Genomic DNA, 56178 nt, shown 5'->3' with positions numbered 1-56178 from the left:
TCCAGGGAGTCGATGCCCGGGTGGTGCCGCTCGAGGTCGGCCCAGAACTGGGAGGCGAGCATCCGCGACAGCCCCACCAAGGACCCGTAGTCGAGGGACGGCTGCCGCTCGGTCAGGTAGTCCACGATCAGGTCGCGGACGGGCCGGCACTTCAGCTGGTAGCGGTCGACCAGCCGGTCGGCGCTGACCTGCCCGGCCCGTACTTCGACGTCCCGCAGCGTCGCCGGCCCTTCGAACGGGACCACGCCCGCATTCCGCAGCCAGGAGTAGGCCAGGTTCAGCGAGCGTCTCCCGGTGATCCAGGTGGCCGGCCGCAGGGCGAGCATGTCGCCGAAGGTGAGGTCCTGGATGTAGCCGCCCTTCGCGGCCAGGAGAACGGCGATCATGCCGTGGGCGCCGCGTCCGCTCTTGGATGACCACAAGTCGGGCGGGACGGTGCCTTCCAGACGGGCGAACCCGGCGGGATCGCGGACCTCCATCATCACCGTCCGCAGAGTCCGGACGTGTCGCGCGAGCAACCACTCGGGAGACGGACGCACCACATCCGCGCAGACCAGCGCGGTCGTCCCGATGTTGATCTCCTTGTCCGGAACACTCCGCAGCCCGGCCTTCTTCGACCAGGTGCGGATGTCCGCGAGCATTTCGTAAGGGCCGGTGCCGGCCGAGCTGGCGTTCCATCTCTGCTGCCAGCTGGCACCGGGGAAGCCCTCCAGCCACTCCAGGACCCGTCGCGCGCCACGGATGCGGGCCCATGCCGCCGCTTCCTGCGCGGGCCGGTGGGGCGGGCCCGCGAGGCGGTCCAAGACCTGTTCGCGGGTGTCGCGGCTGGCCGCCCATGTGCCGGGCACCTCGCGCTCGGGGTACTTCTCGCGCAGCGCGGCCGCCGCCGAACCTTCAAGGGACACCGCCCTCTTCGACAGAACCTCCGACTCGACGCTCGTCGTCATGAGACGGGCCGCCCGAAGAGGTTGGTGAGCGCGGCGGGGTCGTAGCCGGGCGCGACCGGCTGCGGCGGTGGGTTCTCCCGCCTGCGGGCCTGGCGGGCGTGGTGTGCCAGGACGTTGGTGATCACCTCGTCCTCGCTGGACGGCAGGTAAATCTGTGTCGTGGTGATGAGCCGGTGACCGAGGACCCATTGCACGTCGGTCAGCGGGAGTTCGGGATCGCGGGCCATGCGGTAGGACGCGGTGTGACGGAGGTCGTGAAGCGACCAGTTGGCGTCCAGAAGACCGTTGGCGCGATTCAGCATCGCCCGGGCCGCGTGGTAGTTCAGGGGCCGCCAGGGTCGCCGCAGGGTCCCACAACGGCAGATGACGCCCTCGGGGCAGCCCGTCGCGCCGTGCCTCTTCCTGGTAGAGCCGTAGCCAGACGAAGGCGTCCGGCGAGGCGGGAAGGCGCTGGACCTCGCGGGTGCCGTTGCGGATCACAGCCGTGAGCTGCTGGCCGGGGTCGGCGTCGGCCTGCCGACCAGTGAGGAGTTCCTCGGCACGGGCTCCGGTGGAGACCCAGAACGCCAGCAGGGCGCGGTCCCGGTTGCACTTCAGCGCGGCGAAGAGCTCGTTGAACTTCTCGTCCGGGATCCGCCGCGGTATTCGCTTCGGGACGGTGGGCCGGTAGCGGCCTTTTTGTTCGTTCGCGAAGGCATCCCGTGGGTTGTGGTGGGCGTTGGCCCGGGCCGCCCGGCGGAAGCGGTCGAGCGGGAACGGGTTGACGATCGGTCCGGTCCCCAGGTCAAGGTGGAAGTCGTAGAAGATCCGCAGCACCGTCTCGCTGTGCGCGCGTGGAGGGCGCGTACTTCTTGCCCGGCGTCGGCTTGCCGGTCACCGGGTTCGGCGTTCCCGGCGCCGGACTGCCCGGCTTCCGAGCCGCGGCGATCGTTTCCTTGCCGCGGTGGCGCCAGTGGACCCGGACCGGCTTGTCCGCGATCTGCATCCACCGGGCGAAGTCCCGGGCCTCCACCCGGGACACACGGTCCCACTGCACATCCAGGACCCAGAGGACGCGCCACCAGCGCAGCAGGTCCATGCCGAAGGATCTGATCGTGGTCGCGGGCTTGCCGGCCGCCTGCAGATCCGCGAAGTACACCGCCACCGGCTCCACCGGCCTGTCGGCCGGATCGAGCAGCCGGTACGGCTCCCACGGATCACCCGTCGCAACCAGCCGACCGATTTCGGGCAGGACAAGACTTGCCAGATCCCTCTCGGGACCCTGTAGATCAACCATTCCGGGAAGCTAGCAGGAACATACCCTGACCTGCGAAAACACCGTCCTTAGTTCAGTCAACGTGCCCAGGCCGGTCTCGGTGACGTTCGCGACGTGCCCGTGCTCTCAGGCCCACCACAGCCGAAGGTGGGCGATGCCCCCGCCAGCAGCGCACGCCGACCGGTACGGCCAGGCGGGTTCGTCACAGACGAGGGCGGTCTGGGCGTCGGAGGCCCGGGGGGAGCGGCGTGACCGGGCCAGCCGGGTCCATGGGTGTCTCCTGGGAGTCGGTCACAGCTGCTCTGTGTACCGGATGGGCTTGCCGAGGCTGCGCGCGTAGTCGATCTCGCGGGCGGTGCTGGCGCCAATGTAGCCGCCGGGGTTGACGACCAGGACCTCGTCCGCCATGTCGATCTTCCGCAGGTGGAGGGTGTCCAGCACCTGCTTGAGCCGGTCGGCCTGCTGCTGGTCGGCCCACAGGGGGTGGGGGCGCTTGAGGTTGCATCCGGGGGCGAGGACGATGCGGCCGGCGGCGGTCTCGTAGAGGTTGGCTTCGGCGAGCTCATCCCAGTAGGTGGTGGAGCCGCACAGGACGACGACGGTGGGGCGGGTCTGGGGCACAGATGTCCTTCCTGTCTGGGCGCCGGGGTGGCCGGACTCGAGGTCGACGGCCGCCCCGGGCGCTGAGGGGGTTGAGCGGCGGTCAGGCGGTGGCCGCGGGGGCCCTCTTGTGTTCGTCGCGGTGCGCGCGCTGGGCGGGTTCGGCGAGGACGCGCAGGCCGTGAGGCTCGCCCACGTTGCCGTGCTCGCTGCACACGACCTGGTAGCTGCGGCGGCCGGTGCAGCCGGAGTCGGGGTCGCGGGGCTTGCCGGACGGCTTGATCGCGTGGGTGCAGAGGGTGCCGTCGGCGTGGAGCGGGTCGATCGAGATCTTGATGCGCACGGGTGGCCTTCCTGTGTGCAGGGATGGGTGGGGTCGGATCAGTCGGTGGGGATGTCGGTCACGCCGAGGAAGGTGTCCGAGGGGAGGTCCATGACGACCCGGGCGGGCTGGCCCTGGGAGCGCTGCTGTTCGGCGTACTCCTCTGCGGGCCAGGAGCCGCGGGGGCCGCCGGCGGGGAAGCGCTCCAGGACGGTGCGCGGGGTGTCGGGCATCGGGACGCCTCCGTTCCGGGTGGGTCAGCCGGTGAGGCGGACCGGCATGAGGCAGTAGCGCAGCGCCTGGTCGTCGCTGTCGTGGCCGCGCAGGACGGCGGGCTTGGTGGGCGAGGTGAACTGGAACTGGACGGACTGCGTGCCCAGGGCGTTGAGGCCGTCGATCAGGAAGGAGGGGTTGAAGGCGATGCTCAGCTCGCCGCCCTCGAGGGTGGTGGTGACGTTGTCGACGGCCTGGGCGTCGACGCTGGTGCCGCCTTCCAGTACGAGGGTGCCGTCGCCGCCGAAGGTGAGCCTGATCGGCGCCTCCTTCTTGGTGGAGACGAGGGCGACGCGCTGGACGGCCGCCTTGAGCGCGGCGATCTCCACGGTGGCCTCGTGCTCGAACTCCGTGGGAAAGAGCGTCTCGTACTTGGGGAGTTCGCCTTCCAGGGCGCGGATGGTGCTGGTGTGGTGTGCGCCGCGCACGGTGAGCAGGCCCGAGTTGGCGGTGGGCAGGGCGAGGTCGATGGTGGTGTCGTCGGCGGATGCCTTGCTGGCGTCCTGCAGGGCCCCGGCGGGGATCACGGCGGTGCAGTCGGGCAGGTCGGCGTCCTTCCACGCGAGGGTGCGGACGGCGAACCGGTAGCGGTCGGTGGTGTAGAGGGTGAGGGTGCCGGCCTTCTTGTCGTGGCGCAGTCCGATGCCGGTGAGGACCGGAAGTGCCTGGTCCTTGCTGACCGCGCACGCGACCTGGGCGACGGCTTCGGCGAAGGCGGGACCGGCGAGGGTACCCACGGTGGCGCCGGGGTCGGGGAGGGCGGGGTACTCCTCCAGGGGCAGGGTGGCCAGGGTGAAGCGGGCGGATCCGGCCTTGAGCAGCATGCGGGGGCCGTGGAGTTCGAGGCTCACGGTGCCGCGGACGGTGGAGACGATGTCGGACAGCAGACGTCCCGAGATCAGGGCGCGGCCGTTCTCGGTGACGGTGGCGGGGACGGCGGTGTCGGCGGACACTTCGTAGTCGAAGGCGCTGACGCGCAGCCGCTCGTGCTGGGCGTCCAGGAGGATGCCGGCGAGGACGGGGACCGGCGGGCGGGCGGGGAGGCTGCGGGCGGCGTAGCCGACAGCCGCGGCGAGGTCGGTCTGTTCGATGGTGAGCTTCACGGGCGGGTCCCTTCGGGTGCGGGGAGATCCAGGAGGAGCTGTTCGGTGTCCTGGGCCGGGACGGTGCGCGGGGTCTGCGGCCGGGTGGGCGGCATGACCGGGGTGGCGGCCAGGCCGACGTCGACGGCGAGTTGTCCGGCGTCGGCGAGGGCCCGGGCGCGGGTCTGGGCGCGGGTGACGGCGTGGTGTCCGGCGTCCAGGTGCAGGTGGCAGCCCTGGCACATCGCGCGCAGATTCGCGGGGTCGACGTTCTCGGGTGATCGAGGTGGGCGGTGGTGAGGAAGACGATGCTGCCGGTGCCGTACGCATCGCCCTGGTGAACGTTGGGGCAGCGGCCGGGGTGGGTGCCCCGGCCGCATTCGCCCTGGCATTCGCACTGCCACCCGGCCCGTTCCTTGATGGCCAAGCTGATCTCGGGCCAGTCGGGCGGGTAGCGGAGCACGTTCTCGGGCCGGATCGGCACAACGGGCCTCCGGCTAGTCGCCGCCGACGCCGTGGCGCTGCTCGTGGGAGTCGAGCAGCTCTGCGATGTCGGCGGGGGTGTCGGCGACGCCGACCCAGGCGCCGGTCTCCGTCCACACCGGCACCTCGTCCGTGTCGGCGTCGATGAAGCAGACGTACGGGCCGTAGCGCTCCAGCATCGCCGTGATGGCCTCGCCGGTGTCGGGGTCGGGGTGGGTGGGCTGCGGTGCGGTCTGCAGAAGTTCGAGCGCGGTGACGGCCAGCCACATCGGCTCGTCCGGGGTGCGGGGCACCCGGAAGTAGCCGGTGACGCGGACCTTGTCGCCGGGGACCAGGTCGTTCAGCACGGCGGCCGCCATGACCGGGTCGGTCACCGTGCAGGGCAGGACCATCTCGTCCGTGCGCTCGTCCGTCGGGGAGACGAAGATGCGGAACCGGGTGCTCGTGCCGTGCAGGCCGGGCACCGTCTCTTCGTCCAGGAAGCCGTCCAGAGCGATTGCGTCGGCGGCGCCCATGGTCAGCTCGCCTTCGCGGCCGGAGCCGACTGGGCGGCGTCGTACGCGTCCAGGATCTTCTTCGCGACCATGCCCTTGTCCGCGACCCGGTAGCCGTTGGCGCGCGCCCAGGTCCGGATGTCGGCGAGCTCCTCCTTGGTACGTCCGCTGCCGAGTCCCGGCCGGATCGGGGTGGGTGCGACCGTAGCCGTGGCGTTGGCGGGGTGGGTGCCGGCCATGACGGCGCGCAGTTCCTCCTGGGTCTTCTCCAGCTCGGCCTGGAGGGTGGCGACGCGCTGTTCGGCCTTCCGCTGCGCGTCGTCGACGGCGCGCCGGGCGGCCAGTTCGGCGAGGTCGCCCCGGACCCGGGCGGCCATGCCGCGGATGCCCGCCGTCGGGTGGGCCTCAGCCCAGGCGAGCAGCTGCTCCACGGAGTCGCCGGGGTCGCTGTCCGCGTCCTCGTTGGCGTCGACGGCCGCCGTGTCGTCGGCGTCGGCGGCGGCCGGGGTGCGCGGCGGGTCGTTGGCTTCCGCGAGGGCGGTGATCTCGTCCTCGGACAGGCCGGTGGCGTCCGCGATGGCGGCGGTGTCCGTGCCGTCGTAGTACATGGACAGCGCGGTCGCTTCGGTCGCGTTGAGGGTGCGCTCGGTCATGCCGGTTTCTCCTGCGTGGTCGGGGAGGAGGGGGAGCAGGGTGGTGAGGGTGTCGTCGTCGCCGGGCAGACCGAGGGCGTCCAGGAGGAGGACCAGGTCCTCCTTGCTGCGGGCCTTGCGGGCGGTCACCCGGGCCGCGGCGGCTTCCTGCTCGGTCGTCGTCGGGTTGAGGGGCAGGCCCTCGGCATCGAGTGCCTCCTGCCAGTCGGTGAACATCGCGGCTCCTACGACGCGGCCTTGAGGCCGGCCATGAGCCGGGTGCGGTTGCGCTGCTGGAGCTCGGGGCTGATCAGCCGGTGCGTCGGCATCGGCCCGTTCACCTGCCGGTCCAGCCGGACGATGCGCGCCTGGTCCACGGTCAGCGGGGTGTGCCGGGCGGCGGCGGCCTGCTCACGGCGGGCCTGGTCCTGACGGGCGAGGACGTCGATCCAGTCCGGCCCGAGCCGGTCGGCCATGCGCTTGCGCAGGGCGGTGCGCTGGCCGGGGGTGGTGGCCGCCCAGATGCCGAACCGTGTGACCGGCTTGTTGACCAGCGCCCACTTCAGGCAGTCCTGGACGATGGGGCAGCCGGAGCACGCCTTGCGGGCCTTCTCCAGCCGCTTCTCCGTGGCCGCCCGGGTCTCGCCAGCACGGTCGCCGTTGGTGAAGTCGAACATCTGCGGCTCGGTCTGACACCGGGTCGGGGTGGGGCTGTGGGGGAAGGGGAAGCGCGGGTCGGGGTCGAGGTACGCGGTCGGCTGACCGACGCCGGGACGGCTCATGACGTGGCCTCCGGGAACAGCTCGTTCAGGTGGGGGAGTTGGAGGAGGACCTGCTCGAAGACATCGAGCGGGACGCGCCACGGTCCGAGCGCCCCGGCGCAGGGCACGGGCAGCGGGAGGGCGTGGACGTCGTCCAGGACCAGGTGGGAGCAACCGCGCTGTGCCCACGGGCTGCACGGGTCGCCGTCGTCGGTGTGGGAGCCGGTGATGCGGACGACTCCGAGAACGGCGCTGAAGTGCAGCTCGTGGCCGCGGATCGTGCGGGCCACGAGCGGGTCGCGCAGAGCGGCCCGGTCCATGGTCTTCTGGGCACCGGAGTGCAGCAGGCGCCAGCCCGGCGCCCAGGCGCGGGGCCGGTTCTCCACGCGTTTGTCGCCGTGGAGGATGCACGCCGTCCAGGGCTGCTTGACGGTGATGCCGCGGATGAAGTCCGGGGCATACAGCTTCGGGGTGGTCATGCGGCCGCTCCGAGGCTCGCGGTGCCCGGGCGTCCGGCGCGCCGGCCGTTGACGGACGGCACGGTGGCGTGGGAGCGGTCGGCGAGGACCGCGCGCCCGGTGTGCTTGCCGTCGTACATGGCGGCGTCGGCGGCCCGCTGCAGCACCTCGAGGTCGGTGGTGCCGATCCGGTCGGGAGTGGCGGCTCCGATGGAGACGGCGACGTCGACCAGGCGGCCGTCGCCGATGTCGACGGGCTGGGCGAGCGCGGCGGTGAGCTGGTCCAGGCGCAGGCGGCGCCGCGCCTGGCCGATCCGTACGGCGAGCGCGAACTCGTCTCCCCCGAGCCGGCCGACCACGCCGCGGCTGCCCGCCCAGGCGGTGAGCCGCTGCGCGGTCGCGACCAGCACACGGTCGCCAGCGGCGTGCCCGTGCGTGTCGTTGATGTCCTTGAAGTGGTCCTGGTCGACCAGGACCACGGCGGTGTCGTCGCCGTGGCGGCGCAGGACCTGCCGGGCCCGGGCGGTGTACGCGTCGCGCCTGAGCAGCCCGGTGAGCGGGTCGCGCTTCGCGGCGGCGAGCCGCCTGTGCAGCGCGACGGCGTGCACGGTCCAGCCAGCCAGCGGCACGGCAGCGGTGGTGATCAGGAGGGCGCGCTGCCCTTTCCGGGCGTGTAAGCGCAGGACGGAGTCCATACTGGGGATCTCCCTCTCGTCTTGTACGGGTGGGGTGGGCCCGGGACAGCCGTCGAAGCCGCCAAGCAGAGCGGCTGTCCCGGGGCGTAGCTACAGCTCGAAGTCGCCGTCGTCGGCGCGGGTCCAGCTGTACGGGTTGTTCCATTGGCCGGCGGTCGCGGTCGTCCAGTTGAGCTCCCAGCCGGGCCGGTAGCCGCAGGCTCCCCAGCCGTCCGGCCGGTCGTGGGGGATCTCGAGTCCGGCCTCGCGCGCGGCGCGTGCCGCGTCGTAGACCTCGTGCGAGACCGGGTGGGAACCGTGCATGCCCTTGGTCAGTGCGTCGTGCTCTCGCTGCACGAACTGGTCCCCCAAACCGTGGACTCGGCGGTCAGGGCGGCGACCAGGGCCAGGCCCTCGATGGCGCGGAGGCGATCGGTCATGCTGGGTGTGCTCCTCATCTCGGATTCGGGGTGGGGTGCGGGGCGGCCGGCCTCTTGCCGATGCTGCGGACGCCCCGTGGTCCCTTCGCCCCCGGCCGGTCTCCGGCCGGGGGCGGTGGTGCTCAGAACGGCGGCTCGTTCCAGGCCGGTACGGGCAGGAGCCGGATACGCAGCTCGCGCCGGTCGGACCAGCAGCCGCACGCCTCCATCTCCGGGAAGGCACCGCCGACCCACCAGCCGCCCTCGCCGTGGCAGCGCGGGCAGCCCGGTCGGGGCCGAGCGGTGATCTCGATGCGGTGCCGGTCGGCGTAGAGCTTGAGGTTGCTGGCCCTGAGCGCGGCGGCGGCCGTCGCCGCAGCGAGCGGAACGGCGGCGGCGAGCAGCAGGGCGGCGCGCAGGTGGCGGGCGGTCACTTCAGCGGGCCGCTGCGGCCGTGAGGACGTCGGCGTGATCGAACGCGAGGTGGGGGAGCGCGTCCAGGGGCCACCAGCGGGCGGCCGTGGCGTCGTCTCCGGCCGTCGGCGGAACGGGCGCGGGCAGAGTGGCCGTGTAGGCGACGCTGACGTACCGACCGCGCGGGTCGCGGCCGGGGTCGTCGAAGGCACCTACCTGCCGAAGGTCCGCGACCGGAACAGCGATACCAGCCTCCTCCTCGAGTTCGCGCGCAGCGGCGACAACGCTCGTCTCTCCGACGTCCACATGACCGCCGGGCAGCGCCCAGTAGCCCTCGTACGGCTCCCAGCCCCGCTCGATCAGCAGCACGTGGCCGGCGGCGAACAGGACGACGTCGGCGGTGTAGCGAATCGCCTCGTCGGTGCTGTCGGTGGTGTCGGTCGTCATGAGCTGGTGTCCTCTCGGATCAGGCGGCCAGCAGGTGCTTGGCCGGGGGAGCGATGTAGGAGGCGGGGTCTGCGGGCGTGCCGTCGAAGCACTCCAAGCAGGACCCCAGGGCCTTCAGAGGCAGGCAGTGGAAATAGCGCCGGCCACAGGGGCCAGGACACGTCTGGCGAGCAGCCATCGCCTTGTCGAGCGCGGCTTCCTTCGCGAGCGTCATCGCGAACTTCGGCTTCGCCAGGTCGATCCGGTACAGCCACGCGAAGCGCTTGCCGCCGCGGCATTCGATCCGGGCGACGGGCTCCTGGCCGCCGGGGCGCAGTCCCATCTCCCGCAGCTGGCGGCGGGTCGCGAGGTTCTCGCGCCCGGCCTGCTTCCACCGGAAGACCGGTAAGGAGCCGTCGCCGGGGTCGTTCGGGTCGACGTCGACCAGGTCCTGGTCCTGGTCGGCCATCACCTGCTCCAGGTGCCGGGAAGTCGGCGCTGGGGGACCGGGTAACGGGGGCCGGGAATGGTGGGGCGGGGGCGGCCGATCCTGCGGCGGGGCCGGGGGATGAGCACGATGAACCCTCCATGTCGTCGGTGGCGTGGACGTTCAAGCGCCCGCCACCCCTCGTTGCGGGGCGGCGGGCGCGGGTGGAGCTCAGGCCGGTCGGCCTGCCCGGTCACCGGACAGCCGGCCGCCCGGAGTACGGGCGACGGCGGCCGGTGGCCAGGCGGAGCGACCGGATCAGCGGCCCAGCTGGCGGACGTTGTCCGGGGCGGGGCCGTCGGGCTGGGCCGGAACGCGGATCTGCGGCTGGACCGTGATCTGCGGGGCGCCGGTGTGCACGGTGGAGAAGACCCGCGGGCGCAGGTTCAGCCCGCGCAGGGCGAAGGCCGACGCGAACGTCCAGGCGAGGACGGCGATGGCGGTGGCGACGGTGCGCGAGGTGTCCGGAGTCGTCGTCCAGACCATCGCGATACCCGCGCAGCCCCATGCCAGCCACGTCAGCCGAACCCCGGTGCTGCGGGTGATGAACCCGCCGATCAGGGAGAACAGGCCGGTCACCTGCCACAGGGTGTAGACGGTGGAGGCGCTGATTGGCAGGCCGGCGGAGTGGGCGGCGATGTAGGAGCGGACCGGGTTGTCGATCGTGGCCCACACGCCGGTGGAGGTGTTGTCGCCGACCTGGACGTTCGGCACGGCGGTCAGTATGCGGTGCGCGGCGTCCAGCAGGACGTCGACGGCGCCGTTGAAGAGCAGGACGACGAACGAGAACACGACGATGGCGGCGACGGCCTTGATCCAGTTGGCCATGCCGTGCCATCCGGCGTCGGGCGCGTTCCGGACGTCCTCCCACCGCTCGTACAGGAAGCCGCCCTGCTCCCAGGAGGCGTCCCACCCGGCGCGGACCCTGGCGAAGCGCTTCTTGCTGGGCTCCGTGTCCAGGTCGATGACCGGCGGCTCGGGCGCCTGGTTGAGCAGGTCGAGGTAGCTCGGGTTGTGCTGGCCGTTGACAGGCTTGTCGTCGGACTGCATGGCGGGGCGACTCCCTCGCTCGGGTTCGTGTGATGGACAGTGATGCGCAGGCCGGACGGCCTGGCCCGCACCCGACCGCGAGGGGTACGGGTGCGAGGCAGGTGGTCCGGAGGTGGAGGTCAAAGGCCGCGGGCGTCAGCGAGGCCGGCGGCCTGGTCGACCATGCGGATCGGGACGCGACCCGTGCCGTGCGCGTCGTTGAAGGAGGGCACGGAGTCGACGTCGTCGCCGAACTTGCGGCGGATCGCGTCCAAGAGCACGGCGGCCGCGCTGGCTTCCAGGCCGCTGTCGCCGCGGGCTTCGATCCGGATGGCCCCGAGCATGCAGCGGGCACCGTCCTCGTCGACCAGTGCGTCCTTGCACCAGCCACCGGTGAGCAGCCGGTGGTGAGCACGCTGCAGAAGGGCCGCGACCGGTGTCGGGTACAGGTCCAGCAGCGGGGCGGGCTCGGTGTCGACGGGAACGATGACGACGTCCGCCAGGTCCACGGGCTCGGTGTCGATGTGCGCCGTGTTGACCTCGTAGGCGACGGCCGCTTCGTCTAGGCGCGCGGTCATCTCCGTGTTGATGAGCGTCAGGCGTTCCTCGAGGGTCAGTTCCGCCGGCGGCGCGGGCGCTGCGGTGGTCGTGGTCTCTATGGCGGGGTGGGTCTGGGGCATCGGGGCTCCCTGGGGGCGTCGAAGGGCGTGGTCGGGGATGGCGGCCTTCGACGCCGGCGGCCGGGGCGGTTTTAGATGCTGGAGATCCAGCCGGTGACGGTGCCGATCGCGTCGCTGATGGTGGGCCCGGCGGCGGTGGAGGCGAGGAAGAAGCCGAAGCCCATGCAGGCCAGGGCGGGCCCGAGGCGTACGGAGCCGCCCCGGATCAGGACGAAGACGACGATGCCGAGCAGGACGACGGCGGAGATCGATACGGCCACGAGTGGGTGTGTCCTTTCAGAAGCAGGAGGGGCCCGGCCTGGTGGCCGGGCCCCTCGGGTTGGGGTGGGTGGGTCAGACGCCGGAGAGGTTCTTGATGGCCTCCAGTGCCTGGCGGGGGGAGGTGACCGCGTCGCGGCGCGTCGCGGGCTTGCCGCCCCCGCCGCGGCGCTTGTCGCCGCCCTTCTTGGGCGCGTCGTCGTCACCGTCCTCGTCGTCGGGCTCGGGGCCGAACTCGCCCGGCCGGGGCGGCTCGGTCCAGTCGAACCACAGGTCCCGCGCTTCGAGCTCGCGTATCTCGTGGTCGGTGAGGGTGGCGATGGTGTCGGGGAAGTAGCCGTCGATGCCTGCCTTGAAGTCCATGAACAACGTGCGCAAGACGTCGGGCTGCTTGCCTTCGACGATCCATCCCGCGCCGCCGGTGTTGGAGTCGGCGGGCGGCTCGGGCTCGCCGCGCATCACCCGCTCGATCCGGCCCTTCTCCGCGGGGGAGAACGAGCGCGGGAGGGGGTCGGGGGTGTGCTCGGACGGGATGCCGAGGGCCTTGAACATGTCGCCGACCTTCTTCGGCGCGACCTTCAGCACGACCGGGATGCAGTTCTCCCGCAGGTTCTCGCACAGCAGCTGTGTGAACCCGTCCTGCACGTAGATGGACTGGCCGGCCACCTTGATGCCGATGCCGTACTTGCGGCCCTTGACCGACACACGCTCCGCGAGGTCCATGATCTCCACGCCGTAGTCGCCGTTGCGGGCGGCGGAGAGGAACTCATCCAGGTAGGCGGACAGCATCCGGTAGGGGCAGCCCGGCAGGTTGGGGTCCCAGTCGTGGACCTGCCCGTCCTCCCACGGCATCTCGCCGCGGATCTCCATCAGCGCGTCCAGGACCCGAAGGAGCCGGATCATGTAGAGCGCGCCGACGCCGTAGCGGGCGGTGTGCTTGCCCAGCGCGGCGGTCTTCTCATCCGGCGCCTCCGTGGCCAGCATGACCACGGCCCCGAACAGAGCGTCAGCCGCGACGTGCAGGGCCATCAGCTGGGTCTTGCCGCCGCCGGACGGGGCGACGAACAGGCCGTGGGCGGCGCCCCGGTCGGTGTAGACGCGGTTACGGGCGGGCTGGCCGTTGCCGAGGTAGCCCGTCACCCACCGGCCGTCCTTGTCCGGGGTCAGCAGCTCCCTCGTTGCGGGGAAGACCTGCGCGAGCGGCGAGCTGTCCCACAGAGAGACCAGGACCTGGCTGCCGTCGACGGTGACGAACATGCGGCCTTCGTCGTACTTGGTCTTCAACGCGGCCGCCAGGGCGTGCAGGTTGACCCGCGCCTCGCCCATCTCGTCGGGGACCTGGGCGATGTAGTGGGTGACCCGGCGGGCGTGGTCACGGACCTCTTTGACGAACTTGGAGCCGGGCACGGGCCCCCCGGCGGCGCCGATCCGGTCGGCCCACCACTCGTGGGCGGTGGGGGCCTTGCGGCGCCGCTCGTTCGCGTCGGGGGTGACGTCGACTTCCTTCCAGGCGGGGCCGCCCTCGCGCCCGTACTGCCGGACCACCTCCCTGAAGTGCACGTCGGTGACGTCGACGCCGAACGCGGCAGCGACGACTTCCTCGGTGAGGCCGGTGATCGGCCGTCCGGCCTCGGAGGCGCGCAGCAGCAGCGACAGGTCGTTCGGCATGCCCTCGTGCGGGGTGGCCTTGACGACGATGGTGCGGCCGGGCATGCCGCGGTTCTCCCAGAGCCAGCGGACCTGGCGGGTGAACTGGTCGGCGCCGTCGTCCGGCTGCGCGGGCGAGGGCTCGGGGACGGCGGGCTGCAGCTGCGGCGCGGGGGCCGGGGCGGCGAGGGCGGGCCGGTGGTGGCGGCGGGTGTGCCGGGAGAACGGCATCACCAGCAGGCCTGCCGCGGCCCATCCGGCGGCGAGCAGGACGTCCATGCAGTAGGGGCCCCAGCCGATGGTGTTCTTCGCGGCGACGTCGACGGCGGCAGCGAACACGAGCGGCGACCAGCGCAAGAACTTGCGTCCCGCGCCGGGCTCGTCGCTCTTGTAGGCCAGGACCCAGCCGCCGATGCCGGCGGCGCCCGCCAGCTGCACGACCGTGTTGACGGGGCTGTCGGGGGAGAGGTTCGGGGCCGCGGCGAGGACCGGCGCGGCCAGGGTGTACAGGGTGCGCTCCAGGGCGACGCTGCGCGGCATGGACACGGGGGTTTCTCCTTCGGGAAGACGATGGGCGGCCCCGCCGTCGGTGGCGGGGCCGCCCATCAGGGGGTTCGGTGAGTCGGGTTCAGTGGGCGAAGAAGCCCGGCTTGGGGGTGCGCTCCGGGCGGCCGGAGCGGATGGTGTCCAGGCCCTCGTACAGCCGCGCGTGCTTACGCCGCGTGTCCGTGGTCAGGCCGGACACCTCCTGGGCCGTCTCGTGCAGCTTGCGCACTTCGACGGCGGCGCCGCCCAGGGCGACGGACACCTGGTTGGTCATCTCGATGAACTTGCGGTCCAGTTCGGCGTTGGCGATGTCGACGGCCAGGCCCTCCGCGCGCTGGGCGTTCGTGCGCATCCCGCGCAGCAGCGTCTCCAGTTCGTTGCTGGCCAGGTCCATGGCCGTGCCGAGCGTCTTGAGCTTCTGCTGGACGGCCTTGTAGCGGTTGTCGCCGTCCGTCTGGGCGGCAGCGCCGCCGCCGGTGGTGGGTGCGAGGTCGCTCATGGCGAACCTCCTTTCTAGTCGTGGTGGGCGGCGGCGGAGGCGGTGGCCAGGCCTGCGTCGTCCATGGCCTGGATGTCCTGGCCGTAGACACGGCCGACCGACATGGCCGCGATGCGGGCGGCTTCGGAGGCGATCTCGCACTCGGTGGCGCACCGTTCGGCGAGCTGCTTCATGCGGGTCGCGGCGTCGGCCAGGTCCGTGATCTGGTCGACGACCTCGGTGGCGATGTTGTGGTCGTTGGCCAGGTCGGTGGCCATGTCCCGCAGGGCGTCGGCGACCTTGCCGAGCGCGACGGCCAGGTCCTGGGCACGGTCTTTGTCGAGTGCGGCGGCGATCGCGATGTTCACGATCTCCATCAGGTACTCGCCGAAGGTGATGTCGGTGCGGTGCTTGGCCGCCATGCCGGCCTGGCCCGAGCTGGGCTTACTGACCTCCGATGCCACGGGGTCCTCCTGTGCGGTGGGTCGGGTGGTGCCGGGACGCTGGGTGTGGGGCTCCGGGGCGCGGGGGAGGCTCGCCGTGCTGGAGACGGGGGCCCCGAAGGGATCGGCCGCGTCTTCGACGATGACCGCGTCTGGGATGTCCTCCTCAGCCTCTTCGGACTTCGGGGGACGGCTGGACCGGCCAGGACTGTCCACCGTGACCTTCAGGTCTTCGGGCCGAAGCCTTGAGGGCTCCTCCGGCTCGGGCGGGGTGGTGTCCTCGCCGGGCTTGGTGAAGAAGTCCTTGACCTTCTCCTTGAAGGAGCGCTTGTCGTCGCTGTCACCCGCGTCCGGCGGGTCCTTGACGTCGTCGGGCTTGGGGCCGTCGTCCGTCCCGGTGCCGTCCTTGGCGTCCTTGTCGCCCGAGCCGTCGGACGGCTTCTCGCCGCTCTTCTTGCCGTCGTCCGGCTCCTTGGTCGCGGAGTCGTCCTTCGGGCCGTCAGAAGACGACTCAGGGTCGTCCTTGGTCATCTTCTTGGTGGTGGCCTCAGAGTCCCTGTCGCTGGTGGAGTCCTTAGCCTTGCCGCCGTCCTTCGCGGCCTTGTCCTTCTCGGCTGCGCGGCGCTTGTCCCAGCGGCGCTGCGCTTCCTCCGATACGGCCGCGCCCAGGGTGGTGCGGTCGTCGGCGGCCTTGGCAGCCTCCCGCTTCGCCTTCCTCGCGGCCTTCCGCTCGGCTTTCGCCCTGCGGCGTTCCTCGCGTGCCGCCTGCTGGTTGGCGCGGTCCTGGTCGCGGTCCTTGCTGCGGTCGGCGAGGTTGGCGGCCTGGTCGGCGCTGCGCCGCTGGTGCCGGGCGGCCTGGCGGGCGGCGGCGCGCTCCTGGCGGCCGCGGGCCCGTTCAGCCCGGGGGCTGGAGGCTGGCGAGTCCTTCGACTTGCCGCCGTCGCCCTTCGAGCCGCCCTTGCCGGAGCCGGAGCTACCCGAGCCGTTCTTGCCGCCGGGGCCGCCCGAACTGCCCTTGCCGGTACCGGACTTACCCGTGCCGGAGCCACCAGAGCCGTTCTGACGGCCTTTCGCGCCGCCGGGCGACTCATTGCCCTTCGGGCCGCCCCCACGGCCGCCAGCGGAGCGATCAGAGCCCTTCCCGGCACCCTTGGGGGAGTTGCTGCTCCCAGAGCCTCGCCCGGAGCCGCCGGACCCGTTCGTGCCCGAGCCCCGGCCGCCGCCGGTTCCCCGGCCCGAGCCGCCGGAGCTACCGCCGCCTCCGCGTGAGCCGCCCCCGCCGCCGGCCTTCGAGCGCCCGCCCTTGTCGGCGCCCATGCCGGAGCTCGAAGACCGCGCTGCGTCGGACTTGCCGCGCGCCGCCGCCTTGTCGGCCTTCGCCTTCATCTGCGCGGTGTGGAGCTTGGCGTTCTGCTCCATCATCGCGGTTTCCTGGGCGGTGCGGGCTTCCAGAAGCGCTGCCTTGCGCGCTATTTCAGCCTCACGGAAAGGCGCTTCTCCGGCGTGCCGGTCCCGCGCCACTTCCAGCCGGTATTCCAGCCAGTCACCGAGGCGATCGGCGAGGGAACGAGGCTGCTCGTATTCGCCTTCCTCGTATTCTCCGTCGCCGGAATCAGGGGCGTCGGGCATTCCCGTTTCCCGCAAAGCCGTTTCCGGGGAAATGGGCCCGCGAATAGCCGGGAGTTCCATTGTCGTCTCTTCCGGGGACTCCGGAGGCACAGGGCCACCGGCGCCGCCGTCAGGCGGTTCGGAGAAAAAGAAATCCCCACCGTCGGGAGCATCCGGCATTCCTCCGGAATCACTGCCCCGAGTGGGGAGGTTGATTACGTTGCTGTCGGTGTCGTCGGACACGCGACTCCCTCCTCCTGAGCTTGACAGTCGGCACCGGCCTCGCGTACGCGCGCGCACGCCACGCGCGACACGCGTCACGCGCGGCACGCGTTGGGATCGCCGAAGGGCCGCCCCCGGGCATCGGGAGCGGCCCTTCGTGCGGGACGCGGGGAGTTAGCCGAAGTGGCGGCCGTAGACGTTGTGCAGGGCGAGCGCGGCCTCACGGATGAAGTCCGTGTTCCCGTCGCGATAGGCATGCGTGCCCCGGATATTCGTAACCCGGAGCCAGTAGTAGAAGGTGCCGAGGTCGTTGCCGTGCTGCGCAATCAAATCCTGTTTGATTTTCCGCTCGTGTTCCGCACGGTTGAATTTCTTCCGCTCTGCTTTCGTGAGCGGGCGACCTGCACTCACGCCGACTCCCTGCGGTCCAGGTTGTAAATTGACGTGGGGCCACCATAGCCCATATTTGGGCTCTGCGCACCCTGCTGCCCCGGGTTTTCCGAGGCGGCCTGGAGCGGCGGGTTGTTCTTACGCTCCTTGAGCTGCACCTTTTCCTTGCGCTGCTTCTTGACCTCCTTCACCTTTTCGTCGTGGGCGTGGCGCTTATGGGCGCTCTTTTCCAGTCCCGCGGTGGCGTTCTTGAGGTTCTTGAGAACGTCGTTCAGGGACTTTTCCACCGGGAATGAGCGCAGGAACGCCTGGCCCATCTTGTCGCCCTCCACGCGGGTTCCGCGGCAGTGCACGCGGGTCTCGCGCTGGAGGATCTCCAGCTTGGCCTGCATGTCCAGCACGACCCGGTGGAAGTCCGCGAGGTAGTGCGCGTAGGCGGCGGGGTTCTGCGCGATCTCGCGCAGCGCCGCGTTCGGGTCTTCGAAGAAGGGCTGACCGTTGTTTTCGGTGTTCACGGGGTCCTCCGTGGGGGTCGGATCTGCTGTACTCGGGGGGCTGTTGACTGCTTCCGGCAGTCGCAGCGGAGGGCCAGCCCACTTCCGATGGGCTGGCCCTCACTGGCGTGTGCCGGACGGTGGATCACTTCAGGTACTTGTCCGCGTCCTCGGGACGCAGCAGGCCGGCCTCCTTCAGCAGCCGGACCGCGCGGGTCTGGTTGACGCTGAGCTTGGTGCGGACCTGGTAGAGGGTGACGAAGCCGTCCTCGTCGCGCGGCAGGTTCTGTACGAGCGGCAGGAGTTCAGCGTCCGTCCGTACAGGCGTACCGGTACGGTCCGCACCCCCCGCACCGCTGGTTCCGGTTGCAGGAGAGGACGCGGTGCCCGTACCGGTACGGGCACCCGGTACGCCGTCGCCGCCGGACTGTGTACGGACGCTGACCGTGCCGGTGCGCCCCTGTACGGCCGCGCTGGCCGTACCGGTACGACCCGTAGCCGGTGTACCTGTACGCGCCGCCCCCTCAGGGGTGGTGTGTACGCCGTATGTACGGTCGCTGTACGGCCTGGTCAGCGCCGCTTCACACCCGCCATCGTGCGGCGGGTGGGGCGCGGCGTGTACAGGGTTCGTACCGTCCCGTCCGATGCCCGCACCGTCCGGCCGTACCGAATCGTGAGCGGCGTACAGGTCGTGACTGACGGCCTCTGTACGGCTGGACGACGCGGTGTCCGTACCGTCGGGACGCCGGTGCGTACCTGTACGAGCGGGCGTTCCGTTTCCGCTGTCCGTACCGGTACGGCTGTCCGCAGCAGCCTTGCTGCCGTGTCCGTCCGTACCGTCGTCGTGCATGAGCGTGTGGACGCGCCAGATGACGGCCACGAAGATCAGCACGACGAACGTCGTCAGCTGCCACGGGGCCGACTGGCCCTCCTTGACGATGTGGGCCTGCTCGGACAGGTGGTAGGTCACGTTCGCCGACGCCATCAGCAGCAGCGCGTAGGGGATGTCCTTTTTCGCCCGGAACGCGGTGACGCAGTAGACGTCGATGCTGACCGGCAGCAGCGGGGCGACGTACTGGTTGATGCCGACCATGCGGGCCAGCTCGTACTCGCCGGAGGCGGCGAGCCCGACACCGGCGGCGAGCGCGATCCACGGGGCCGTCTTCCACGCCTTGCGGCTGAGGTTCTGCTGCCAGCCCCGGAAGCGGGAGTTGGCCTTCTTGGCCTCCCGGGCCTCATCGAGCAGCCGGCGGGCGCGGGCCTCATCGGCCTGCGCCCGGTCGGTGATGCCCTTCGCCCTGCGCTCCGCCTCGGTGGTGATGCGGGTCGCCTCCTTCTGAGCGGCCTCGCGCAGCTGCACCGCGACGGTCTTGGCTTCCTCCCGCAGCCGCTCGCGCTGCTTGTCGCACGCCTGCTTGAGCCCGGCGAGTTCGTCGGCGAGGGCCTTGCGCTTGGCGGCGGCCTCCGTGTCGAACTGGTCGGTGAGCTCGCGCAGCTTCTCGCGCAGCTCGGTGCGGGCCTGCTCCGCCTCGGTGTGCGCGGCGGCGACGTGAGCGTCGGCCTCGCGGCGCCGGTCGTCGGCGGCCTTGACCGCGTCCGCGTACAGCGACTCCGCCTCCGTCCGGCGGCCGTCGTACTGCTCAGCCGCCGTCGCCGCGAGCTGAGCGAACCGCTCGCGGGCCTGGTCGACCTCCCGCTGCGCCGCGGCCACCAGTTCGTCGGCCTGCTCCTGGGCGCGGCCGAGGATCTGGCCGGCCTCGATGCGGCGCTGGTCGACCAGGCCGCCGATCTCGGTGAGGTCGGCCTCCGCCAGACGACGCAGCTCGGCAACCGCCTTGCCGGTCGCTTCGCGGTCGGTGGCGGCCAGTTCGGTCAGGTCGGCGACCTGCGCACGGGCCTCCGTCACCAGCCTCTCGGCATGGTCGCGGGCTTCCGCCAGGAGCCGGTCGGCCTCACCGCGCGCCGCCTCCAGGTCATTCTTCGCCGCCGCCCGCTGGGCGGTGGCCTCCTGGTCGGCGTCGGCGGTGATGTCCGCAGCGCGCTTCTGCGCCGCGGACATCAGCACGGTGACCTGATCGTGCGTTTCGGCGACGGTGCGCGCGGCCGCCGTCTCGGCTACCGCCTGGAGGACGGCGGCCTGCTCGCGCGCGGTGTCGATGACGTCGGCGGCCCGGTCCCGGGCGTCCGCGACGCGGGCCAGCGCCTCGAGGTCGACGGCCTCCGTCTCCGTGGTCCCGGCCGGGGCCGGGGAGGTGTCGGGGGTGGGAGAGGCGGTGGGCTGCGGAGCCGGACGGGTCGCCGCCGGCTTCTTGCGGGCGGGGCTCCTCTTGCGGGCGGTTCGTGTGGCGGCCACGCCGCCTCCTTCCAGTTCGGGTACCGCCCGGCGGCGGCGGTTCAGGGGTGGTTCGGTCAGTCGCGCTGGGCGGGCAGCTCCGGCCGCTGGTTGGCGGTCGCGTGCTGCTGGGTGAGCCAGGCGAGGGCGGCCGCGGTCATGTCGTCGGCCGCGCCGCCGGTGTTCAGCGGGGCGGTGTCGATGTCGCGCATCGCATCGACGGACGGCAGCAGCCGCATGTACTCCGGGTTCGCGTAGTAGATCGAGCGGCCCTTCGGCAGCTGCGTCAGGTCGTAGGTGTCGCCCAGGCAGACCCGGTCGACACGGCAGACGAAGGTGTGGCCGGCCTGCCCGGTCCAGAACATCTCCGGGTCGCGGTACAGGACGAACTGGCCCCGCTGGAACTCGATCGCGGGGGTGGTGTTCTGGGCGCCGTCGCGCACGGCAACTCCTTGGCGGCTCACGTGGTCCGGACTGTCCGGCTCCCCGTCACCGCGCGTCCGGCGAGCACCTAGTGCAGGTCTCGCCGTGCGCGCAGATCAGGCAGCCGTCAGGCCGATCGAGAGTCCGTGGAGGAACTCGCCAAAGCCGCCGCCACCTTGTGCATCGCGGCCGCGTTGGTCTTCCCGCCGCCGGGCATGCCCCCGATGAGCGTGTGGGCGTCGGTGAGCCGGAAGGACAGCACCCCGTCGACGTGGGTGTCGGTCGGCCGGTGCGGGGTGACGATCCGGCCGTCGGGGAGCAGGTCACCGGTGTCGTCGAAGACCAGGACGCCGTTGCACAGCAGGCTCCAGCCCTGCTCCGGGCGGCTCGCCACAGCGTGGGCGGCTTCCCGGTCCGAGCTGTCGGCGGCCGGGCAGGTCGGCGTGTGCCTGCACAGCGACTCCGGCAGCCGAGCGGTGCCGGTGACGGTCGTCGCGGTGTCGAGCTGGGTGCTGCGTTGCATGAGCTCTCCTGCGAGAGGAATCGGGCCCGAGACTCTCCCGGACCGAAGACGTGCGAAAGGCCGGCCACCCGTGGTGCGGGCGACCGACCTGGTGGAACAGCGTGGTGTGGGCAGGGAGTTGAGGATCCGTCCCGTCCTGCGGTCAGCCCCGCTGCTCCTTCTGCCGGGCGAGGTAGACGTCCTGGAGCCGCTCGAACGACTCGTACAGACGCTGGCCGTCGGCGCACCGCGCGTCCGGCGAGCACCTGGTGCAGGTCTCGCCGTGCGCGCGGCGGGCGGCGTCGGCCTTCATGTAGCGGGCGTGCAGGGACTCAGCCATGGGCGCGGCGGCCGAAGTCGTGGTCCGTGTTGGTCCGGCGGACCGCGTCGGACAGGCGCTTCTGGTCGGCGTCCGTCATACCGTCGACGCCTGCCGCGCCCGGCGGCGGGCGTCGCGGCGCTTCATCGCGCGCCGCTCATCCTCCGACAGCCCGCCCCAGACACCCGCGTCCTGCCCCGACTCCAGCGCCCACTGCAGGCACTGGTCCATCACGGGGCAGCGGCGGCAGACCGATTTGGCCTCCTCAATCTGCAGGAGCGCCGGTCCAGTGTTGCCGATGGGGAAGAACAGCTCGGGGTCCTCTTCGCGGCAGACCGCGTTGTGACGCCAGTCCATGCCGATCACCGACCCTGCCGGACGCGGCGCAGAGCCTCATCCATGTTCGGGTCGGAGTCGCCGTCGTTCCGTGCGATGCTGTGCTGCATCAGGCCTCCAGTCAGGTCCTGGACAGCCCCGGGGGTCTCAAGCGCCGGGGCTGTCGTGCTGTTCAGGCTGTTCGTACGAGCAGCCAAGGCCCCGGCCTCCCCTCTGGCGGGGTGGCCGGGGCCTTGGTCGTTCGTCCGGAGCGGGTCAGCTCGCGCGGCGCTCGGGGTGCAGCGTCTTGAGCGGCACCGGCGGCGCGCCCAGCGGTGCATCACCATCGGGCAGCTGCGCGCGCCGAGTGTCGGCGTCGCGAACCGCCGACTCGGTCGATGCCCACTGCTTCTTGCGCAGCAGCCACAAGGGCTGGCCGTTGCCGGGCTCGTCATCCGCCGGTGCCTGCTTCTGCGCGGCGATCTGGCTGACGGCCGGGGCGGGCGCGACCTTCGGCTTGCGCCGCACGGTGGTCCGGCGGCGGTGAACGGTCTCCGAGTGCCCGTCCACCAGTCGCTCCTCCCACTTCGTAACCCTGACGTCGACCGTGACCAGGCGGTTGCTGCCCTGGCAGCGGACGGCCGCGTCCTTGCCCGCCCGGCCGGTGTCGTGCGGCACGAGCTTGGGCTTCTTGGCCTGGAAGCCAGTGATCGGCACCCATGTCTTGCAGTCGGGGCAGATCAGCGACGCGCAGGCCGGGCGCAGGTCGTACTGGTGGGGCTTGAGGGTGGAGATGGCGAGTGCCGGGCGCCCGTTGATGTTCCGGGAGCGGGTCCGGCTCCAGCGGGGACGGGCAGTGCGCTCAAGGGTCGAAGCAGGCATCTGAACTCCTCATGGACGGAGCGGCGGGCGCGTCGCGGTGCTCTCTCCGCCCTCCAGGCCGCACGGCAAGGCCGGCGTCCCGCAGGACAGACAGCGCACAGCGCTGCGGCGTGCACACAGTCGTCGCGGCCGTCAGGCTCCGGGGGAGTTTGATGAAGCTCTCGACCCCGGCCACCCCGAAGGGCGGACGACTTCCTGCGGTCTTGCTTTGCAAGGGGACCGACGTTCCGGCTCCCTCATCCGGCGCCGCAGGGGCGGTTCCGGGTGGGGGAGCCGGGTCCGCGTGGACCCGGCGAGAGAGGAGCAATCAGGCCGCGACCAGCAGGACCGCGGCAGCGGAAGACGATGCGATACGCAGATGCATGACGTAGGGAATGAGCGCGTCGACCAGGCGCTCGCGGACCATCTCGGTGATCGAGGGATCCGCCGCGAGGATGTCCTCGGCTGCAGCCCTGCGGGCCGCGAAGTCGTGGGCGACCTTCGCCTGCGCCGCCTTCCGGCCCTTCTTGAGACTTGAGGCAGCGTTCCAGCGGGCCAGCTCGCCGGGGGTGACGAACTCGTGCATCTCCAGCGGCGTACCGAACACCGTGTCCAGGTCGGCGTCACCGAACTCCGGGAGGTCCACCGCGATCGCGTCCAGGAGGGCCAGGGTCTCGCTGTCGAACTGCTCGGGGAGACCGGCAGCAGAAGCGGGGGTCGGGCTCATCAAGTGGTCCCTTCGTTGAAGTCCGCCTTGCAGGCAGGACACGTCGATCAACTGCATTCGGCCAGGCCAAGTCGGCAATTTCCGGTGACGCGTGCCTTCAGGGGCCGCACACGTGAAACCATAAGCGCATACGCCTTAAGGCGGCAAGGCTTAAGGTCGATCCATACTGGGCGAAGTGGTACGGCACTAAGGTTGCGGCAGGTCAGGACGGACCGAGGGGATACAACATGGGCAGCAATGACGCATGGATTGGTGATGCTCAGCCGTACCTCACACCGCGTCAGGCAGGAGAGCCTGACGCGTGGAGTATGGAGGCCGCAGCACGGGGTCGACGGGGCAGCCAGCAGCTGCTCGCGGTCGAAGAGGTTGACCCTCCAAGCTTGGTGCGAGATTTCCTCGGTGTTGGCCCCCGCGAGAAGGTCGTGGTTCGTCGGCGGCTGATTCTGCTGGATGATGAGCCGGTTGAGCTGGCTGATTCCTACTATCCGGCCCGCATCGCACATGGCACCCGCCTTGCCGAGCGACGGAAGATTCCAGGGGGCGCTGTGACGCTGCTGGCCGAACTGGGCTTTACCCCTGAAGACGAGCCACTCGAAGACGTTTCCGCAGCGACTGCCAGCCCTGGTCAATGCACTGCGTTGAAGCTGCCGCCGGGCACGCCTGTGCTGGTCTTGACCCGATTCACCACATCTACCAGCGGAGAGCCGATGGAAGTCAGCGTCATGGCCATGACCCGGCATCTCCAGTACCGACAGAGGAAGCAGGCCAGCTGAATGGCTAGATCGTTCGAGGACAAGCGGTCGGCCCATCAAAGGATCGCTGCCTCTTTGCGCAGGCAGATCACTCGGGGTGACCTTGCCCCCGGAATCAAGCTGCCTTCGACTCCGGCCCTCATGGATCAGTACGGCGTCGCGGGGACCACCGTGCAAAAGGCCTTGCTGATGCTGAAGGACGAGGACCTGTTGGTTGGCCACCCGGGAAAGGGCGTGTTCGTCAAGGGCAGCACGCAGCAGGCCGTCTCCCCAGCCGTCTACATGCCACCAGCCGGAGCCGGCGAGCCGTACCGTTGGATCACTGAGGCCGCGAAGCGCTCGCAGCGCGGCTCGACGAAACTCCTTGAGGTGGGGGCCGTCTTGCCACCCCACGAGGTAGCGACGGCCCTCGGCCTTCAAGAGGGCGAGCGTGCGCTCCTCCGCAAGCAGTTGCTCCTGCTCGACGATGAACCCACTGAGCTCACCTGCTCGTACTACCCCCTCGATCTTGCCGAGGGGACGGCAATGATGGACCGCAGAAAGATCCGAGGAGGAACGCCAACTCTCTTGAGCGAGCTGGGCTATCCACCCCGAGCCTTCGTGGACGAGGTCTCTTCGGAGATCCCGACAGAGGAAGAAGTCGTAGCCCTGGAGCTCCCTAAGGACATGCCAGTGATGCTCACCTTCCGGATCGTGTACTCCGACGGCGATCGACCGATCGAGGTCTCCCTGCTGACGAAGGCGGCACACAAGTACCGCATGCGGTACCGACTCACCGTCACGTGACGCCGCGGCCTCAGCCTCGCCAAAGCGCCACGCCTTCCACTTCACCCCCTTAAGCGAATAAGCCTTAAGGGGGTACGCTGCCTCCGAGCGCTGTGGCAACGCCTCCACATCGCACCCACTGATCACACGCACCCCTTGGACTGTTCGGCTTGTGGGGCCCATCACACTCGCTGGGGAGGTTCAGCAACATCACGGATCGCTCGTCACTTCTGTGAACGAGTTCCTCAACGCGTTTTCAACGAGTAACTACACATGGCTTTTCAGGGCCCACGCTTAGGGTCCGGAGCATGAGGTTTACGGAGGATCAAGGGGTGGGACGGAAGCGCGCAGGGTGGCGTCCAGACAAGTTGCGCGAGCATCGCGAGGCGCACGGGCTGACCCTGGAGGAGGCCGGTGAGCGGCTCCGGCTCCTCGCTGAGGAGTCGGGGCTGGAAGTTCCGGCGGCGAACCCACAGACGCTGAGCATGCACGAGACGGGGGAGAGCTATCCCGGTCCTCCGTACCGAAGGGTTTACTGCCTGCTGTACCGAGCCACGGAGCCGTCGTTGGGTTTCCGGCCCGCGCTTCCAGGCGAAGAAATAGCGCAGTTTGAGGTCACGCCATTGCCGGAGCAGCGCAACGGATCCCACGTCATCGCGGTGGAGCGGGCGTTGACCCGGATCGCAGACGGAGGAGGATTCGACAGCCACGGCTGGCAACAGCGGGTGATGGAGGCCTGGAAGCGTCGCCGCACCGGTGGCGATCCGCACAAGCCGTGCGTGGTGCTGGTCGGCGGGTTCGCTGGTTCCGGGAAGACGGAGTTCGCTCGCTTCCTGACACAACTAACGGGCTGGCCGCTCGTCGACAAAGACCCCCTGACCCGGCCGCTGGTGGAGCCACTGCTGACAGCGTTGGGGGCACAGCCGCACGACCGACACACTCAAATCTATCGGGAGAAGGTGCGGCCGGCCGAGTACGCGGCGCTGATGCAGGTCGTGTACGCGAACGTGTCGTGCGGCATCAGCTCGGTCGTCACTGCCCCCTTCATCGCTGAGCTCACCGACGCGGAGTGGATGCAGCGGCTGATCAACAAGTGCGCCGCCCAGGACGTGGACGTCGCCCCGATCTGGGTGCGTTGCGATGTGGAGTCCATGCACGAGTACATCTCGGCCCGTGGTGCAGCGCGCGACACCTGGAAGCTGGAGCGCTGGGGCGAATACCTGAAGACGATTGATCTCGATTTGCGGCCGGCTGTACCACACCTGGTGGTCGATAACCGTCTGGGATCAGCGATCTCGCTCGCTGATCAAGCTCGGCAGGCAATCGGAGCAATGTCCCGTTGATCCTCTGGAGCGGAAATGACAACCTTCCTGTACGCCATCAGCTCCGCGGACCAGCCTGCGCCTGTAAAGATCGGGAAAACCGGCAACGTCGAAAAGCGACTACGGCAGTTACAAACTGCATCGCCATTTCGATTGCATGTGTGGTGGAGCAGGGAGACAACTGACCCGGAGCTCGAGGCCAAACTGCATCGCCATTTCGCCGACAAGCGCGTGTCAGGTGAGTGGTTTCAGTTCGACGAAGCCGACTGGCTTCATCAGGTCGCCGAGGCTGCCGACGGGCTTGAGGAGGCGCAGGCCATCCCTAGGCAGACCGGGCAGCCGGAGCACGGGAGAGTTCACCGCGAGGCCTCTCCGTTCCCGTTCGTGACACACGGCCACCGGCCACCTAGTGATGTTCCCGAGCACTCGCGGGATGGTGCTGCTGCAGGCGACCGGTGCAGTTGTGGCCACCCGATGGCCCTGCATGCTGGTTCTTGGCCATATGTCTGCTGTTCCGCGAACACCGGATGGGGCTGTCACGAGCACTGTGAATGCAGAGCGTTCCGAAGCGATGTCCGCTGGTCGATAGACACTTGGCTTGCTCTCGCCTCGGAATGCGACCGATGCCAGGCGGCTCTGCAGAAGGATCCGGACGCTGAGTTGTGGTCGGTTAAGGACGAGAGAAAGCTGAGCACACCATGAGCCAGGGCCTGATCCTGTACGGCCCGCCTGCCTCGGGGAAGGACACCGTCACCCAGGCTCTGACGGAACTCGACTCGCGGTACACGCAGTTCGCTCGACTCAAGGTGGGATCAGGCAAGAGTGCCGGCTACCGGATGGGCAGTGCCGAGCAGTTGCTCAGGCTGGAGGCCGCGGGCGGCGTCATCTACGCGAACCACCGGTACGGCAATACGTACGTCATCGACCGACCCGGCGTCGACGCGGCCTTCGAGGCCGGTGTGCCGGTGGTCCACCTTGGGCAGGTCGACGGCATCCGCGCTCTAGTGGACGGTTATGCGGCCGACTGGGCGGTAGTGCTGCTGTGGTGCCCGAAGGCGGTGACTGCGCAGCGGTCCGCAGGCCGGGGCGACAGTGACACCGCGGCGCGCCTGGCGGCGTGGGAGGCGACCCGCGAGGACGTGGACGGGCACCGGAACGTGGTCTGGGATCTCACGGTGGACACCAGCGTGAGGTCGGCGGAGGAGTCGGCGCGGCTCATCGACCAGCTGCTGGTGCATCGGGCGGGAGCTGCGACGGCATGACCGCGGGCTACGGCTGGGCCAGTCGGTTGAGGGCGTCGGTGAGCGTGAGTTCGCTGTCGTCTTTGGCGTCGTGCCACCGTGCCAGGGTCGATGCGGCCGCGCGCAGCATCTCCGGGGGAAGGCCGGCGGCCGCGAGCATGTCGGCGGTTTCCTCCAGTTCCGGGCCCCATCGCCAGGCGCGCTGCGCGGTCTTGGCAATGTACTCGGGCTCGGAGAGGTACGAGTCGGTGCGGCGCGAGGCGACCTCGATGAGCTCCTGGTCCACTCCGTGTTCGCGCGCCAACCCGACTGCGAGCGCCACCAGCACCCGCGAAGTCTTCTGGAAGCTGGCGTATGCCAACTTCAGCGCGGACGCCTGCCCGATGTTGCCGCCTAGCGTCTTCGTCCGGACAGTGGTGCCCGCGAAGAGTGCCTCGACTCGCTCGGTCGCGGGGGTCGGGCCGGACAGGTACAGCGTCGGTGTCTTGCCATTCACGGGGGGCGAGCCGATGACGCCGCCGTCGACCACGGTCGCGTCCGGTCCGAGCAGCTCGGCGATGTGTACGGCTCGTTCGGAGTTGATGGCGTTTGCTTCCACGTACAGGCCCATGTACCGGTGCCCGGCGACCTCGCGGGCCAGGTCCTCGGCTGCGGACGTGGGGCACAGGCTGATCAGCACGTTGCAGCGGTCCAGCAGCTCCTGCAGCGTGGGCACTGGCTCCAGTCCGAACCGCTCCGCCCGGGCTCTGCTGGCCGGACTGCGTCCGTCCCTGCACCACAGGACCGCGGCTGCGTTGGTCGCGGCGCATGCGGCGACGGCGGCACCCATGCTGCCGGGGTGGAGGATGCCGACGGTCGGCTGGTCCACGGTGCTACTCCGGGTTCTCGTTGAGCAGGAGGGCGATGGCGTCGGTGACGTCATCGACGGTGTGGTGCGCTGTGGGAAGTCCATCGGGCCAGGGGCGGCCGCGCAACCAGATGGTGTGCAGGCCGGCCTGGTGGCCACCTCCGACGTCTGCGGCCGGGTTGTCGCCGATCATCCATCCGCCGTCGGAGATGTTCAGGCCGCAGCGAGCGGCCGCGAGTTCGAAGAGCCGTCGGTCGGGTTTACGCACATTTACGTCGCCGGAGATCGCGACGCCGTTGACGAGGTCCTCGATACCGGTGGCAGCGAGCTTGGCGCGCTGGGTGTCGGCGGATCCGTTGGTGGCGATGCCGATCGTCCACGCTGCAGCTCGGAGTTTGGCGAGCCCCTCGAGGACTTCGGGACGGGGGGTGACGGCGGCCGCGATCAGGTCGACGTACTCCTGCCACAACTCCGTGGCGGGTTCGTCCAGGTTGAAGACGGCGCGCAGTTGGGCGAAGTCACTGGTGTTCGCGCGGTCCGCCAGCTGGGCGAGCAGCCATTGTTCGATCGAGGGGGCGAAGCCGTGTGCTCGGCACAGGCTGGCCACGGCTTCGCTGTAGGCCGCCTGCCGGTCGACCAGCGTGCCGTCCAAATCGAAGAGGGCCAGTCGCTGTTGCACGCCAACGAGCCTATCGGCGGTGCAGCAAGGCCTGTTTCAGCGTCCGTTCTCCGAGCGGCTGGTCCCTCGTGCCCGCCTGGCGGGTGCCGCGAGCAAGTCGCTTCCCGCCCGGTGGGATTCGCAGGCGACTACATGCAAAGCCCCTTTGATCTAGGGCTAAGTTCTGCTGGAACCAGGGGAACTTGGTCGCTCACCAGGGCGTTTCTCTGCGTGGATGCTCTTCATTTCAGGAAAGAGGTGCCGTGCTTGACTGTCCGGCAGCAAACGCTGGGCGTTGCGACACGTGAGCCCCTGAGGTCCGTATCGGGGGGCCGGAGGAGTATCGTGTCTCCGAGCTTGATCAACAGAAAAATGGCCCCCGCGACCTTCAGCAAGTCGAGGGGGCGGGCCACTGGACCTTGTAGGAGGGGTCCGCGGCCTGCCGACCACCCTTACCTTTTCAGCGAGCCAAAGGTGATCGACATGCATCAGGGTACCCGCACCCTGCCCCAGTCACACAGCACCCCGCCGTGGTGCCAGCAGCGCATGAGCGACCGCTGGTCCTTCGACGGGGCGTTCGTGTTTTCCGCGCGCACCCCGGTTCGCCCCTCGGATGAGGGGGTCGGGATGACGTAGGTCTCCGGGGGCGGCGCCTGCACTGCAGGTCTTCTGGCCGCCCCGGGCCTGGTTCCCGGTGATTGCCCGTCACCAGTACCAGCGCCCATCTGCTCTCCCTGAAGCTTGCCCGGCCTCTTGGAGGAGCTGCTCGTCCCGGTTGCCGCCGGTTGCGAGCGGTTCGATCTCGGTTCTCACCCAGAACCACAAAGCACCGCGAGGGGGCTTTGCCATGCCCTCTCCCGTAGGGAAGGAGCGGTGTCATTCTGCATGACCGCCGGGGCTTTCGCCAGCCCACATACACCCTGTTTACCCCCGTTTGGGGGCCTGTGAAGTGGCGCCTTGACCGATTTCACAGTCCGATTCGCGCTGTAAGTCCCTTCATGCAGCGGGATCGTTGTGTGTTCCGTGGGGCGGCGCGCCCACACCGTCTCGTCCGGCAGACCGTTGTCCGCAGGGGCGCCGCGGTTCATCGGAATCTGTCCACAGGCCATCCGCCCCACGATCGCCGGATGATCGCTTCTGTTGGGTCGTTCGGGGTGGGCCGATGAGCGTGGGCGCGGCGTCGGCCGCTGCCCTGATCGACCGCGCTTGTGGTGGTGTGCCGCGACGTCGTCTGCGGTCGGTGCCCGTGCAGGCCGGCCCGGTGCCGGTGCGCGGTCCGGCGCACCCGCTCGCGCTGGGTCGGGATGCCCGGGCCCGGGTGGGTGGTGCGGTGCGCGCGCTGCTGGACGTTCCCGGCCTTGACGGTGTGTCGGATGCAGTCCGTCTCGCGGTGATCGTGCTGGTGTCGCGTACGCCGTCGGAGTCGGGTGTGGTGGAGATCCGTACGCCGGAGCTGGGGCGGTGGCTGGGGTTGTCGGCGTCGTATGTCGCCTCGGACGTGGTGCCGGCGTTGCGCCGGTCGGGCGTCGTCGACGTCGAGACGGCGGAGGGGGAGTTCGGCCAGGACATCGGTCTGAAGTGCAAGGTGCTGCCGATGTGGGCCGCGCATGGCGTGGTCGGGCACCCGCTGGCGCTGGCGAAGAAGGAGCTCGCGACGCTGCTGCGGCTGCTGGAGGCCGTGATGGCCCCGGGCTGGGTGCACCGGGACGGGCGGGTGACTCCGGCCGGGCTGCTCGGCTCGCGTACGGGCCGGGCGGCGGCGACGGACCGTCTGGCGCTGCTGTTGCTGGTGCTGGAGGCCCGGGAGAACGGTCGGGTGCGGCAGTGCGGTGGCACGGTGAACACCCGGCGCGGCCGCGCGGCGGCGACGGTGGCCCGACTGTTGGGCTGCAAGGCCTCGCGCGGTGAGCGGGTTCTGGAGCGGCTGGAGGACCGGGGCCTGGTGCAGCGGGTGCGAGTGGCGACGGCGTCGGGGCTCGCGCACCGTACGCGGCTGGTGGTGCCGGCCGTCGCTGCCGCGCACGGCCGGGACGGGATCGCCGATGCCCGGGAGGACCGTCTGGAGGCTGCCGAGCCCGAGTTTTCAGACCCCGCGGTCGCAGCAAGGGGAAGTGGCGCCTCCGACTCAGAGACAGATCCGCAGGCCAGCAACGTGCCGGTGGCTGGTGAGGCTGGTGTGACAGACCCCGCGCTTGCGGCAGCCCTTCACACTGATCACCCTCCTGTGGCTACTCCCGTCGTGTCGCTTGCTCTGTGTGGTGGGTGTTCCGGCGAAGGCCGTGGCGGGGAAGGTCGTCGGCCGGAGTACGCGTGCGTACGCGAGGACGGGTCCATGGGCGCTTCTGCCGCTGACCAGCCGCCGCAAGTCGACGGCCCGCGAGGCCCGCTTCGCGGGGAACAGCCGGAAGAGTTCCCGGTTGTTGAGGTGCGAGGTTCGGCCAACCCCACTGCCCGCCGTGTTCGGCTGACGGTCGTGGACGGCGAGTCTGGGCCGCAGCGACAGCGATGGTCGGCTCGCCTGGATGATCTTCGTCTGCCGGCCTCTCTGGCCCCGGTAGCCGCTCTGTGGGACAGGCTCAGCAGCGGTCAGCGTGCCGTCGTACGGCGGGCGGCCGAACAGGCAGTTGGCGTGTTGTCCGGGCTCGTGGACCCCGAGTCCGCGCCGCAGCTGCTCTCCGACCGTCTGGCCGACCGCCTGGCCGAGACCGGCGGCGAGGCTTTGGTGCGCGAGCCGGTGGGCTGGCTGCTCGGGCGTGGCCTGGTCCAGCGCCAGCTGTGCGGGGACCGGCGGTGCGACGACGGGATCCGGCTGGATACCCGTGGCGACTGCCCTGGATGCACCGCGGTGACGGCGGAGCGGCGTGCGGTGCGGGCGCGGGTGCGAGATGAGGTCGACGCGGAGCTCGCCGGTGCCGGCGCCGCTGCCCGGCATACCGCGATCGAGGAGCGACTGCGGGAGTGGACGGTGCTCGAGGCTGGCCGCATCCGTGCCCGGCACACTCGTGTCGCCGACGAGGTGGAGGCACGGCGGGCTGCTGCGGCACGGCGCCGGCAGGCGGAGGAGGCCGCCGAGGCGGAGCGGCGGTCGGCGGCGTGCGCGGAGTGCGGGCTGCCCGGCGCGGCGGGCCTGTGCCCCGAGTGCACCTACCGGCGGCGTGCCGATGCACTGGTTCATGAAGCAGTCGACCTGGCGGTCGCAGTGCGGGCGGACCTCGACGACCCGGCGCAGGTTGCCGCGCTGACGGCGCGCTGCGAGACCGACACCCGGGTCCTGCTTGCCGAGACGTGCCGCCGCAGCGGCAGCGGCGATGAGGCACTGGCGGCGTTCTCGGCTCCGCAGATCGCGGAGCGGATCCGGGGCGAGCGCCGAGCGAGCGCGGTGCGGCGGCTGCTCGTGAGCGAGGAGGCGGAGGCGGAGGCTCAGGCGGTGTACGACTCCGTCCTGCGTCAGCGGCCGCGCGGTCACCATGCCGCTGAGGCGGCAGCCGAGGAGGCCCGGCATCGCACCGCCGTCTACCTGCTGCATCGCAAACTGGGGCAGTTGCAGGTTCTACGAGCTCGTGTCGCGGCAGGACGAGAGCCTCGTCGGGCTAGCTGACGGCCGCAAGCAGGGCAATCTCTGCCGGTAGCCTGGGAGTTACTCCCGGTGGCGTGGTACCGCCCGCGCTCCGGCCGGTTGGTGGCCCTCACACATCGGAGGCTGAGCGGACGTGAGTGTTCCTTCCCAGCACGGGCCGGGAGAGGACCAGATCCCGGGGTGGGGGCGCAAGCTGACGGTCCCGTGTCCGCAGTGCGGTCTGGCCACGCACCGCCACCGCACGCTCGACTTCGACGGGGTGAACGTCTACCGGCCGCAGGCAGGCCCGGACCCTGCCCGTGTCATCGGTGACGGGGAACCAGAAGCGGAACAGGCCTGGATCGCGCTGGTGCCGGGGGACTACCCGACCCGGTTCTTCGCCGACACCGAGCTCTACCATCTGGTCGGCGGGATCGCGTGGCCCGGTCCTCATCATCGCGACTACGGCAGTGCCAAGATCGCTCACGATGCGTGCTGTCCCCGGCTGCACCGCAGCCAGCCGGTCAGCAGCCAAGGCGCGCGCGAGTTGTGGCGGGCCATGCGGCTGAGGCTGGCCCGCACCCCACGATCCAGCACCTGACCAGCCGGCCAGAGCCCTCGGGCACCTGACACCTGCCGGTGCCGATGAAGGAGAGACACGTGAACCACGCTCAGCTCATCGCCCTGGGCCGTTCCCTTCGCGTCGCCGGTGAACACGGGCAACAGCTAGAGGACAGAACGACCGCCCCCAACACGGAGGAGATCCGTCAGGACCTCGAGCGAGCCCTGGCCCTGCTCGACGACGCGGTCAGCACCCCCAAACCGACCACCCGCTGTCCTGAACACCCAAGCGGCCCCGTCGACCCCGACGCCGCCGATCTCTGCCTGCTGTGCGAAACCCGCCGCCGGTCAGGACAGCGGACATCGCGCCCTCACGCGGCTGAAGGGGAGGACGACGCGCCACCGGCGCGTGTGCAGTCCCGGCACCGGGTCCGCGCCGACCAGCCGCAGCCGAGGAAGCGCTGGATCCCCGAAATGTGGAACGGGCAGGCCTGGCAGATGTGCGGCACGCCCCGACAGAGCGAGCCGGAAGCCGAGCAGTATGTGACGCAGCTGCTCCGCGGCCCGGACGCGGCCTCCGCCTACCGGCTGGTGTACGCGTTCACCGACCACGAAGTCCTGCGCGTCTGGGGGACACCGTCCCTCACTCCGCGCCAGCCATCCGACTTGTGACGGCCGTGGAATCGCCGCGTCCCGGCAGCGGTCTTGACCTCGCCCGGGTGGCGCTGAGGCGCGCCAAGGAGGACGCACGAAGTGGGCGTTTCACCGACACCTCCACCTCTGCGCGTCGGAAGGTGCGCCGCGGTCGCACGCCGCCGGCCTCGATCGCCGAGGTCGTGCTGGGGTTGTTCGCCGAACACGGCCTGGGCCACCTGGCCAACCCGACCTCAGCGTCCGTGATCACCCAATGGGATGCCATGGTCGGACCGGCAGCCCGGCACGTGATCCCGGTCGGATTCGATGAGGACACGGCAACCCTCACGCTGCGCTGCGCATCAGCCGCGTGGGCCACTCAGATGCGGCTCATCGGGGATGCGCTGCTGAAACGCCTAGGCGACGAGCTCGGTCCCGGCAAGGTGCAAAAGCTCCGTCTGGTCAAAGGCGTGGTCCTTGACGTGCCGCGGCACGTGGATGCGCCCGCAGTGGCGCATGCTCTCGTACGAAAGCCGCCCTCACCGCTGCCCGACCCCGACATCGAGGAGGCCCAGCAGCGTCAGGCTCGTTGCATGCCTCGTGAGCCGGCTCGCCGATCTGACACATTCTGATTGATTCCCGCGCGTTCATGGAGAAGACGTCCGGCAGGCGGCGCGCCCATCGGTTGTGCGCGTGGCCGGTACCTGCGGCGAATGCGCCCCTGGTCAGGCGGGGTCGTGGATACGCTGGCCTGATGTCCGCGGGGAGCCCGCAGCAGCTCAACACAACAACACGGGGGAGGGCCTGGTGACCGTCGAGGACACCGACGCCGCACTGCACCATCCGCACGACCTGCACGCCGAGAAGGCCGTGCTGAAGGCGATGCTGCAGTCCAAAGACGCCATCGCCGACATCGTCGAAGTCCTCGGCAGCCACGACTTCTACCGGCCGGACCACGGCCTCATCTACACCACGATCCTCGACCTGTACGGCAGCGGTCAGGGCACCGACCCGATCAACGTGGCCGCTCACCTCACGAAACACGACCGATTCGAGGAGATCGGAGGCGCCGGCTACCTCACCGCGCTCATGACCGGCCCTTCTCCATCCAGGAGCTGGACAGTCGAGGCCGAGCGGGTCCAGAGCGCCGCCATGCTCCGCCGCACCAAGAACGCAGCGATCCACATCGAGTACCTGGCCTCCGACGCGGAACCCGACGCCGCCGACCGCATCGCCGACCAGGCCCAGGCCGAGATCTACGCCGCGACCACGCGACGCCAGCTACTGCCACCGGCCAGTCCGCTCGGCGACGTCATGGAAGACACCCTCGACTGGATCGAGGCGACCGGCGGCCGCGAGGCCACCCTGCCCGGCGTACCGACTGGCTTCACCGACCTGGACGCCCTCACCGGCGGACTTCATCCCGGCCAGTTCATCGTCATCGCTGCCCGCCCCGCTATGGGCAAGTCCACCCTCGCCTACGACTTCGTACGCTCAGCCAGCATCAAACACAACCTGCCCAGCGCCATCTTCACCCTCGAAGCCGGCCGCAACGAGGTCGGCATGCGACTGCTGTCGGCAGAAGCCCGTGTCGCCCTGCACCACATGCGCTCCGGCACGATGACCGACGAGGACTGGACCCGGTTGGCCCGGCGCATGCCAGAAGTCAGCGCCGCACCGATCTACATCCAGGACGGCGCCTACTCCAACATCCACGACCTGCGCGCCCACTGCCGATACCTGCACAGCCGCAAGGGCGTCCACCTCATCGTCGTCGACGCCGTGCACCTGCTCACCTACGGCACCAGACCCCTGGGCTCCCGCTACGAGGAAATCTCCGAGATCGCCCGCTGCCTGAAACTGCTCGCCAAGGAACTGCAGATTCCCATCGTCGCCATCTCCACCCTCAACCGCGGCCCCGAACAGCGCACCGACAAAAAGCCGATGCTCAACGACCTGCGCGACTCCGGAGCCCTCGAGGACAACGCCGACCTCGTCATCCTCCTCCACCGCGAAGACGCCTACGAGAAGGACTCGCCCCGCGCAGGCGAGGCCGACCTGATCGTCGCCAAGCACCGCCACGGTCCCACCGCGACTATCACCGTCGCCTTCCAGGGCCACTACTCCCGTTTCGTCGACATGGCACAAACCTGACGCGTCTTCTTCCATGAGCCAGCTCGCTGTGAGAAAGGATCACCGTGCAGTACGACTGCGCCGTATGCCTGAAGCCCCTAGACCCCGATGACGCGGGGACGATTGCTGCCGTGGGGGCGACCAAGGACGCACCCGAGAACTGGGTCTGGGGCCCGTACCCAGTGCATGACAGTCCCTGCAAAGACCGGCTCGCGCACCCCGACCTGCAGCAGTTACTGGACACGGACGGCTACGCAAGGACGAGCATCCGGCTTGACCTGAACGACCCGCACACCGAGGCCGTCCTGGAGCATTGGCAGAAGCTGATGGCTTCCCCCTGGATGGACCGTTTCGCGGTCCGACATTGGAGCGACCATCTCTCGGGGCCTGAAGGTCTCGAAGCGCAGACACCTTGGCCAGACATGGACGAGGTGGCACATCTTGCCGCCGGCCGGCTCACCTGCCTCGGCACCCGCTCACGCAGCCGTGAGGCGCAGGCCGGCTACGACATCGCGGTACACAACGCCGCCCGCGGGATGCGAGTGACCATGTTTGCCCCCGACCTCACCCCCCGCAACACGCTGCCCAACCTGACCATCTACCGCGACGCGAAACTCACCCCTGAGCTCATCCGGGACCGGCTAGAAACCGCCGCCCACCGCGGCAAGTACACCGACCTGGTCGTCATCGACCGCCTGCAGGTGATGACCGCCAGAGACGAGGACCCCCGACCGCTGTCACACCCCGAGCAGGTGGAGGAGGTGTCGATTGCGCTGAAACACACCGCCATGGACGAACGTCTGAAACAGCCACCCATCCTGCTCATGGCCCGCCTTGAACGCCCCCGCCGCGACGGACACCCCCTCGACATCGAGGACCTCGGCATCGCCGCAGAACTGGAATACCACGCGGACACCCTCGCCCTCCTTGACCGCACCCATCCCTCCAAAGTCGACGTCTTCATCTCCAAAGACCGCTCCGGGCCCGCCCCTCGGCACCTCACGGTCGCCTGGTAGAGGCACGGGGCGAGCATGCTCAACCGGTGATCCTCTGACACCACACTCGGCCAGATCACGTCGTGTCGGGCTCGTCGCGGTCGGGTACGGCTTCGGTAACTGGCTGTCGGGTGGGGGAGTTTGTGGGTGGGGAAGGCGAGCCGGGGCAAGAGGGAGCGCAGCAGAGACAGGGCCGGGCAGTGGACGGCGACCGGCGCGGCACGGGCGGCGCACCGCCTGCGGGAGCAGACTCAGCGGTGTCTGACCGGTAACCCGTGGGTGCAGATGATGCTCGCCTCCAACATGAACAACGTCGTCGCCGAACTGCACACCGTGCTGCTCCACAGCGATCTCGCGGACGTGGCCGAACGGCCCGAGGGCCTGGAGCGGGACGCGGCGTTGTCGATGACGCTGGGCAAGCAGGGATACCGGCCGCCCTGGCCGCAGGAACCCCGGGAGGCTGCCGCGTGGCAGATATAGCAGATCAGGAAACTGCTGCGGCAGGCGGAGATCCTCGTGATCTCCCCGGCCGCAGCCACGGCCCCGGCCGGCCCGAGGTGATCGGGTCGGCCGGGGCCGTGGTCGTTCGCGGGCGGCGACGAACACCTCGTTGATCGAGCGGGGCGAGACCCGTCCGACCCGCTCTGTCACCCACAGGGCAGGGTGTCGGCCCGGGGTAAAGCGGGGGCGGATCTCGGTAATCCACTCGTCGAGAACGTCGACGATCCAGTCCATCTCCGGGACGGTCAGCACCGTCCGGCGCTTCGGCGGGGATCCCTTCGAGGACTTCCCGTATCGGACCATCACGCTGCCGTAGGCGCCGAACTGCGGCGCCTTGGGGTTGCGGCGCAGATCGACCAGGTCCAACCGGGAGAACTCGGAGCGGCGGGTGCCGAAGGCGTAGACCGTCTTCAGGGTGGCGGCGTCCCGCAAGGCTGTCAGCGCACCCTTGCGGCCCTGGCCCTTGATCTTGGCAGGCCGGGAATCGGCGGCGTCGAAGAGGGCCTGGACCTCGTCGTAGGTGAGCGGCCGGCGGCGAGGATCACCCTCGTACTCGACCGTGTGCAGAACCGAGTGGCCCTCGTGGAAGACTTCCTGGGGCGCCTCGCCGAACTGCTCGGTGCAGACCTCGATCCAGCCGTAGCGCGCGTCGAGCAGGTACTCCAGGAACAGCCCGATCGTCACCTCGTACGAGCGGACCGTCGACATCTGGATCGGCTTACTCCCGCTGTGCAGGTGGGCGATGAACGCCTCCCCGTCCGCAGGCGTCCACTGCCAGGGGTACAGGCCAGTGAACTCCTCCAGCCGTTCGATCAGCCGTAGCCGTGGGGCGATTGTCTTCGTCCTCAGGAACCGGGCCGACTGCTGCCGGGCCCAGCCCTCCTTCATCGCCTCGAACACCGCCTTGGACGGTACGGCGAGGGCCGCGTACGTGCGGTGCCAGTCCGCCTGGAGCTCGATCAGGTCGCGGGGAAAGTCGGCGTGCTCCATAGGCATAATTGACCGACGCCCTCGAGCGAGACGCCCGCGCGCTCCTGGAGGAGTACGACAGCGGGGCATGGACTCCAAACGCGGAGGACGTACGGCTCGCCGAAGGGCTGGCCCGGGCTCACTGGGACGGGTCGGCCTTCAGGGCGGCACTGCGCGATATCCCCGAGGCCGCACTGGCCGGGCGCCTGGTCGACGTCCTCGATCCGGCGACAGCGGCCCTGGAGTCCACAGACCCCTCCGATGCGCGGCCGGCACTGCTCGCGCTGCGTCAGCTGATGGACGCGCTCGCCGCCGGAGAAGACTCCCTGCTGGACCAGGACGGGTGAGCCGGGTAAACGAGCGTCTAGCAGCCCAGGTTGTAGACCGGGGCGCGATTTCCCGTACGATCGATCTGCGCGGATGACGCTTATAACTTGACGCAGAGGGCCCCTTCTCTGGGCTCCACCCCAGGTCCAGGGCCCTCCGTCCGCGACACAGCCAGCGAGCCCGGTCGTGTGAGATGCGGCCGGGCTTGCTGCTGCCGCGGCGCTACGACCAACGCTCACCGCTCCTTGATCAGGAGAAGTGCTGTACCACGAGGTTGGCGACTCCCGCGATCACCGGTGACCAGTCGATCAGGAGTTGCGCGATGGGCCTGCGCCGTTCCCGACGCCGCTTCGCTGCCTCCTGCTCGCCCTGCTCATCTCCGCTGTCGACGGGTGTCTTGCCTTCCACATGTACCTCCGTGGCGCCGAAGTAGCGCCCGGCCGGGCTGCCGGGCCTTCACCGGGTTGGTGAAGTACGTGGCAGACGCCCCGGAGGAACGTCACCAGCATAGAGGCGGGGGCAAACAGCTCTGACCCGCGTGAGCCCAACTTCCCTCAGCCTCAGGGTCTTTGATCGACCATCGAACCGCGCATCTACCTGCGAGGACGCCGGATTCAAGCCATTCCGAAATTAGAGCGACCAGGTCGTCTTACACCTCCCACGGTTGGCCTCCCGGACCGGCGAACAGGTCCACTACCTCGGCATGGACCACCGCCGCCGAGCCGGTTCGTCGAAGTCGGCGTGCGCGTGGAACTTGCCGCCGATCGTGAGGATCTGCGCCTTCTACGCCCTGCTGGTCGCAACCCGATCGGCCTGGGCGCCAGTTCGTTGAGTCGGTCGTTCACGCAGAAGGTGCACGGCTCGGGGCCCAGGGCTGTCATGGCGACGACCGGGATCACGGCCTGTCCCGTCGGGTGTCTCTCCTCTGGACTTGGCGTTGCGCTACGGTGCCCTCGGCTGGACGCGCACCGCCGCCCGCCGCAGGTCGATGCCCACGCCATCGTCCCGCGATCGGCCAAGGTCCTACGGGGCCCGCGACGCCCTGACGTTGCATCTCTTCGTCGACGGGCGGCGTGGGCGTGCCCGTCGAGTCGGAGAAGACCGATGCCACGTAACCAGAGCACTGCTGCTCAGCGCGCCCGTGCGGCGCAGCGCCAGACCGGTGCCAAGTACACCGCCGCCCTCCGCCAGGCCACTACGGCCGGCGTATCGCGGACGGTGTTCTCCCTGCGGGAACTGCTCGCCGAGTGCGCCACCTCCCCCGAGTGGACCGGAGACCACCCCGAGGTCGACGCCGAGTGGGCGCCGCGCATGTTCGACTCGACGCTCCTGGGCGGCCCCGTGCCACACAAGTCGGTCCTGCTGCTGACCGGTGACCTCGCAGCAATGGGCCTGTCCGCCGAGATGACGATGGAGTCACGCGACGGCTTTCGGACCGTGGTGGTGGCGTGCGGCGGCCGCCGCTTCGAGCTCCTGTTGTCCCAGGACGACTGGGTCGCCGAGCTGTGCCTCATCCCGGGGTGCAAGAGTCTCCCGGTCGCCGCAGCCGTGATCCCGTACTGCGAGCGCCAGCACCTCGCCGAACGCTCCGGGACGGAGCTCGCCACGATGGCCTGGGCGTGGGGCAACGACCGGCGACAGGAGTTCGAAAGCACTCCGGCCGTCGCACACTCGGGAGACCAGGGCAACGCACTGATCGCGGCCGCCGTCGCCCAAGGAGCGTTCGCCAAGGTCGCCGCCGAGTTGGTCGAGGGCTGCTTCGGAGACCCTGATCTGATCGACGAGATCTACCTCAACGACGCGGAAGCCACGGCAGTCCGGCACGCGATCGACCACGAACACCTTCGTCTGAAAGAGAGGGCCAGGTCCGCCGCCGCCCGCATCCGCAAGCTGGCAGGCGGCCTCTGCATCTGCGGGGCCGCCCCGTATCTCGCCCCTGAGGCGGATGTTCCCGCCCGGTATTGCTCCACCCAGTGCGCCTCGTCAGCGGCGAACTCGCCGGGGCTCCGATAAACACACGTCAGCCCCGGTCGGACCCGTTGGATCTAACAGGTCCGACCGGGGCTGATCTGCGGTCAGGCGAGTCCGGCGGAGGCGTTGTCGTCCCATCCGTCGTCGCGCTGCATGTAGCCGAGCATTGAGCGGGAGTGGCGGGCCCAGCCGCCCTGGTCGGCGATGGCGATGCCGTCGCGGCCGTTGCGGCGGGCGACGGAGGCCAGGCCGATGCGCAGCGAGTGCCCGGTCCAGGCGATCGGCACCCCGGCCCGGTTGGAGATCCGCTTGATGGCGCGGGTGACGGAGTCGGGGCCCATGCCGCCGGTGACGTGGCCCCACCGGTCGATGCCGACGAACGCTGGCGTCGACGGATCGGCCCACTGCTGGCCGTGCTCGGCGACCAGCCGGGTGCGGTAGGCGGTCCAGGCCCGCACCGGGCAGATCTCGGGATCATCGGCGTAGCGGATCTTGGCGTTGCGCACCGAGTGCTTGGTCTTGCCGGTGAGCACGGCGACGACCAGGCCGCGGGGTGCAGGGTGACGTCGCCGGTCAGCAGTCCGGCCGGGTCCTGGGAGCGGCTGGCGTAGTGGAAGCCGGTCAGCGTGAGTGCCTTGTCCCGGTCGCCGGTGAGGGTGTCGGGGCAGGCCCGGGCGATGGCCCGCAGTCCGTCGATGTCGGCCCCGGCCGCCTGTCCACGGCCGCGCCGTTCTCCCGCCTGTAGGAGCTTGACCGCCAGCCCCTCCAGCGCGGCGCGGGCCTCGGCTTGGACGTCGCGGGAAACCTCCACGCCACGCTCGCGCAGCCCGACGACGGCGGCGGCCAGGTGGGTGGAGGCTGAACTGGGGGCGTAGCCCTTGCCGTTCTGCTGGCCCTCGCGCAGCATCCACGTCACGAACATCACCAGGGCGCTCCGGGAGCCCTCCAGCTCCGGCAGGCCGGTGGCCGCGCAATACCGCTGCCACACCCGCCAGCTCTTGTCGTAGGTGTCGATGGTGTTGTCCGGGGTGATCTCCTTCGCGACGGCGTCGGCCAGGTCCTCGGCCTCGGCCAGGCGGCGAGCGGCGTCCACGCCGTGGCGTTCGGCCCACCGCTCGATGAGCGCCTGGCGCTCGGCGGCCGCCGGGTCCAGCGGCACCGGCCGGACATCGTCGGGGCCGGGGGCGGTCGTCTCAGATACGGCCGTCACCGCGCAGCTCCTCTCGGTCCGCTTCGGGAGCGATGGTGTAGCTGAGCCCGGGCAGGGTGCCGCCCCAGAGCATCCTGGTCTCCCATTCCTGTGCCTGGATGTCGATGCGGCCGTCCGGCACGAGCTCGGAGCCGTTCCACCACCAGCGGGCCAGACCGTTCGCGGGCCGGGCGAACTCCACGCCGTACGCGTTCACGTCGATGCTGGGCCACTGGTGGTCCCGTTCGCTCTCCATCGCCTGCCGCAGCCGTTGCACCAGGAGATCGAGTTCGGCTTGTGCCTCCTCGTAGCTCCGGTAGCTGGGCGGTGGGGTCCAGCCCGGGGTGCCGACGATGACGCCGACGACGGGGTGCGGCGTGAAGGACACCCTGCCGGCCTGCATGACGAGCCGCGGCGTGAGGGGCAGCACGGGTTCGTCGTCGGGCTCGAAGCAGATCCGCCACTCCCGTTCGTGCAGCCAGTCCGAGCGGGTGCCCTGCGCGGGAGCCGGCTCGTAGGCGACGCAACGGTTGTACGTCTGCCGCGACAGCGCGGCCTTCATCTGGTCCCGCTCCTCGCGAGAGACGTAGAGGACCGGCCGGGCCCCGGCGGCGATGAGCTGCTGGCGGTCGAGCACGAGGCCCCACGGTTCGTACGGGCCCCGCCCGACCCCGTCGCGGAGCATCACGCGGCGGGCCTCCTCGGTGACCTCGCTGAAGCACAGCACCGGGGCATCGAGCCCGAAGGGCGCGGCACCACGCAGGGTCCCGCTGTGCAGGATGCTCACCAGGCGGTCCTCCGGAGTGGTCGGCGGAAAGTCCCGCCGTTCGTTCGGCCCACGGGGCCGGCCGGTGAAGTGGACGAGGGTGTCCGGCAGGTCGGGGTGCGCGCTCATGTCGGGTGTCCTTCCCCTTAGCCGACGCTGGTTCCATGGACCGCCACGTCCGTCCGCGATTCACGGACGCCCGGTGGGAGGTTGGCCAATTTTCGTTGCACAAAGAGGGTTGGCATGCATGTATAAGGATAGTAGATCAGTGCTGCACTAACCGTGCAGCACTTGGAGTGAAACGAGGAATCAGCTTTGGGCCACGTTCGTCCGCTCGCCAACGGCCTGCGCACCGACCACCCGGTGCCGGGCCTGCCCTTCATCGACGACTCCCACATCCCGCTCGACGAGGGACCGGAGGCCATCGAGGCCGTCGGCCGCCACGAGGCCAGCGGCATGTGGGGCCGCTACGACAAGAACCGCGCCGACGGCGGCTGGCACGCCTTCACCACCGACCCGCTCAACCACTCCCTGGGCTGGGCGGTGCGTTATCACCCCGAGCACGGCCGGACCGTGCTGCTCATGCGCGACGGCGACACCTCCTCCTGGCACACCCAGTGGTCGGCGGACCAGCTGCTGTTCCGAGCCGGCGGCTACTGGTGGGACGGCACCACCTGGTACCGCCCCGGACAGGTCTGGGATCCGATCGCCCAGGACTATGAGCGCCGCAAGGCCCGGATGGCTGTCACCGTCAGCGCCGCCGACATGCTCGACGGCCGCGCCGCCCCGGCCCTGGCGTACATCGGCAAGGTCCGCGCCTTCGACCCCGACGCCGAAGGACCGGACAACTGGCTCAACCACCTGGCGCTGTGGGCCCAGCACCACCAGGAGCAGGAGAACACGCTGCCGCTGGAGCGGTGCGTCGTCGACGTCTCCAGCCCGGAACTGACCGCGGCGCAGCTGATCGGCGCCCCGGAGATGGCCGAGCTGGGCGGCATCACCGCCTCCACGCTGCGCGCCTACATCTCGCGCGGCAACAGCGAGGTGCCGCTGCCGCAGGCCACCGTCGGCGGCCGCGACCAGTGGGCCCGTGCGGTGGCCGAGGACTGGGCGGAGGCCCGCCAGCGCTCCTACGAGGGCGTCGGGGCCGCCATGTCCGCCGGCGACCGCGACAGCCTCTCGCCCGGCGCGGCCGAGGTACGCGACCGGTTCGCCAGCAACTTCCAGCACACGCTGTTCGACCGGCCCGACGTGCGCAAGCGGTGGGTGCTGCGCCAGCGCAACAAGGAGTCCGTCGCCGAGATCGCGAACGAACTCGCCTGGTCCGTCGCCGTCAGCCTCGACCGGATCATTCCAACCGAGCACCTGGGGCGCGTCGTCCAGGCCGCGGTGATGCACGACTTCGCCGAGTCCGCCGAGATGTTCGCCGACGAGGACAAGGACGCTGAAGGGCCGCAGAAGTGGTGGCACCTCAACCTGTCGGTGCCGGTGGCCAAGATGCTCGACTGGTACATCCGCTACTTCCCCGGCGACGCCTACGCCAGCATCGGGGAGATCCAGCGGCAGGCCCACACGACGTGGAAGGTGCAGGCGGCGGACACGCTGCGCGCGCTGCGGTCGGCTCTCTCGCTCGACGGCGAGCTGACCGAGCAGCAGCGTGAGACGTACTTCGCGCTGCTCGAGCCCCATGAGAACACCGGCTGACACCCGCCGCGCCCCACAGATGAGGGGGCCGGAGCCAATGCCAGTGGCTCCGGCCCCCTGCCGCGTGACTGTAGAGGACGAAGGCGGTGCCCACGGGCGGCCTGGTCGTTTCCACCCGGGCCCGGTTCGCGTTCACCGCCGCACCGAGCACCTCCGTCGCGCCCGGATCCGCGACATCACCCAGGCCCAGCCGTCGCTCTGGGCGGACCGCCTGCTCACCGCCCGAGAGCCCATCGAGATCCAGCTCCAGGCGCATGTGGCACAGAAATGGCGTTACAGGTACCGGGGACAGGGCGCTCCCGCTGGTGCGGCGGGCATTCGCCAGTGCACCAGGACGTTCGTCGCGATGGTGCAGTGCCCGTCCGCCGACGGTCTCAAGCCTCGGTCCTTGCGGGGCAGGCCCGGGGCAACGCGAAGCCCCGGCTGGACGGGGGAGACCAGCCGGGGCCGTGTGCGATGACGTGCGGAGGGCGGTCGCCTCTCGGCGGAAGGCTCCATGGGGCTTCAGCCGGACGATCGTCCCCACGGGCTATAGGTGAGTAGGTGTTTTTTGAAGCCTTTGGCGGCCCGGCTGACCTGACTTCGTGTGACGGTGTATGAGCGGACAGGGCATCACATGTACCGAGGTTCTAATCGATTGCGGAGGCAGTCGATGGCCGGGCATTGTTCGGGCATCGCCCGCTCTGGTGGGCCCGCGTGCCGAGGAGGCACTTCAGTCTCTGTTGTTCCCGTGCGTCGTGTGGCTCTCCTCGGTGGTGGCTTCTCCATGGACGAAGATGGCCTGCTGGACGACTGGGTGCTCGGTCACGCACGCGTGTCTCGACCCAAGGTCTGCTTTGTGCCCACGGCCAGCGGTGATGCCCCCGCCTACCTCGACCAATTCCTCTCTGCGTTCCAGTCACGCGCCTGTGAGCCCAGTGTCTTGCCGCTGTTCCGGAGGGAGCTTGATGATGCCGCGTTGCGCACGTTCCTGCTCTCTCAAGACGTCATATACGTAGGAGGCGGCAACACCGCGAACTTGCTGGCCGTCTGGCGTGCGCACGGCGTGGACCGGTTGCTGCGCGAGGCCTACGATCGCGGCACGTTGCTGTGCGGTGTCAGCGCTGGCGCCAACTGTTGGGCCGAGGGCTCGCATACCGACTCCTTCGGACCGTTGACGTTTCTGCCGGACGGGCTGGGTCTTTTGTCCGGCTCGGTCTGCCCGCATTACGACAGTGAACCGGGCCGCCGCGCCTCCTACCAAGCGGCCATAGCCACCGGCTCGCTCCGTGCCGGGTGGGCGCTGGAGGATGGTGTCGGCGCTGTATTCACGGACGGCCTCTTGACGGAAACGGTGACCCGCACGTTGCAAGCCCACCTATATGAGGTCGGACCGGATGGGGAAAACGGAGCCACGGAGCGAGCCCTGCCGTGCCGCTTGCTCACCGAATCTCAGTGATCCTTTTCCTTACCTTCCAGCAGGATACGGAAAGGCGAGGAGACAGGTATTCGGATTCTGTCGAGTAGGGCCGCTGTCAGAGAGTAGCCGGTCGCTCTCTCGTCCACTGGCTGGTGCGGGCGTTCTTGCGGGTACACAGCCGCCCTCGACCGCTCCACCCCCACTGTCCACGACCTGCCGCATACCGGGCACTCCGCTTGCTCGCCACGCTGTATCGCGATGACCCGCTTACGGGTCTTCTGACGTCTCCGCCACCGCCTTGACCTGCACCGACCCGAACAGAACAGTGCCTCCGCCGCCATCGTCTGCGGCAGCGGATCCCCGCACTCCCGGCAGTACCGCCGAGCCGTCTTGTCAGCCCCCACAACCCAGATGATCCAGCCGTACACACCTCACGGCCAGGGATCAAAAACACCTACTCATGACCGATCCGTGGAGCGGCCCCCACCCCGTCGGCCGGCGCCAGGGGCCCTCGATCACCGCGGTCCTCAGTGCCAGGTGGACTCGCATGTGCTGATGACCCCGTCCGCCGACCCCAGACAGGCCCGCGCGGACAGGTGTCGCATCCCGGGCTTGCCGTAGGCGTACTTCGACACGGCCGACCGGCCATCGGTCGAACAGTCGACGACGGGCGCCCGGTAGTGCCAGTGCCCCGACCAGCCGACGCCGTCGTCGTAGATCTCGTAACGGATCTGCGCGATTGCACAGTAGCCGTCCGGTTTGTCATCCGAGACGGAGCTCCGGACGGCTACGGAGTTGCGCTCCCAGTAGATCTTCGTCTTCTGGGTCGCGCCGCGGTAATTGCTCCTGGAATCCCGGCTGTTGTCATGCGTGGGAGTCGTGGTCGACCAGTACCAGTCTTCGGTGTTGTGCGCCTGTGCCGGAGCCTGGGTCATCACCAGAAACCCGAGCAGGGCGGCGAACAGGGTCAGAGATCGTTTCACTGCGGTTTTCCTCCGGTCGATGTCGTGCGGCCCGCCGGGCGTGGCCGCGGCCGGCACGCTCGTACCGGCCGCGGCGCCCGTGCGCCGAACGTGGGGACATGAAAACGCCGTCGGGCGGAGCCCGGCTGGGTCTACCAGGCGCGCTTGCAGTTGAGGAGCGGCTTCTTGCCGACCTTGCGGTCGCAGGCGTAGGCGTACACGTTCGCCTTGTTCTTGAACGACCACGACTTGGTGCCGTTCACCACGGCGACCTTGTTCTTCACGGTGCGCCATGCGCCGTTGGTGAACTCGTCGTACTTGAGCGCCAGGACGGCCTCGTAGCCGTCACCGGCGACACGATCCCGGGCCGTCGCGCCGGAGAAGGATCCGTCGTAGAGCGGACGGCCGGCGGCGGTGCCGGAGGCCCAGTACTTGTACGTACCGCTGATCTCGGCCTTGCCGCTGGTCGACCTCGCGTTGAAGCCCACGGTCACCGCGTTCGCCGAGGTGCTGGCCCCCATGACCAGCACGGACGCCAGACACATGGCTCCCACGAGCCCGCGCTTGGTGAACGTCGTCCCCACAGTTTGCATTCTGGACGCCATGGAAGACCTCTTTCTCGTCGATGGGCTGTTCATGGATGCCGGACCCGCGGCCAAGGCGGCCACTGGGGGGGCGTCCTGGAACGAGTTCACCGGGTCTCGGGTTGTTGCACAGCCGTGTCCCGGGCATGAAACAAAGCAGGTCACAGGCTCGGGTTGGCGAGATGGTGTCTTCCGCGGCGGTGGGGCGCGTGTTGGGATGAGACGCCGCTGCAGCTCACGCGGACGGCACGGGGGAAGGAAGCGACATGGGGCGTCCGGAAGCGGACCTCGACCCGGGGCTGGGACCGGTCCAGCGGTTTGCGTTCGAGTTACGCAAACTCCGTCAGGAAGCGGGCGGCATCACCTACCGGCAGATGGCCCGACAGGTGGAGGTCTCGGTCTCCACCCTGTCGAGAGCGGCCAACGGAGAGCAACTGCCCTCCCTGCCAGTGGCCCTGGCCTACGTGCGGGCGTGCGGCGGCGAGGAAGAGTCGTGGGAACAGCGCTGGCGCGAGGCGGTCACGGAGCAGGCCCGGCTGAGCGACCTCGTCGCGGACGAGACCGGCCCTTCCCCCTACCGTGGCCTGGCCCGGTTCGACGTGGGCGATGCGGAGCTCTTCTTCGGCCGGGACGAGATGACCGACGGGCTGGTCCGCGCGGTGATGGAGCACCGCGTGTTCGCGATCTTCGGGCCGTCCGGCAGCGGCAAGTCATCGCTGCTTCGGGCCGGGCTGATTCCCCGTCTGCGCGGTCTCGACGGACCGCACCGCCCGGCGGCGGTGCGGATCCTCACCCCGGGCGAGCATCCGCTGCGCACCCACGCCTCCGTGTGCGTACCGGCCCCGGGGGAGGGGGACACCTGGCTGGTGGTGGACCAGTTCGAGGAGGTCTTCACGCTGTGCCGCGACACCGGCGAGCGGGCCGACTTCCTTGCCCGCCTGCTGACCGCCGCCGAGCCCGCGAACCAGCTGCGTGTCGTCCTCGGCGTACGCGCCGACTTCTACGGACGCTGCGCCGAGCACCGCGAGCTCGCCGACGCGCTGCGGGAGGCCAACCTGATGGTCGGGCCGATGAGCCCGGCCGAGCTCCGCGAGACCGTCGTCAGGCCCGCGCAGTCGGCCGGACTGATCGTCGAACGGGAGCTGACCACCCGCCTCGTGGCGGAGGCGGGCGGCGAGCCGGGCGGCCTGCCGCTGCTCTCGCACGCCCTGCGGGAGACCTGGCGGCGGCGCCGCGGCCGGGCGCTCACCATGGAGGCATACGAGGCGGCGGGCGGCGTGCACGGCGCGATCGCGCAGACTGCCGAGGAGATCTACACCCGGCTGGCCCCCGACCAGGCGGAGCTGGCCCGGCTGATCCTGCTGCGGCTGATCGCTCCCGGCGAGGGCTCCCAGGACACCCGTCGCCCGGTCGACCGGAGCGAACTCATGCTCGGCACCGCCTCCCAGGACGACATCGCCCTCGTCGTGGACCGGCTGGCCCGCGCCCGGCTGCTCACCCTCGACGAGGACACCGTCGATCTCGCCCACGAGGCCCTGATCTCCGCCTGGCCCCGGCTGCGTGGCTGGATCGAGGAGGACCGTGAGCGGCTCCGGGCCCACCGCCGCCTGACCGAGGCGGCCCGCGCCTGGGACGACCTGGGACGCGACCCGGGGGCCCTGTACCGCGGCACCCGGCTGGCCACCGCCGAGGAGGCCTTCGCCCGGCCCGGACACAGTGCCGCCCTCACCGCGCTGGAGACGGACTTCCTCACCGCAAGTGCCGCAGCACGCGATCAGGAGCGGCAGGCAGCGACCCGGGCCGCCCGCCGGCTGCGCACACTGGTCGGCTCGTTGTCCGTTGTGGTGGTGCTCACCCTCCTGGCGGGCGTCGTCGCCTGGCAGCAGGCTCAGCAGAGCGACCGGCAGCGGGTTCTGGCCGCCGCCCGCAAGGCCGCCACCGCGGCGAATGCGCTGCGCTCCTCCGACCCCCGGCTGGCACTCCAACTCAGCGTCGCCGCATGGGAACTGAGCCGCATTCCGGAGACCCGGTCGGCGCTGCTGGGCGCCTTGGAGCAGCGGGAGCGGGCGAGGTTCGAGGCGCCGGCATCCGACTCCTACGAGCAGCAGTTCCTGAGCAGCGACGGCCGCGCCTTCACCCGCATCCAGAAGAGGCGCATCACGGTGCAGGACGCGGAGACGGGCCGTGTGACCGGCACCTACCGTGCGTTGCCGCGCCACGCGGAGGAACACGGCACTCTCCCACACAGCCCTGACGGCACGGCGCTCGCCATCCCCACGGGCCACGGAATGCAGGTGCGGCTGTGGGACATCCGCGCCGGACGGTACCGCGGCCCCGCCTTCGGCCCTTCCCATGTCGAAATCATGTTCGCCTCCATGAGGAAATTCAGCAGCAGCGGAGGGGCGATGCTCTTCGGCTTCGACGACCGCGGCATGGAGGTGTGGGACACGCGCACCGGGCGGCTGCTCACACGCACGGGCCCGGGCATCATCCCGACAGAAGGGGAGGACGTCAGCGCCGATGGGCGCCTGCTTGCTTACTGTGGCCGGGACGGTCACTTCGAGCTGTGGGACATGCGCCAGGACCGCCGATCGGCTGCAGAGTGGACCACGAAAGTGCCCTGCTCGACCCTGTCGAGCCTGCAGTTCTCCCCCGACGGACACACCCTGGCGGCGACGGACGGGCAGGGATTGCGGCGCTGGCGGCTCTCCTCCGGGAAGGAGCTGCCCAGGCTCCGCCAGGCGTCCCCGGAGCAGTATGTCTTCAGTGACGACGGGGAGTTCGTGGTGGGCGCGGGCAGGAATGAGATGCTGCTCTGGCGCCTTGACCGGCCGCAGGCCCCAGTCTTTCGTCACGTGCTGGCGGACGAGTACGAGGGTCCCGGCGACGTCGGAATCGACATGAGGTCCCGTGCGATCCGCTACGTGGGACGCGGGAGCGGTGTCCGACCCGTGGTGCACACGCTCGATTTGGGCCGGTCCGTCACTCCGTCCTGGCGTGCGCATGCCGTCAACAACGCCACGTTCAGCGCGGACGGCAGCACACTGGCTGTGGCCCGCGTGGGCGCCCGGGCCGACCGCTTCACCCTGCTCGACGGGCGCAGCGGCAAGTTCATGGCGGACGTTCCTGGGCAGGAGCGGTCCGCTCTGGCCGAGGATGACGTTCCGTTCCTGATGATGTCGCTGAGCGCCGACGGGGACCGCTTGGCCCATGGCCTGGGCAAGTCGCTCACATGGGGCGTAGACCGGATCCGCGTCTGGGATACGAGGAGAAACCGGCAGGTCACGGTGCTCAACCCCGGGAAAGCGGACTTCCCTTTGATGGCAGTGGCCCTCAGCCCGGACGGCCGGAAGGCGATGACCACCGATGGCAACAGCGGAGTCAAGCTCTGGGACACCGGCACCGGAAAGCGGCTGCGCACCCTGCCCGAGCCGAACCGTGGCAACGGCAATGAGCAGCCCCAGAGAATCGGTGCGCTCAGCGCCGACGGCACAAAGCTCCTGACCGACACCGGTGCGCTGATCAGAGTGTCCGATGGCAAGACCCTGCCCGACGAACACGGGGAGTGCGGGGACTGCCTATTCGCGTTCAGCCCGGACTTACGCCGGATCGCCACGGCGAAGTACTCGGGAAACGTGTCCCTGTGGGACGGCACCCTGCGTACGCCGCTGGGCACACTGCCCGGCACCCTCTCCCGCGCCACCCTCGGCGAACCCGAGCAGGCGACCGCGATGGCCTTCTCCCCGGACGGCACCACCCTCGCCGTCGCCGGGAATCAGGGCACCCTTCAACTGTGGGACGTGCCCTCCCAGCAACCCCTCGGCCCTGCCCTGCGCACTCCGGGCGACGGCATCCTGTCCCTGGCCTTCAGCCCGGACGGCGGCACACTGCATGCCGCGGGCGAGCACGTGCCCTGGCAGAAGTACGACATCGATCCGGACCGAGCCGTCGACACGGTGTGCGCACGCGCCGGAGCTCCGCTGTCCCCAGCCGCTTGGAACAGGTTTCTCCCCGAAGTCTCCTACCGGCAGCCGTGTCGGTCTTGAGCGTACGCAGTTCCCCCTGCGCGTAGGCGGCGGCGTCCACGATCACTGCAGCTGGTGTTGTCATGCCCGCCATCCTGCCCGCCGCCACTGACAACGCCCCCGTGCAGCGAGTGTCAGTACGCGAGGGCAAGGCCAAGCCGGACGCCATCGTCAAAGACGGTGGTCGAGATCTCAAAAGTCCTGACTGGCCTTCGCGGCCGTCGGATACGACGGCGACTTCGGCCGGCTCACTGTGTGCCCGGAGTCGGCGGTCTGGGGCGGTCGCTCCAACTTGGTGCAACCGGGCGGAGAAGGAGGGGAGTTGGGCGGGATGTGCGTGTGTGCGGTGACCCGAAAGCAGCCGGAGGACGACATTCCCTTTGAGATTCCCACGTCCTTTTGTCGTATATGCACTCTAAGGTCGGGTGGCGCAAGGTGGCGCTTAGTGCCGGAGTGGCGAGAGTGCATATGCAGCCGGGCTGCGCCCGGCAGACTTCCGCCCGGGAACGAGCCGCTCATGGGGGCCGTCCCGAGCCGTTTCACCCAGTGCCTGGGCGTCGCCGTCGTGCTGGCTTCGCGCATGCCAAGAGACAGATCTCTGCACCGCCTACTCATACGAGGAGCGAGGCGCACACGGATGACGTGCGCCGATCCAACCATGCCGACATCCTTCATCCATGACGTCAGCGCTCAGTACTTCGCTGCCGTGATGTTCGCACTCACAGCGGCCACCGCTGGCGCTGTCCGTACCGCCTGGCGCCGCAGGCGCCGCCGTCAGGGGCAGGAGCAAGTCGTACGGCCCCGGCAGCCCGCCGTCTTAGCCGCCCGGGCGAGGGTAGAGCGAGATCCCGCACCATCGCAGGCGACGGAAACGTCGTCCTCGAGACGACGCGAGGAGTCGTCATGAGGACGACATCCAGCCCTGGAGAGCAGCATCCGGACGCTCAGCACAACCGGGACCAGGCGTGGGCACGGCTGACCCAGACTCCCTCGGGCGGCCGCCGGCTCCCCTCACACAGCGGCGGCTCGCCGGGGCGGCTGATGGACATCGCACGGAACTACGACCGCATCTGCCAGCGAGCCGAGGGCACCCTCCTGCCCGACGCCACCGACGCCGACGTGCTCGCTGCGCTGCTGGTCATCCGGATGCTGCGCGAGAAGCTCGACCACGACGAACTCAAACTCACCTCTCTCGCCCGCACCAAAAAGATCACTTGGGCGCGCATCGCCCAGTGGCAGGAGCTCAGCGGGCGCCAGGCGGCAGAGCGGCGACACCTTCAGCTCAGCCGGGCCTACACCCGACCAGACGGCACGGTGCCGCGCACCCAGAGCGAGCGGGTTGAACAGGCCCGCGAGCGCCGTAGTCGGCGCGCCGAACGAGAGTGGGCCCGCCAGCACGTGCAGCGGATCCGCCGCATTGCAGCCCAGCTGGCCGCCGTCGGTGACCTCCAGGAGCGCGTCGACCGGTCGCAGGAGGCACGGGTCATTCTGGCGGTCCGCGGCTCCGAAACCGAGGGCAGCCCCGAGCCGGTCCCGCTTGTGTGGCCAACGGCCCTACGGGAGTGTGTGGCCGAGGATGAGCGGTTCCGCAGCACCCCGCCGCAGCCTACCGACGACGGCGACCTGGACGGCCCGGACTGGCACCGGCAGCAACAGGAAGCCGACATCCTGCACCGGCTCCTCGGTCTGGTCAGGTACGCGGCCAATCGGCGCAACATCGATCTGTCTGACCTCCCCGACCTGGCCGACGCCATCCGTGCCCTCCACCGCGACTCGCAGCAGCAAGCCAAGAACGGGCGATCGCCAAGGCCAGGCGCTTCCACCTCGTGACGCTTCGGGGCGTCTCAGCCTCGGCTGAACTCCGGCGGCCGGGCCCGGGCGGGGGGAGGGGCCCGCGCCTAGAGCGTGTCTCCTTGATAGGTGGACCAGTTGATCGGACGTGTCTGTCCGGCTAGTGATCACTGATGCGATGTGGGACCGGATCGAGCCGCTGATGCCGCCCGATCCGGTCCGAGGACGACGGTGGGCCGACCATCGCCGAACCCTGGATGCCATCGCTTGGAAGTACCGCACCTGCTCGCCCTGGCGCGCGATCTGCCAGAGGACCTTGGGCCCTTTCAGAGCGCGCACAAACGCCTGATCAGGTGGGCCATGGACGGCACATGGGAACGAATCCTCGCGGCTGTCCTTGCCGTGGCGGATGCCGGGGACGAGGTGGGCTGGACCGTCTCGGTGGACTCCACCGTCTGCCCGGGCCCGCCACAGGCCTGCGGCTGGGGTGTGTCGACCGCAGAGTTGATCTCGGTCAAAGTGCGGATGCGATCACGCCATGACAGGCGGGTCTCTGGCTAATCGAACATGGCGTTCGATAGGAGTTTCCCCGACCCGGTGTCCGACATCAGGTCTGACACTGCATGAGATCGGGGGTTCGATCGTATGGATGGGGCATGGTTCAGACGCCGCGCCGCACAGGCTGTGGCGGTGATGGTGCCGGCAGCCCTGCTGACGGCGGCACCATCGGTGGCGAGTTCGGCCGATGCCGGAGAGCTACGGGTGGAGACGTATGTGCTGCCTCTCGGGGCGGCGAAGCCGTCGCTCGAGGAGTTGCAGAACGGGGACGGCACGGCGCGGTTGCGACAGTTGGCTGCGGCTGCGGAGCCGCGGGTGCAGCTCGCGCAGGAGACGGTCGGCCCTGCCGCTTCCTACGCTTCGTTGTCGAGACGGGCGTCCGGCTCGCCTTCGGCGTCGGAGCCGGAGCGGTCATCTGCGGCTGCGGGGCCCCGGGCAACTGCTCCGGAGCCGGCGAGGACGATGAGCTTGGATGAGTGCGCGAAGGGTCTGGGCACCGACAAGAAGTTCTTCGTCAAGTCACGGTTCGCGGTGTGCAACGGGGCATCGTTCGTCCAGACCTGGTTTCGGAACAACCGCCCCGTGGGCGAGAGCATGTTCAACGTTCGCGTGATCGGCACCGTCGCGCGCAACAGCCGCACGATCAACTATGCGTACCACTTCAGCGACTTCCTCAAGGCCGGCAGCAACGCCGCCGACGGCCTGTCGGTCACTACGAAAGGGAACATTCCGCAGAGCTGGCCTTCCGGCGTGCGCTACAACCGTGGTGGCAGCCTGCCGGCAGCGGCGAGAACGTTCGCTCAGTTGAGGGCGCAGGGCACCTTCAGTCAGACGGTTCTTGCCAAGCCGGGTCAGGGCACGGGATCGGCTGACCTCATCTTCGCGGTCTACGAGCCGTCAGTGAGGTACACCGCCCCGGCGCCCTGGACTCTCAACGGCAATGGAGGCAACCTGTTCATGCTCGCCCCGCGCTGGGATGCGGCCTCGTACCTGGCCAACTCCACCGGAGGCGGGAACCCGGACAGGAGGGGCGCTGCGACGTTCAGCTACATAACGCCGCTCACCCTGAGCGCCAAACAGGGCGCGGAGGAACGGGCTGAGGCGCAGCACATCCGACAGGCCTTCCTCGTCCCACAGGACACTAAGCCGTACATGTCCGCGAAGAAGGTGCCTGGCCAGACGGTCAAGGAACCGCTGCACCGGACGGTGAGCAGCTCCCGCAACGAGAAGAACAGGGCGGCGGCGGTCAAGCAGTGCAGGCGCTACTGGGGAGCGAACTACACCAGCGGTGGGAAGGAATGCGATGAGTACCCGTTCGCCAGCACCTACGAAGGTGCCGCGGAGGTGGAGTACGACCCGGAGGCCAAGAAGTTCAACTTCTCCGTGAAGCCGATTCCGAAGGATGACAACCAGGCCGGCGGTCTGATCCTGAAGAGCTACTACGCCAAGAACCGCATCATCGACGGAATGAACGACGGCTTCATCGTCAAGATCGTCACTTGACCGGATGGACATCCCGGCGGGGGCGGCTGCAAGGACCGCTCCCGCCCTCCCGGTTCCGCGTTCTACGCGTCGGCCGGCCAGAACTGCATGAGGTAGCGCTCCAGCCCGGCACCGGTGCCTTCGCCCTCCGAAAGGGCCGCGGCTTCGGCCCGGCCGACGCAGCTGACGCGGACGCGCCAGGAGCCACCTGCGTCAGCCAGCGTGATGACGTCGTCCATCCGGCCCGTGTGCATGGACCACACCGCGACCTGACCGCTCGTCGACTCGAAATCGGCTTCGGCCTGCTCGTCCCAGTCACCCGGATCCTGCGGGGGCGGCGCCCCGTCCCACACCTCGACGTCCACTGTGGCGGTATGGGTGTGCCCACCACTGGTGATGTCCAGACGTCCTGGGTGGGTGCCGAGGAAAGAGTGGCGATGAAAGTCGTCGGGGAACGGGACGGGCAGGTCCGCGTCGTCGGACTCCTGCAGCCCAAACGCGTGGTACCCCACGAAGGCGCTCACGCGCTGCCGCCGGACAAGCTGCGCCACAAGGACCCCTTCCCAGTTCTGACACGGCTCTCAACAGGATGCTAGATCCCGCCCTACCAGCAGACACACAGCGCAGCGAATCAGCCGAAGATGACCTGCCGATGTTGCGCCAGTTCAGGGTGTCTTCGCTGGTGAGTCTGCGTGCCATGAGGTCGCTCACCGCGAGGTAGATCACGGCTTCGGCAAGGACTATTCGATCGAGCTCTGCCCGAACGTCGCCATCGACCCCCAGGACCCCGTCTTGGGCAGCTTCGTCCGTGACGACGAGCCTTTCCGGCCCGGCCTGCCCCGGCTGCGGTACCGATTCAATGGCAACTACCCCTACAGGGAGGCACTGGTGGAAGCGATCCGCCACCAGGCACCGCACTTGTGGGTGGGCGAACACGAGCGTGAGCCGGGATACCTGACCAACAGCTGAGGGCTGTCCGGCTGTCCCGCTTGTGGCCCAACAGCGGCGAGCCGATCCTTCGGAAGTAGCTGGCCGCTCTTCGGGCCACCGAGGACGTGGCGCAAGCAGCGCGATCAACCCCGTGAAGGTCAGAGTCGTGAGCCACGGGCCCGGGGGTCTCCATCCGTCCGGATGGTCAGCAGTTCGCCGCAGTCGTGGGTGTAGAGCCAGGCTGTGGCCTTCTCGTAGAAGAGGCGGACCGCCAGCGGCATCACCAGGTCGCGTATCCGCCGGGTGAGCGGGCCTGCCGTCTTGGCGTCGCGGTTGTCCGAGGCGGCCTTGACCATCTTGGCGATACGGGCCGAGCGGGCGGCTTCGTACGCCGAGAGGGCGGCCGCCACCAAGGGCTCCGCGGCCAATGACTGGGCCAGGACGAGTGCGTCCTCCAGGGCCATCGACGCGCCCTGGCCCGCGCCGACGGGGTGTCCGGCGTCGCCGAGGAGTGCGATGCGGTCGTTGTGGCGGACCGGGACCGCGTCGAGTTTGT

60 protein-coding genes and 3 pseudogenes (1 of these 63 only partly in view) are annotated in these 56178 nt (G+C 69.6%); 21 read left to right on the top strand and 42 right to left on the bottom strand.

The features are described from left to right. The 32 genes and pseudogenes from KUM44_RS17840 to KUM44_RS17690 all read right to left on the bottom strand — a co-directional run. Positions 1 to 947: the beginning of a site-specific integrase gene (locus KUM44_RS17840; protein WP_217208913.1), read on the bottom strand. Its footprint begins 1519 nt before the window's first position; the window shows 947 of its 2466 coding nt (coding positions 1-947); the start codon lies at positions 945 to 947; its stop codon lies beyond the left edge, outside the window. Next, positions 944 to 1249, bottom strand: a complete 306-nt coding sequence (locus KUM44_RS45490) for a tyrosine-type recombinase/integrase (protein ID WP_254389665.1) — start codon at positions 1247 to 1249, stop codon at positions 944 to 946. The genes KUM44_RS17840 and KUM44_RS45490 overlap by 4 nt, the downstream gene beginning before the upstream one ends. Positions 1250 to 1731: 482 nt before the next feature. Further along, complete coding sequence (locus KUM44_RS45485; RefSeq protein WP_254389664.1) at positions 1732 to 2223, bottom strand: hypothetical protein; 492 nt, start codon at positions 2221 to 2223, stop codon at positions 1732 to 1734. A gap of 270 nt (positions 2224 to 2493) precedes the next feature. Beyond that, the gene (locus KUM44_RS17830) at positions 2494 to 2823 is read right to left on the bottom strand and encodes a hypothetical protein (RefSeq protein ID WP_217208912.1); all 330 of its coding nucleotides are present in this window, start codon (positions 2821 to 2823) and stop codon (positions 2494 to 2496) included. Between the two features lie 82 nt (positions 2824 to 2905). Continuing rightward, positions 2906 to 3145, bottom strand: a complete 240-nt coding sequence (locus KUM44_RS17825) for a hypothetical protein (RefSeq protein ID WP_217208911.1) — start codon at positions 3143 to 3145, stop codon at positions 2906 to 2908. A 38-nt stretch (positions 3146 to 3183) separates the two neighbouring features. Beyond that, positions 3184 to 3357, bottom strand: coding sequence for a hypothetical protein (locus KUM44_RS17820; protein WP_217208910.1), 174 nt, complete (start codon positions 3355 to 3357; stop codon positions 3184 to 3186). 24 nt (positions 3358 to 3381) lie between these two features. Next, entirely contained in the window at positions 3382 to 4500 is a 1119-nt protein-coding gene (dnaN, locus tag KUM44_RS17815; protein WP_217208908.1) for a DNA polymerase III subunit beta, read from the bottom strand. Further along, a complete protein-coding gene (locus tag KUM44_RS17810; RefSeq protein WP_217208906.1) occupies positions 4497 to 4724 on the bottom strand; it encodes a hypothetical protein in 228 nt (75 codons plus the stop codon). The genes dnaN and KUM44_RS17810 overlap by 4 nt, the downstream gene beginning before the upstream one ends. Positions 4725 to 4976: 252 nt before the next feature. Further along, positions 4977 to 5477, bottom strand: coding sequence for a hypothetical protein (locus tag KUM44_RS17805; protein WP_217208905.1), 501 nt, complete (start codon positions 5475 to 5477; stop codon positions 4977 to 4979). Positions 5478 to 5479: 2 nt separating this feature from the next. Continuing rightward, positions 5480 to 6325 carry a histone-like nucleoid-structuring protein Lsr2 gene (locus KUM44_RS17800; RefSeq protein ID WP_217208903.1) on the bottom strand — a complete coding sequence of 282 codons (846 nt, stop codon included), beginning with the start codon at positions 6323 to 6325 and terminating at the stop codon, positions 5480 to 5482. A gap of 8 nt (positions 6326 to 6333) precedes the next feature. Next, positions 6334 to 6870 carry a WhiB family transcriptional regulator gene (locus KUM44_RS17795; protein WP_217208902.1) on the bottom strand — a complete coding sequence of 179 codons (537 nt, stop codon included), beginning with the start codon at positions 6868 to 6870 and terminating at the stop codon, positions 6334 to 6336. Next, positions 6867 to 7328, bottom strand: a complete 462-nt coding sequence (locus tag KUM44_RS17790; protein ID WP_217208900.1) for a hypothetical protein — start codon at positions 7326 to 7328, stop codon at positions 6867 to 6869. The genes KUM44_RS17795 and KUM44_RS17790 overlap by 4 nt, the downstream gene beginning before the upstream one ends. Continuing rightward, the gene (locus tag KUM44_RS17785; RefSeq protein WP_217208898.1) at positions 7325 to 8002 is read right to left on the bottom strand and encodes a GGDEF domain-containing protein; all 678 of its coding nucleotides are present in this window, start codon (positions 8000 to 8002) and stop codon (positions 7325 to 7327) included. The genes KUM44_RS17790 and KUM44_RS17785 overlap by 4 nt, the downstream gene beginning before the upstream one ends. Positions 8003 to 8092: 90 nt before the next feature. Further along, positions 8093 to 8338 (bottom strand): hypothetical protein, encoded by a 246-nt coding sequence (locus tag KUM44_RS17780; protein ID WP_308402643.1) that lies wholly within the window; start codon positions 8336 to 8338, stop codon positions 8093 to 8095. 205 nt (positions 8339 to 8543) lie between these two features. Beyond that, a complete protein-coding gene (locus tag KUM44_RS17775) occupies positions 8544 to 8834 on the bottom strand; it encodes a hypothetical protein (RefSeq protein WP_217208897.1) in 291 nt (96 codons plus the stop codon). Between the two features lies 1 nt (position 8835). Next, complete coding sequence (locus KUM44_RS17770) at positions 8836 to 9261, bottom strand: NUDIX hydrolase (RefSeq protein WP_217208896.1); 426 nt, start codon at positions 9259 to 9261, stop codon at positions 8836 to 8838. 19 nt (positions 9262 to 9280) lie between these two features. After that, positions 9281 to 9709 (bottom strand): RRQRL motif-containing zinc-binding protein, encoded by a 429-nt coding sequence (locus KUM44_RS17765; RefSeq protein WP_217208895.1) that lies wholly within the window; start codon positions 9707 to 9709, stop codon positions 9281 to 9283. A 276-nt stretch (positions 9710 to 9985) separates the two neighbouring features. Beyond that, complete coding sequence (locus tag KUM44_RS17760; protein ID WP_217208894.1) at positions 9986 to 10777, bottom strand: hypothetical protein; 792 nt, start codon at positions 10775 to 10777, stop codon at positions 9986 to 9988. Positions 10778 to 10896: 119 nt separating this feature from the next. Then, positions 10897 to 11436, bottom strand: coding sequence for a hypothetical protein (locus KUM44_RS17755; protein ID WP_217208893.1), 540 nt, complete (start codon positions 11434 to 11436; stop codon positions 10897 to 10899). Positions 11437 to 11507: 71 nt separating this feature from the next. Next, complete coding sequence (locus KUM44_RS17750) at positions 11508 to 11696, bottom strand: hypothetical protein (RefSeq protein WP_217208892.1); 189 nt, start codon at positions 11694 to 11696, stop codon at positions 11508 to 11510. A gap of 73 nt (positions 11697 to 11769) precedes the next feature. Further along, positions 11770 to 13887 (bottom strand): chromosome segregation protein ParM, encoded by a 2118-nt coding sequence (locus tag KUM44_RS17745; protein ID WP_217208891.1) that lies wholly within the window; start codon positions 13885 to 13887, stop codon positions 11770 to 11772. Between the two features lie 82 nt (positions 13888 to 13969). Beyond that, positions 13970 to 14386, bottom strand: coding sequence for a conjugal transfer protein TraB (locus tag KUM44_RS17740; protein ID WP_217208890.1), 417 nt, complete (start codon positions 14384 to 14386; stop codon positions 13970 to 13972). Positions 14387 to 14400: 14 nt separating this feature from the next. Next, positions 14401 to 16437, bottom strand: coding sequence for an ATP/GTP-binding protein (locus tag KUM44_RS17735; protein WP_254389663.1), 2037 nt, complete (start codon positions 16435 to 16437; stop codon positions 14401 to 14403). Positions 16438 to 16812: 375 nt separating this feature from the next. After that, a complete protein-coding gene (locus KUM44_RS17730; RefSeq protein ID WP_217208889.1) occupies positions 16813 to 17049 on the bottom strand; it encodes a hypothetical protein in 237 nt (78 codons plus the stop codon). Further along, positions 17046 to 17543, bottom strand: a complete 498-nt coding sequence (locus tag KUM44_RS17725; RefSeq protein ID WP_217208887.1) for a hypothetical protein — start codon at positions 17541 to 17543, stop codon at positions 17046 to 17048. The genes KUM44_RS17730 and KUM44_RS17725 overlap by 4 nt, the downstream gene beginning before the upstream one ends. 124 nt (positions 17544 to 17667) lie before the next feature. After that, on the bottom strand, positions 17668 to 19875 hold the full coding sequence (locus KUM44_RS17720) for a hypothetical protein (RefSeq protein WP_217208886.1): 2208 nt from the start codon (positions 19873 to 19875) through the stop codon (positions 17668 to 17670). Between the two features lie 56 nt (positions 19876 to 19931). Beyond that, positions 19932 to 20297, bottom strand: coding sequence for a hypothetical protein (locus KUM44_RS17715; protein WP_308402642.1), 366 nt, complete (start codon positions 20295 to 20297; stop codon positions 19932 to 19934). Positions 20298 to 20560: 263 nt separating this feature from the next. Next, positions 20561 to 20734 (bottom strand): annotated as a pseudogene (locus KUM44_RS47200) (DUF5999 family protein); the annotation flags it as partial. Between the two features lie 208 nt (positions 20735 to 20942). Beyond that, positions 20943 to 21119, bottom strand: a complete 177-nt coding sequence (locus tag KUM44_RS17705; RefSeq protein WP_217208883.1) for a hypothetical protein — start codon at positions 21117 to 21119, stop codon at positions 20943 to 20945. 75 nt (positions 21120 to 21194) lie between these two features. Beyond that, a complete protein-coding gene (locus KUM44_RS17700; RefSeq protein ID WP_217208933.1) occupies positions 21195 to 21455 on the bottom strand; it encodes a WhiB family transcriptional regulator in 261 nt (86 codons plus the stop codon). Between the two features lie 234 nt (positions 21456 to 21689). After that, positions 21690 to 22295 (bottom strand): hypothetical protein, encoded by a 606-nt coding sequence (locus KUM44_RS17695; RefSeq protein ID WP_217208882.1) that lies wholly within the window; start codon positions 22293 to 22295, stop codon positions 21690 to 21692. Positions 22296 to 22602: 307 nt separating this feature from the next. Then, complete coding sequence (locus KUM44_RS17690; RefSeq protein ID WP_217208881.1) at positions 22603 to 23001, bottom strand: hypothetical protein; 399 nt, start codon at positions 22999 to 23001, stop codon at positions 22603 to 22605. Positions 23002 to 23228: 227 nt separating this feature from the next. Here KUM44_RS17690 and KUM44_RS17685 point away from each other — a divergent pair, with 227 nt between their 5' ends. The 4 genes and pseudogenes from KUM44_RS17685 to KUM44_RS47575 all read left to right on the top strand — a co-directional run. Then, entirely contained in the window at positions 23229 to 23774 is a 546-nt protein-coding gene (locus tag KUM44_RS17685; RefSeq protein ID WP_217208880.1) for a GntR family transcriptional regulator, read from the top strand. After that, positions 23775 to 24539, top strand: a complete 765-nt coding sequence (locus KUM44_RS17680; protein WP_217208879.1) for a GntR family transcriptional regulator — start codon at positions 23775 to 23777, stop codon at positions 24537 to 24539. Between the two features lie 311 nt (positions 24540 to 24850). After that, the gene (locus tag KUM44_RS17675) at positions 24851 to 25861 is read left to right on the top strand and encodes an AAA family ATPase (protein WP_308402641.1); all 1011 of its coding nucleotides are present in this window, start codon (positions 24851 to 24853) and stop codon (positions 25859 to 25861) included. Positions 25862 to 25876: 15 nt separating this feature from the next. Further along, positions 25877 to 26056: pseudogene (locus tag KUM44_RS47575) on the top strand (GIY-YIG nuclease family protein); the annotation flags it as partial. 18 nt (positions 26057 to 26074) lie between these two features. Here KUM44_RS47575 and KUM44_RS45480 read toward each other — a convergent pair. Continuing rightward, positions 26075 to 26266 (bottom strand): hypothetical protein, encoded by a 192-nt coding sequence (locus KUM44_RS45480; protein WP_254389662.1) that lies wholly within the window; start codon positions 26264 to 26266, stop codon positions 26075 to 26077. A gap of 272 nt (positions 26267 to 26538) precedes the next feature. Between KUM44_RS45480 and KUM44_RS17665 the strand changes: the two genes are divergently transcribed. Continuing rightward, a complete protein-coding gene (locus KUM44_RS17665) occupies positions 26539 to 27102 on the top strand; it encodes a chloramphenicol phosphotransferase CPT family protein (RefSeq protein WP_217208874.1) in 564 nt (187 codons plus the stop codon). 7 nt (positions 27103 to 27109) lie between these two features. Here the strand turns inward: KUM44_RS17665 and KUM44_RS17660 are convergent, their stop codons facing one another. Both KUM44_RS17660 and KUM44_RS17655 read right to left on the bottom strand, forming a co-directional pair. Beyond that, positions 27110 to 27949, bottom strand: coding sequence for an NAD(P)-dependent oxidoreductase (locus KUM44_RS17660; protein WP_217208873.1), 840 nt, complete (start codon positions 27947 to 27949; stop codon positions 27110 to 27112). Positions 27950 to 27953: 4 nt separating this feature from the next. Then, positions 27954 to 28607, bottom strand: coding sequence for an HAD family hydrolase (locus KUM44_RS17655; RefSeq protein WP_217208871.1), 654 nt, complete (start codon positions 28605 to 28607; stop codon positions 27954 to 27956). A 1141-nt stretch (positions 28608 to 29748) separates the two neighbouring features. On the opposite strand from KUM44_RS17655, the gene KUM44_RS45475 reads away from it, so the two are divergent. The 8 genes from KUM44_RS45475 (at position 29749) to KUM44_RS17615 (ending at position 38281) form a co-directional block, all read left to right on the top strand. Beyond that, complete coding sequence (locus KUM44_RS45475) at positions 29749 to 32184, top strand: hypothetical protein (protein WP_254389661.1); 2436 nt, start codon at positions 29749 to 29751, stop codon at positions 32182 to 32184. A 112-nt stretch (positions 32185 to 32296) separates the two neighbouring features. Continuing rightward, on the top strand, positions 32297 to 32743 hold the full coding sequence (locus KUM44_RS17645) for a DUF6083 domain-containing protein (protein ID WP_217208869.1): 447 nt from the start codon (positions 32297 to 32299) through the stop codon (positions 32741 to 32743). Between the two features lie 59 nt (positions 32744 to 32802). Continuing rightward, positions 32803 to 33375: a hypothetical protein gene (locus tag KUM44_RS17640; RefSeq protein ID WP_217208867.1), complete on the top strand. Its 573-nt coding sequence runs from the start codon at positions 32803 to 32805 to the stop codon at positions 33373 to 33375. Beyond that, positions 33372 to 33968, top strand: coding sequence for a DciA family protein (locus KUM44_RS45470; protein ID WP_217208865.1), 597 nt, complete (start codon positions 33372 to 33374; stop codon positions 33966 to 33968). The genes KUM44_RS17640 and KUM44_RS45470 overlap by 4 nt, the downstream gene beginning before the upstream one ends. A 250-nt stretch (positions 33969 to 34218) precedes the next feature. After that, positions 34219 to 35490, top strand: a complete 1272-nt coding sequence (gene dnaB, locus KUM44_RS17630) for a replicative DNA helicase (RefSeq protein WP_217208932.1) — start codon at positions 34219 to 34221, stop codon at positions 35488 to 35490. A 110-nt stretch (positions 35491 to 35600) separates the two neighbouring features. Next, positions 35601 to 36485, top strand: a complete 885-nt coding sequence (locus KUM44_RS47195; protein ID WP_217208863.1) for a DnaB-like helicase C-terminal domain-containing protein — start codon at positions 35601 to 35603, stop codon at positions 36483 to 36485. 126 nt (positions 36486 to 36611) lie between these two features. Beyond that, positions 36612 to 36944, top strand: a complete 333-nt coding sequence (locus KUM44_RS17620; protein ID WP_217208861.1) for a hypothetical protein — start codon at positions 36612 to 36614, stop codon at positions 36942 to 36944. 1019 nt (positions 36945 to 37963) lie between these two features. Then, positions 37964 to 38281, top strand: a complete 318-nt coding sequence (locus KUM44_RS17615; RefSeq protein WP_217208859.1) for a hypothetical protein — start codon at positions 37964 to 37966, stop codon at positions 38279 to 38281. Between the two features lie 229 nt (positions 38282 to 38510). Here the strand turns inward: KUM44_RS17615 and KUM44_RS17610 are convergent, their stop codons facing one another. Then, positions 38511 to 38669: a hypothetical protein gene (locus KUM44_RS17610; protein ID WP_217208858.1), complete on the bottom strand. Its 159-nt coding sequence runs from the start codon at positions 38667 to 38669 to the stop codon at positions 38511 to 38513. A gap of 696 nt (positions 38670 to 39365) precedes the next feature. Between KUM44_RS17610 and KUM44_RS17605 the strand changes: the two genes are divergently transcribed. Continuing rightward, positions 39366 to 40274, top strand: a complete 909-nt coding sequence (locus KUM44_RS17605; RefSeq protein WP_217208857.1) for a hypothetical protein — start codon at positions 39366 to 39368, stop codon at positions 40272 to 40274. 62 nt (positions 40275 to 40336) lie between these two features. On the opposite strand, the gene KUM44_RS45460 is transcribed toward KUM44_RS17605, so the two are convergent. Together KUM44_RS45460 and KUM44_RS17595 are read right to left on the bottom strand one after the other, a co-directional pair. Next, the gene (locus KUM44_RS45460; protein ID WP_254389660.1) at positions 40337 to 40765 is read right to left on the bottom strand and encodes a hypothetical protein; all 429 of its coding nucleotides are present in this window, start codon (positions 40763 to 40765) and stop codon (positions 40337 to 40339) included. A 660-nt stretch (positions 40766 to 41425) separates the two neighbouring features. After that, positions 41426 to 42316 carry a hypothetical protein gene (locus tag KUM44_RS17595; RefSeq protein WP_217208856.1) on the bottom strand — a complete coding sequence of 297 codons (891 nt, stop codon included), beginning with the start codon at positions 42314 to 42316 and terminating at the stop codon, positions 41426 to 41428. 186 nt (positions 42317 to 42502) lie between these two features. Here KUM44_RS17595 and KUM44_RS17590 point away from each other — a divergent pair, with 186 nt between their 5' ends. Then, entirely contained in the window at positions 42503 to 43891 is a 1389-nt protein-coding gene (locus tag KUM44_RS17590) for a hypothetical protein (protein ID WP_217208855.1), read from the top strand. A gap of 766 nt (positions 43892 to 44657) precedes the next feature. After that, positions 44658 to 45329, top strand: a complete 672-nt coding sequence (locus tag KUM44_RS17585) for a peptidase E (protein ID WP_254389659.1) — start codon at positions 44658 to 44660, stop codon at positions 45327 to 45329. A 488-nt stretch (positions 45330 to 45817) separates the two neighbouring features. Here KUM44_RS17585 and KUM44_RS17580 read toward each other — a convergent pair whose 3' ends face one another. Together KUM44_RS17580 and KUM44_RS17575 are read right to left on the bottom strand one after the other, a co-directional pair. Further along, entirely contained in the window at positions 45818 to 46273 is a 456-nt protein-coding gene (locus tag KUM44_RS17580) for a hypothetical protein (RefSeq protein ID WP_217208851.1), read from the bottom strand. Positions 46274 to 46404: 131 nt separating this feature from the next. Then, the gene (locus KUM44_RS17575) at positions 46405 to 46845 is read right to left on the bottom strand and encodes a hypothetical protein (protein WP_217208931.1); all 441 of its coding nucleotides are present in this window, start codon (positions 46843 to 46845) and stop codon (positions 46405 to 46407) included. Between the two features lie 257 nt (positions 46846 to 47102). Between KUM44_RS17575 and KUM44_RS17570 the strand changes: the two genes are divergently transcribed. The 4 genes and pseudogenes from KUM44_RS17570 to KUM44_RS45455 all read left to right on the top strand — a co-directional run bounded on the left by KUM44_RS17570 (position 47103) and on the right by KUM44_RS45455 (position 54713). Continuing rightward, complete coding sequence (locus tag KUM44_RS17570; RefSeq protein WP_217208849.1) at positions 47103 to 50882, top strand: helix-turn-helix domain-containing protein; 3780 nt, start codon at positions 47103 to 47105, stop codon at positions 50880 to 50882. 882 nt (positions 50883 to 51764) lie between these two features. Next, positions 51765 to 52691: a hypothetical protein gene (locus KUM44_RS17565; RefSeq protein ID WP_217208847.1), complete on the top strand. Its 927-nt coding sequence runs from the start codon at positions 51765 to 51767 to the stop codon at positions 52689 to 52691. A 109-nt stretch (positions 52692 to 52800) separates the two neighbouring features. Next, positions 52801 to 53135 (top strand): annotated as a pseudogene (locus tag KUM44_RS17560) (transposase); the annotation flags it as partial. A gap of 210 nt (positions 53136 to 53345) precedes the next feature. Next, positions 53346 to 54713, top strand: a complete 1368-nt coding sequence (locus KUM44_RS45455; RefSeq protein WP_254389667.1) for a NucA/NucB deoxyribonuclease domain-containing protein — start codon at positions 53346 to 53348, stop codon at positions 54711 to 54713. 62 nt (positions 54714 to 54775) lie between these two features. Here KUM44_RS45455 and KUM44_RS17550 read toward each other — a convergent pair whose 3' ends face one another. Then, entirely contained in the window at positions 54776 to 55243 is a 468-nt protein-coding gene (locus KUM44_RS17550) for a hypothetical protein (protein WP_217208845.1), read from the bottom strand. 241 nt (positions 55244 to 55484) lie between these two features. Between KUM44_RS17550 and KUM44_RS17545 the strand changes: the two genes are divergently transcribed. After that, the gene (locus tag KUM44_RS17545; protein WP_217208844.1) at positions 55485 to 55661 is read left to right on the top strand and encodes a hypothetical protein; all 177 of its coding nucleotides are present in this window, start codon (positions 55485 to 55487) and stop codon (positions 55659 to 55661) included. 119 nt (positions 55662 to 55780) lie between these two features. Here KUM44_RS17545 and KUM44_RS17540 read toward each other — a convergent pair. Continuing rightward, positions 55781 to 56178 (bottom strand): FAD-dependent monooxygenase (locus tag KUM44_RS17540; protein WP_217208843.1); only part of this gene is annotated, 398 nt, incomplete at its 5' end.

The sequence above is a fragment of the Streptomyces sp. AC550_RSS872 genome, assembly GCF_019049285.1.
GTDB lineage: Bacteria > Actinomycetota > Actinomycetes > Streptomycetales > Streptomycetaceae > Streptomyces.
The sequence above is the reverse complement of the archived record's forward strand: the minus strand, read 5'-3'. Positions and strand labels throughout refer to the sequence as shown.

Bases quoted from the DNA above. Each gene is read 5' to 3' on its own strand.
- KUM44_RS45490 (WP_254389665.1), bottom strand. From the start codon at position 1,249: ATGCTGAATCGCGCCAACGGTCTTCTGGACGCCAACTGGTCGCTTCAC.
- KUM44_RS45485 (WP_254389664.1), bottom strand. From the start codon at position 2,223: ATGGTTGATCTACAGGGTCCCGAGAGGGATCTGGCAAGTCTTGTCCTG.
- KUM44_RS17820 (WP_217208910.1), bottom strand. From the start codon at position 3,357: ATGCCCGACACCCCGCGCACCGTCCTGGAGCGCTTCCCCGCCGGCGGC.
- KUM44_RS17810 (WP_217208906.1), bottom strand. From the start codon at position 4,724: ATGTGCCAGGGCTGCCACCTGCACCTGGACGCCGGACACCACGCCGTC.
- KUM44_RS17805 (WP_217208905.1), bottom strand. From the start codon at position 5,477: ATGGGCGCCGCCGACGCAATCGCTCTGGACGGCTTCCTGGACGAAGAG.
- KUM44_RS17800 (WP_217208903.1), bottom strand. From the start codon at position 6,325: ATGTTCACCGACTGGCAGGAGGCACTCGATGCCGAGGGCCTGCCCCTC.
- KUM44_RS17795 (WP_217208902.1), bottom strand. From the start codon at position 6,870: ATGAGCCGTCCCGGCGTCGGTCAGCCGACCGCGTACCTCGACCCCGAC.
- KUM44_RS17790 (WP_217208900.1), bottom strand. From the start codon at position 7,328: ATGACCACCCCGAAGCTGTATGCCCCGGACTTCATCCGCGGCATCACC.
- KUM44_RS17785 (WP_217208898.1), bottom strand. From the start codon at position 8,002: ATGGACTCCGTCCTGCGCTTACACGCCCGGAAAGGGCAGCGCGCCCTC.
- KUM44_RS17770 (WP_217208896.1), bottom strand. From the start codon at position 9,261: ATGACGACCGACACCACCGACAGCACCGACGAGGCGATTCGCTACACC.
- KUM44_RS17765 (WP_217208895.1), bottom strand. From the start codon at position 9,709: ATGGCCGACCAGGACCAGGACCTGGTCGACGTCGACCCGAACGACCCC.
- KUM44_RS17760 (WP_217208894.1), bottom strand. From the start codon at position 10,777: ATGCAGTCCGACGACAAGCCTGTCAACGGCCAGCACAACCCGAGCTAC.
- KUM44_RS17755 (WP_217208893.1), bottom strand. From the start codon at position 11,436: ATGCCCCAGACCCACCCCGCCATAGAGACCACGACCACCGCAGCGCCC.
- KUM44_RS17740 (WP_217208890.1), bottom strand. From the start codon at position 14,386: ATGAGCGACCTCGCACCCACCACCGGCGGCGGCGCTGCCGCCCAGACG.
- KUM44_RS17735 (WP_254389663.1), bottom strand. From the start codon at position 16,437: ATGCCCGACGCCCCTGATTCCGGCGACGGAGAATACGAGGAAGGCGAA.
- KUM44_RS17705 (WP_217208883.1), bottom strand. From the start codon at position 21,119: ATGGCTGAGTCCCTGCACGCCCGCTACATGAAGGCCGACGCCGCCCGC.
- KUM44_RS17700 (WP_217208933.1), bottom strand. From the start codon at position 21,455: ATGGACTGGCGTCACAACGCGGTCTGCCGCGAAGAGGACCCCGAGCTG.
- KUM44_RS17695 (WP_217208882.1), bottom strand. From the start codon at position 22,295: ATGCCTGCTTCGACCCTTGAGCGCACTGCCCGTCCCCGCTGGAGCCGG.
- KUM44_RS17690 (WP_217208881.1), bottom strand. From the start codon at position 23,001: ATGAGCCCGACCCCCGCTTCTGCTGCCGGTCTCCCCGAGCAGTTCGAC.
- KUM44_RS17685 (WP_217208880.1), top strand. From the start codon at position 23,229: ATGGGCAGCAATGACGCATGGATTGGTGATGCTCAGCCGTACCTCACA.
- KUM44_RS17680 (WP_217208879.1), top strand. From the start codon at position 23,775: ATGGCTAGATCGTTCGAGGACAAGCGGTCGGCCCATCAAAGGATCGCT.
- KUM44_RS17665 (WP_217208874.1), top strand. From the start codon at position 26,539: ATGAGCCAGGGCCTGATCCTGTACGGCCCGCCTGCCTCGGGGAAGGAC.
- KUM44_RS45475 (WP_254389661.1), top strand. From the start codon at position 29,749: ATGAGCGTGGGCGCGGCGTCGGCCGCTGCCCTGATCGACCGCGCTTGT.
- dnaB (WP_217208932.1), top strand. From the start codon at position 34,219: ATGCTGCAGTCCAAAGACGCCATCGCCGACATCGTCGAAGTCCTCGGC.
- KUM44_RS17605 (WP_217208857.1), top strand. From the start codon at position 39,366: ATGCCACGTAACCAGAGCACTGCTGCTCAGCGCGCCCGTGCGGCGCAG.
- KUM44_RS17595 (WP_217208856.1), bottom strand. From the start codon at position 42,316: ATGAGCGCGCACCCCGACCTGCCGGACACCCTCGTCCACTTCACCGGC.
- KUM44_RS17585 (WP_254389659.1), top strand. From the start codon at position 44,658: ATGGACGAAGATGGCCTGCTGGACGACTGGGTGCTCGGTCACGCACGC.
- KUM44_RS17575 (WP_217208931.1), bottom strand. From the start codon at position 46,845: ATGCAAACTGTGGGGACGACGTTCACCAAGCGCGGGCTCGTGGGAGCC.
- KUM44_RS17570 (WP_217208849.1), top strand. From the start codon at position 47,103: ATGGGGCGTCCGGAAGCGGACCTCGACCCGGGGCTGGGACCGGTCCAG.
- KUM44_RS17565 (WP_217208847.1), top strand. From the start codon at position 51,765: ATGAGGACGACATCCAGCCCTGGAGAGCAGCATCCGGACGCTCAGCAC.
- KUM44_RS45455 (WP_254389667.1), top strand. From the start codon at position 53,346: ATGGTGCCGGCAGCCCTGCTGACGGCGGCACCATCGGTGGCGAGTTCG.